The sequence below is a fragment of the Lacticaseibacillus sp. 866-1 genome (assembly GCF_016861825.1).
GTDB lineage: Bacteria > Bacillota > Bacilli > Lactobacillales > Lactobacillaceae > Lacticaseibacillus.
Window position 1 is genome coordinate 1 of record NZ_BOLU01000020.1, and the last position, 51750, is coordinate 51750.

Sequence of the window (51750 nt, forward strand, 5' to 3'; positions counted from 1 at the left end):
TACGGACACAAGGCACCAATAAAGCTACGATGAACAACAAGGCCGCCTTCACCGATATTATATCGGCGATGGCGGCTGTTTCATATCATGATTACGAGGGCAAAGCAGAGCGGCGCCCTCAGATAGTTTTCTGTGGGGGCTTCATCAATTTAGCGCCAGGTGATCAAGCGCCGATGCGACGACTGGATCGCGCTGGGTGCCGGCCGCCACGATGCGGCCGCCTTGCATGACGAAGATCCGGTCCGCCTTCTCAAACGTGGCTGCATTGTACTGGTGGGTGATCATGACAAAGCCTTGCTTCATGGCGAAAATGTCCGCCTGGAGTTGATCGGCAATCTTCGGGTCGAGGCCCGTGGTCATTTCGTCCAGCACCATGAACTGGTAGTGCCGAAGCAGCAGACGAGCCAAGGCGACGCGCTGTTTTTCCCCGCCTGAGAGCAGGGGGCTGGTCCGGTCGACCACGGTGTCCAAATCGTGTGCCGCAAGCCAGTCGCTCATTCCGGCCTGCCGCAGGGCGGCCTCAACCTGGTCATCCGCGTAATCTGTGCTGAACAGCGTGACATTATCACGCACGGTGCCGGCAAAAATATCGGCCTGCTGCTCGAGCTCGCCAATCAGGCCAAAGACGGCCGCCGGCGCTAACTGCGCGGCGGGCTGATTGCTCAGGGTGACCTGGCCGGCGGTCGGGTTCAGCTCCCCAAGCAGTAGCCGCATCAGGGTGGTTTTGCCGCTGCCACTGGCCCCGACCAGCAGGTACTTGCGGCTTGGCTCAAGCGTCAGATCGATGTTGTGCAGCACGTCTTGATAGCCGGCCTGCTGAGCCGAGATCAGCGGGCTGGTTAAAGCCAGCGCCGCGGGCGCGGTCTGAGCGGCAACCGGTCCGGCGTCTTGGGCCAAGTCGGCCAGGTGACTTGCAACCTTGCGAGCCCCGTAGAACTCCGCTAGCATCTCGGTCAGCAGTGCCATTGGCCAGTTGAAGAAGCTGGCCAGCTGGGAAAAGGCAACCAGTTGACCCAGCGTGATCTGACCCTGGCGCACAAAGTAGGCACCAACCAGCCAGGTGCCCAGATACATGACGTCACCCAGGAAATCGGACATACCGCTGGTGATTTTTTGAACTTGCTGCTCGCGTGTGGAAGTGTGCCGCACGTCCGCGCTAACCGTTTGGTGCAGGCGGCGAAACGGCGGCTGTGCGAGTGCGTGGGCGATGGTCGTAAAGCCGCTAAGCGCATCCGTGACGCGGCTGGTGTAGCGCTCAATTGCGGCAACCACATCGTCTTTGGCATGTTCAAGCGGCTTTTTGACCAAAAACGGAAAGACTAGCGCCGGCACGCTTAGCAGCACGACAGCCAAAGTGATCACCGGGTCGATCAGCAGGGTGCCAGCCGCGGCAAAGACCAACAGCATCAGCAGGTAGAAGGCACGCAGAATCACGTGAAAGTAACTGCTGGTGACAATGTCGACCTGTTTGGTGAGCTGGGTGACATAATTGCCGACCGGCTGTTGGCCAAACATATTCGGCCGCAGTGCCAGGTCATGGCGGAATAAGTCTCGCCGCAGCTCATCGCCCATGCGCAGCGGAAGCGCCTCGTTGACATACTCGCTGGCCGAATCCGTGACAGCCTGGATCACTAGGTACCCCAAAATCAGGGGGACGGCGATAGTAAAGGCGAGATTGACGCGCCCGGTGGCGATGTCGGTGATCAACTGAAGCACGTATGAGTAGGCGACCAGCACAGCTGCTGCGGCGACGCTGAGCCCGATGGATAGGACCACACGCCACGGGTGACGGGCAAAGTAATGAAACATTTTTCTCCTCCAATTCTAATCTTTCAAATCGTAGCACTTCACCAGGGGTGGGACAATGCGAAATACAGCTCAACGGCAAAGCTGTCACCTAGGCTAGCCATCCCGCTAAAATCGCCCCGCTTCGCAGCCTTCATATGTTAAACTAGAACAGTTAGAAAGGATGAGGACGCGTGGCTTATCAAGCGCTATACCGGGTCTTTCGGCCCCAGCAATTCAAAGATGTGATCGGCCAAGACGCGATCACCACAACGCTAAAAAATGCGCTGATCGAGCAGCAAACCAGCCACGCCTACCTTTTCTGTGGACCGCGCGGGACTGGGAAAACCAGCGTCGCCAAGATTTTGGCCAAGGCACTGAACTGTCGCAACCTTAAAGATGGCGAGCCGGACAACACGTGCGACCTCTGTGTCGCGATCAACAATGGCAGTCTGACGGATGTGATCGAGATCGATGCTGCTTCGAACAATGGGGTCGACGAGATCCGCGACATTCGCGACAAGGCCAAGTACGCGCCAACCGAGGGCAAGGTCAAGGTCTACATCATCGATGAAGTCCACATGCTGTCGACTGGGGCGTTCAACGCCTTGCTCAAGACGCTGGAGGAGCCACCGGCTCATGTGGTGTTCATTCTCGCCACCACTGAGCCGCAAAAAATTCCGGCCACAATTATCAGTCGGACCCAGCGTTTTGACTTTCGCCGGATTACCGCCGATGACATCGTCAAGCGGATGCAGTTCATCTTAGATGACAAGCAGATCACCTACGATGATCAGGCACTGATGGTGATTGCCAAGGCAGCGGAGGGTGGCATGCGCGATGCGCTGTCCATCCTCGACCAGGTGCTGGCGTTCGGCCAGGACCACGTCACGGTGGAAAATGCGCTGGATGTCACCGGCGGGGCGGCTGCTGTCCAGCTTGGTGAATATCTGCAGCACGTGGCGGAAAACGACACCGCAGCGGCGCTGACCACCATCGAGCAGCTGCTGGCATCCGGTAAAGATGCCGGTCGCCTGATCGACGACCTCATTGGCTACCTGCGTGACCTGCTGGTATTCCAGCAGGCGCCGGCACTGGTCAACGACACAGCCAGCGCGCTTCAGGATAGTCACTTCAAGGCTCTGGCCGAGAAGCTTCAGCCTGATCAGCTGTACCACATGATTGCGGTGCTGAACACCACGCAAGGCCAGTTGCGGCTGACGAACAGTCCCACGCTATACCTGGAAGTGGCAACGGTCCAACTTGGCCAGCCTGTACCCCAGCCCGCTGCAGTTGAATCGGCCCCGCCGGTGGCTAGCGCGGAAGTCAAGCAGCTTGAGCAGACGGTGGCTAAGCTTTCCAAGCAGCTGCAGACGCTGCAACAAGGTGCACCAGCTGCAGCGGCAGTCCCGGCTAAACCGGCCGTGCGCGTCAGCGTGAAGGTGGCCAAAGAAAAAATTTATCCGATTCTCGGTGCCGCAACGAAGAAAGATCTTGAGGCGGTCAAGGAGATTTGGCCAGACCTCCTGTCGATGCTCTCGGTTCCGGATCAGGCGATGATGAAAATTTCAAAGCCAGTCGCGGCTAGCCCGACCGGTGTGATCGTCAGTTTTGCCTACGACATTCTGATCGAACGGGCCAACAGCGATACCGCGTTGATGACCGCGCTTGCGGATGACCTCGGCAAGCTGATGGGCGGCCCGCGCCAGGTCGTGCTGGTGCAGGAGAAGCAGTGGCCTGCGGTGCGCAAACAGTACTTGGACGAGCACGGCGCGCCGAAGGCTAAGTCAGCGCCGCAGGAAGAGTCTCCGGTGGTCAAGCCGATCACCGACTTATTCGGTAAAGAACCCAATATTACAGTCAAAAATGACTAGAAAGCGTGATTGATATGATGCGTGGCGGCAATATGGCAGGCATGATGAAACAGATGCAAAAGCTGCAAAAGGAAATGACTCAGGCCCAAGAAGAGCTGAACAACAGCGAATTCACGGCGACTTCGGCCTCAGACATGGTCACCGTGACCCTTGCCGGGGATAAGACCCTTAAGGACATTCAAATCAAGCCCGAGGCCATCGACCCTGACGACCCTGACATGCTTCAGGATTTGATCATTGAAGCGATGAATGCAGGCCTGAAACAAGTCGATGACGCAACCAAGCAGAAGATGGGTAAGTACACCCAGGGTCTGCCGCGCTAGGAGGCACCATGCAATATCCACAACCGATTGAAAAGCTGATCGACAGCTACATGAAATTACCCGGCATTGGTAGTAAAACCGCGACCAGGCTAGCGTTTTACACCATCGACATGAATAAGGACGACGTGACCAGTTTTGCCTCCGCGCTGACGGCGGCCAAGACGCAGCTGCACTACTGCAGCATCTGCGGCAATATCACCGACGACGACCCTTGCGAGATCTGCCAAGATAAAAGTCGCGACCAAAGTACGATCTTGGTTGTGGAGCAGCCCAAGGACGTGATGAGCATTGACCGCACCAACGATTACCATGGGCTCTACCACGTGCTGCATGGCGTCTTGAGCCCGATCGAAGGCAAGGGGCCGGAAGACTTGAACATCGAAAGTCTGATCAAGCGTCTTCAGGACCACCCCGAGGTCAAAGAAGTCATTGTGGCCACCAACGCGACCCCTGAAGGCGAATCGACTGCCCAGTACCTGGCCCGGCTGATCAAGCCGGCCAAAATCAAGGTCACCCGGCTGGCCCATGGCCTGGCGGTGGGCTCAGACATTGAGTACGCCGACCAGATGACCCTGCTGAAGGCGGTTGAGGGTCGGACAGAACTATAAGGAGGCGGCGCCATGTTTTTTGGCAAAAAAAAGCCCAGCATTAAGGACGCGGCAGACATGCAGCTGATGGATGAAATCTATCGGGTGCGCGACCGCATGGCCAGTCAGCGCAAACTTGTCGGGTCGTTTCGCGAAGTCGACGAGGTGACCAAGGCGCAGCTGGATCTGCAGGCGGCACTGTTTGACTTTTTGCATCGCGAGGCCCGGGAGCGGCAGGTCCCCGGCCGCTTGGTCGAGCAAATGGCTGCACGCTATCTTGAAGAAAATCAGTAAGGCCTTCGCTGCGGCGAGGTCTTTTTATTTGGAAGCAACCGGTGATGGTTTAATTCGCTCGACTTTTCAAGTAAACTAGAACCATTAACAGATGAAAGAGTTGAAGGCAGTGGCAGGCAGATTCATTACGTTCGAAGGCCCGGATGGGGCAGGCAAGACCAGTGTGCTGAACGCGCTGATCCCAATTATTGAAAAGCACGTGGCCATGCCCGTGCGACTGACCCGCGAGCCCGGCGGGGCCGAGATCTCGGAGAAAATTCGCAGCCTGATCCTCGATCCGGCGAACACCGCGATGGACGCGCGGACCGAAGCGCTGCTGTATGCGGCCTCACGCAGGCAGCACTTGGTCGAAGTCATTGACCCCGCGCTGGCCGCTGGGGACATGGTGATCTGCGACCGCTTTGTCGATTCCTCAGTGGCCTATCAAGGCGGGGGGCGCCAAATTGGTGAGGCGGCCGTGCTGGCGATGAACCAGTTTGCCACCGATGGGCAGGCGCCGGAGCTGACGCTTTATCTCGACATCGAAAGCGCGGCCGGCTTGGCCCGCATTCAGGCGCATCGCCAGTCGCGGCAGTATGACCGGTTGGACCAGGAAAGCCTGACCTTCCATCAGCGAGTGCGCGCGGCATACCTGCGCTTGGCACAAGCGGAGCCAACGCGGATCAAAACCATCGACGCCAGCCAAGCGTTGCCGCAGGTCGTGGCCGATTGCACCCAAGTGTTAGCTGCTCACTTAGGGCCCGCTTGGCAGTAAACTAGTCATAAAGCAGGATTTGACAGCCGAAAACAGGGGGAAAAGCATATGAAGTTGATTATGGCCATCGTTCAAGATAAGGATTCGAACCTGTTGTCCAGCGAGTTCATCGACGCGAACGTGCGGGCAACTAAGCTGAGCTCCACTGGCGGCTTCTTGAAGTCCGGGAACACCACCTTCATCATCGGGGTGGAAGACGAGCGAGTGGATGAGGTGCTGCAGATCATCAAAGAATCTGCGCAGACCCGCCGTCAGTTCATGACCCCGCCGGTCAACCTGGATGCCACCTCCGATTCCTCAATGGCGTACCCCGTTGAGGTTCAAGTCGGCGGCGCCACCGTGTTCGTGCTGCCAGTTGACGCGTTCCACCAGTTCTGATGAACACGATTGAACAACTGCAGCCGACGCTGGTGCGCCAGTTCAGCCAGATCATCGGCGCCGGTAACCTGAGTGCCGCCTATATTTTTGCCGGGGCGGCTGGGACCGGTAAGGCGGCGCTCGCGCAGTGGCTTGCGATGCGCCTCTTTTGTCAAAACGTCCAAGCTGGCCGGCCCTGCGGAGAGTGCGCCGAGTGCCAGCGGGTCTTGTCTGGCAACCATCCGGATGTGGTTTGGCTGAACCCTGAGGCTAAAAGCATCAAGGTCGACGACGTGCGCGCAATGCGGCAGGAAATGAGCAAAACCGGGGTCGAAGGCAACCGCCGCGTCTTTGTAATCGAAGGGGCAGAGCGGCTGACAGCCGGCGCCGAAAATAGTTTGTTGAAGTATTATGAGGAGCCAGTGCCGGGGATGACCATTATCCTGACAACCACGGCCAAAAATCAGCTGCTGCCGACGATCCGCTCGCGGGCGCAGGTGATCAATTTTCCCAAGCCGCCGGCCGCAAGCGTTCAAGAAGCGCTCACCGGCAAGGGCGCAGATGCGCGGCTGGCGGCAGTGGCGTCGAACCTGACCGCCGATGTCGCGGCCGCCTCGGCGCTGATTAACGATGAATCGTTTGATAAACGCGTGACGGCAGTGCTGCAGCTGGTTTCACAGCTGGGTAAAAATGACGCCACGGCGTTTGTCGCTGTGCAAACGACACTGGTGCCACTGGCGAAGACGCTCCCGGAGCAAACCCAGACGCTGGCCCTGCTGGGGCTGGCCTACGCCGATGCGCTGAATCAGCACTACCACGTGCAGGCGCCGCGCACCTACGGCAATGACCTGGCGATCCTTGCGCTGGCCGAACAGCCGGGGTCGCGGCTGAGCACTGGCCTGGCGGCGGTTTTGACTGCGGAGATCCGCCTGGGCCAAAACGTGTCGTTCCAATCGGCAGTCGAGGCCTTGGTGCTGCAACTTTTAGAAGGGTGATTTTGTGGAGAAAAAAGATCTGTACGACAACTTCATTCAACTGGAGCATGATGCTCAGGCGCTGCTCACGCGCGTGACCGGGCTTAAAGCCGATATGGCCAAGGCCTTAGAGCGCAATGCGGAGCTGGAAATGGAAAACAAGCATCTGCGCGAGCACCTCGAAGCACTTGACGACGCCCATGCGGAGTCGACCGGTGCCACTGAGCTGACCAAGTCCAAGGCCAACCTGGAAAGCTTGTACAACGAAGGGTTTCACGTTTGTCCTTACATGTATGGGCAGCGCCGCGTGGACGATGAGCCGTGCGCCTTTTGTCTCGACGTCATTTATGGTGAGCGCTAATGACGGCCCGGCAGATGTCCAGTTTTGCCAGCCACGACACCGGCACCTTGTACCTGGTGCCGACGCCCATCGGCAATCTCGATGATATGACGTTTCGGGCGGTCAAAACCCTCAAGGCTGTGGACTTGATTGCGGCCGAAGACACGCGCAACACGCAGAAGCTGCTCAATCATTTTGAGATCGAAACCAAGCAGATCAGCTTTCACGAGCACAACACCCAGGCGCGGATTCCCGAGCTGCTCGCGCGCCTTGAACAGGGCGAGTCGATCGCTCAGGTGTCGGATGCGGGGATGCCATCGATTTCCGATCCCGGCAAGGAGCTCGTCAAAGCGGCCATTGAGGCGGGTATTCCGGTGGTGCCGCTTCCTGGGGCCAACGCCGCCCTGACGGCGCTGATCGCCAGCGGCATCGAACCACAACCATTCATGTTTTACGGGTTCTTGCCACGCAAGGCCAGCGAGCAGAAGGCGGCGCTGACCGCCCTTGCCGAGGAGCCTCAGGCAGTCATTTTCTACGAGTCGCCGTATCGGGTGGCTAAAACGCTGACGACCATTCGCGACATTTTTGGCGAGCGCCAAGCGGTCTTGGCCCGGGAGCTGACCAAAAAGTTTGAGGAATTCATCCGCGGCAGCTTGTCTGAGCTTATTGACTACGCCAGTGGCAGCGCGCGCGGCGAGTTCGTTATTCTTGTTGCGCCGGGAGAGAAAAAGGCCAAGGTGCCAAGTGATGTGCCGGTCGCCACGCAGGTGCAGACACGCATTGACGCTGGCGCGCGGCCCAATGACGCGATCAAGGCGGTCGCCAAGGAAAACGGGCTGAAGCGGCAACAGGTCTACAATGCGTTTCACGGTATTCAGGAGGAATCATGATATACAAAGAGGAACTGACGGTGCCTTTTTTCTTGGGCACGCAAACTGGCACGTTGAGCTTGGCCAACATGGCCAACATCATGCTGCTGGTGTCTGAGAATCAGCTGGATCAAGTCGATGCCGGCATTGCTGGGCTGGCCAAGCACGGCGCCGGCTGGGTGATCACCCAGTACCACATCGACGTGACGCGCATGCCGAAAATCGACGAGCACCTGGTTGCCGGCACCGAGGCCACCTCTTACAATAAGCTGATGACCTATCGTGAGTACTGGCTCGAAGATGATGCGGGCCAGCGCCTGGTGACGATGCGCGGCGCATGGGTGATGATGGATCTGGAAAAACGCAAGATCATTCCCATCATTCCGGAATTTGCGGAAAAAGTCGGCGCGCAGTTCAACAGCAAGGTCGAGCGCTTCCCGCGGCTGGCTAAGCAAGGCGAGTTTGACACCACCGTGCCTTACCGGGTGCGGTACTTCGATATCGACGGCAACGGCCACGTCAACAATGCGCACTACATGGAGTGGATGGAAGACGTCTTAGGCGAAGACTTTCTTCTCACGCACCGGCTCGTCGAAGCCGACATCAAGTACGCGCGGGAAGTTGCCTATGGTACCACCGTTGACTCAGCGGTTCGCATTGAAGGCGACACCTCGTATCATCTGATTTCAACCGCCGGCGTAGCCAACGCTGAGGCAAAGCTGCGCTGGGCGAAAAAGTAGGCCAGTCGCGACTTGATGGCAAAAAAATTAGCAGTCGGGTGCACAACCTTGTGCACCCGACTGCTATTTTATTGGACCAGCACCAGTTTCATGCCGGCCAGCGGGCTGTCATCAAAATTTTCTTTCTGCTTAACGGTTTTGCCAAAATTGTCGATCAGGCCGTGGAACTCCTGGGCATCTTTCAGCGTCCAATCCGCGACTTCAGGTAGCCGACGGTAAAGCTGCTGGTACGTGTTGGCCGGGGCACCGAGCCAGCCGAACAGGCGCCTTGAGTAGTTGTCAGCGATGAAGGTAGGCTGGTCAAACACATACAGGCGCAGCGCGTCAGCCGTTTCCTGACCGATGCCGGGAAGGGCGAGCAGGTGCTGGCGCAAGTCTGCCGCCGGCGTCTTGCCAATGGCGTCCAGATCAAAGCGACGGGCTTGCAGCCAGGCCATGAGCGCCACCAGCGCACGGCTTTTGTTTTGATAGAACCCGCTGGGTCGAATCAACGGGATCAGGTCCGCCTGCGAAAGTGCGGCGAGGCTTGCCGGCGCAAAGTGAGTGGCCGCATGCAGGTTGGCCAGACTGCGATCGACGTTGCGCCAATTAGTGTTTTGTACCAAAATGGCGCCAACTGCGATCTCCAGTTTAGAATCCGCTGGCCACCAGCCTGATGGCCCCAGCAATGCGGCTAAACGCTGATACAGCGTCCAAGGGGTGAGCTCAGCTGACGGCATTGTTCACGTACTCAGCCAGAGCCTGGCCATTCAGCCCTGAAGACAAACCGACAATCAGCTTGATGCGCGCCTTTTGCCCGTTCAGCCCTTGGCAGAAGGTGACGCCCATCTGTTTGAGGCCCACGCCGCCGCCTTCGTAATCGTAAATGTCCTCAGCCATGCCGTTGAAGCACCGCGACACCAGCACGACGGGCACACCGCGAGCCAGCAGGCGCTGCAAGGCCGGCAAGGTCGCAGGCGGCAGGTTGCCGGCCCCAAGCGCTTCGATTACCAGGCCGGAGGTTGCTTTTGGCAAGGCGTCAAATAAGGTGCCATCCATGCCGGCGTAAGCCTTGATCAGATAGACGTTGGGCACCACGTGATCGATTGGCGCCATGCCTTTTTGCAGGAGCTTTTCAAAAAAGCGGGGCCCGTTTTTGGTGACTAGGCCGATGGGGCCAAACGACGGCGTGCGAAACGTCGAGACGTTGGTCGTGTGGGTCTTGGTGACAAACCGCGCCGTGTGGATCTCGTCGTTCATGACCACCAGGCAGCCCATCCCGCGCGCCTGGTCGCTGGCGGCTACGCGCACCGCACTGAGAAAGTTGTAATTACCATCGGCGCCGATTTCATTGCTGGAGCGCATGGCACCGGTCACCACCACGGGGATGGTGGAAGGGGTCGTGAGGTCCAGGAAAAAGGCGGTTTCCTCTAGGGTGTCCGTGCCATGGGTGACCACGACGCCGTCAATGCCGTCGACTTCCGCCTGCCGAATGCGCTGGCTGAGGGCCAGCATTTTCTCCGGCGTGACGTGCGGGGAAGGCAGGTTGAAAATCTCCTCGGATGAGACGGTGATGTCTTTGAGCTGAGCAGGGACGGCCATCATCGGGTTGTTAGTGCTAGGCACCACATCACCGGCGTCATTTTCGGTCATCGAGATCGTGCCGCCGGTGTGTAAAGCAAGAATATGTTTCATGAGCTGCCTCCTAGAATGATTAGTTTTAGCTTAGTGGGCGGGCCGCGGGAATGCAAGCCACGACCCAGACAAAAAAACACCGCCAGGGCAGGCGGTGTTCTTGCCTCTGGGCGGAGGCTGTAACGCTAGGTTACAAGAAACAATGATACGACCAGCCGGTTAAAAGTGCTTTGGTGGCGGAGAGGAAAGTGTGAAGAGTTCGCTGTGAGTCTTCTCATCTCGAGCGCCAAGTGAAGCTTCGAACGTTGTTGCAATTTTCTGCAAACGGTCTAGACTTATGCTCGTACCACTAATCTAGGAGTAGGCATCAACGCGTTAAGTGCCACCGGAACGGAATGTGAACGGTGGACGAAGGCCATGTGGGCCGCGGTGTTGACGCCGCATTCGCCTGATCGTTAGGCGTCTCCAACAAAGGAGATTGTCACTATGGAAGTATTATCTTTTTCTGGCCCCAAGATGAAAACGACGCGCACCGTCGTTTTGATGGGTCTTTTTTTGGCGATGGATATCGTCTTGCAGCGGTTCTCGTTTGGGCCGGCGTTTCTGAAGTTTGGGGTCGGCTTTTTCGCCACCGCGCTGATGGGCTATTACTTGGGCCCGTGGGTAGCGGCGGTCGATGCCGCCATGGCTGACCAAGTCGGCGTGCTGCTGGCTGGGGGACCCAACATCCCGCTGTACACGATTAGCGCAGCGGTTGCGGCGTTCATCTACGGGGCATTTTTCCACAATCACAAGGTCACGCTCTGGCGTGTGCTCGCACCGGTGGCCATCGTGCTGATTTTTGTCAATATTGGCCTGGGCACCTGGTGGCTGGCACTGACGGGGTTCAAGTGGCAGGTGATTCTGCCAACCCGTGCCGTCAAGAATCTGATCATGATCCCGATCCAGACGGCGCTGACCTACGCGGCGTTACGCGCGGTGGAGCGGATCCGACCGCGCCTATAACTGTCAATTGGCAAAGCGCTCATGGTGAGCGCTTTTTTGTGCCAAGATAAGGATTGTCCTGAGGCGCAAAACAGGTTACCATAAGGCTGTATATACGAGTAAGGTTTTTTAAAAAGTGATTGGCCAATCCACTTGATGAGTTTCACGGGGCACGACTTGCACATTAGTAACATGGCAAGGCGGCAATGATTCTTATTCAACGAATGGCCATTTTTTGTCCCTCGATTAGTGCCGCAGGACTCGGGGAGGGGTGCTGCAGAACTTGTCGTTAAGGCGTGAACTGACTCTGAGCAGAGCCGGTTTGCGCCTTTTGTGATGGCTCTAAAAAGGCCAGAAACCCCGGGAAACCGCATCCTGGACTAGCCCTTGGCGAAGTTGAAAATATTTTGCCAAAAATCATTGACAGCGGTTGCATTGCGTGCTACCTTTATATCGGATGATGGGAGGGCGAGGCAGGTACCGTCTCGTCAGATTCACCCGGAAACTCCCTGGCGATCCGACCTGAACCTTGGGGTTGCCAGGCACGTTGAGCCTTCCGATCGGTTTGGCGATGAAGACCATGTGAAGAGCATGGGGTCCTTACAGGACGCGTGAGGGATGCTGCTATCACTTTCCTAACTTAATAAAGCGACTGGCCCTGGTGACAGTGGTTGGGATAGCAGGCAGGGGCAACTCTGCAATAAAAAGCCACCGGGGCAACCACGGTGGCAAGGGACACCATTTCGCAAGAGGTGGTGCCCTTTGCGTGCTTCAGGGATGAGCACACACGCCCTTGGGTTGGCAAATGGCCATTCAATGGTAGAATAAAGACCGACTAGAAACGGGGGCACGGCAATGAAGATCCTAGCGATGGACACGTCCAATCAGGCGATGAGTGTCGCGGTGATGGCGGACGGCCAACTGCTGGCGACATCGACAATCAATCACAAGAAGACCCACAGTGAGCAACTCCTGCCAACAATCGACCGTTTGGTGACAGTCAGCGGCCTGACCCCTGCTGAATTGGATCGGGTGGTCGTGGCAGACGGTCCCGGTTCTTACACCGGGGTGCGCATCGCGGTCACGACGGCCAAAACGCTGGCAGATACGCTCAGCCTTGAACTGGTTGGGGTCTCGAGCCTGGCGGCGCTGGCAGCTGGGGCGGTCGGCACCACCAACTTAATTGTGCCGATCATGGACGCCCGGCGGCAAAACGTGTTTGCTGGGGTCTACCAGTGGCTTGATGGTGAGCTGATCAACGTGGTTGAGGACCGGCACTTGGCGCTGACACAGCTGCTCGAAGAGCTTAAGCTGCTGCGGCAGCCGAGCACGTTCGTTGGCAGTGATGTGGCTAAGTTTACTGAGCCAATCAAGGCCACACTTGGGGCCTCGGCGCATTTTGTCGATGCACTGGCCAACTTGCCGCAAGCGGGACGCTTGGCACTGCTTGGCGCGCGGCGCACGCCGGTTGACGTGACCACTTTTGTGCCGCGCTACCTGCGGCTCACTGAGGCGGAGACGAATTGGCTCAAGACGCATGACGATAAGGGGCACGCACCTTATGTTCAGAAAGTTTAAGCAGTGGTTTGACCGTGAACCGCCCGTTGAGCTGGCTTTTCCCGCGCAGTCCTTGCGGGTCGGTGAAAGCACGTATCAGCTGCGCCGGATGACCAATGATGACATCGATGCGGCCCTGGTCATGGAAAAGGCAATCTACCATGACACACCTTGGGACCGGATCGCGTTTATCTCTGAGCTGCGCAAGACACAACGCTCACTTTATTTAGTGTTGTTTGATGAAGACGTGTTGGCCGCGTTCATTGGTTGCTGGTTCGGCAAAGACGAGGCACACATCACTAACATCGCGGTGGCTCCCTTGTATCAAGGACAGGGCATCGGTGAGGCGCTGATGCGGCTCATGATCGATAAGGCGTATGACCTTGGCACCAGTGAAATCACGCTGGAGGTACGGACGGACAACGCGGTGGCGCAACACCTGTATCACAAGTTAGGGTTTCAGGATGGCGAGATTCGTCGTGGCTATTACGTCAGCACGCATGCCGACGCAATGGACATGCGCAAACCGTTGGAATAGAAAGGATAAGTCATGACAAAGCGCGAATTGATCTTAGCATTTGAAAGCAGCTGCGATGAAACCTCCGTGGCCGTGATCGAAGACGGCACCAAGATCCTCAGCAACATTATTGCCACGCAGATCAACTCGCACAAGCGCTTCGGCGGGGTCGTACCGGAAGTGGCCAGCCGCCATCACGTGGAGCAGATTACCGATTGCATTGATTTGGCGCTGAATGAAGCCAATGTCGATTATTCAGACCTGACCGCCGTGGCTGTGACTTACGGTCCGGGCCTGGTCGGGTCGCTGCTGATCGGCGTGACCGCTGCCAAAACGGTGGCGTACGCCCACCAGCTGCCGCTGATTCCGGTCAATCACATGGCGGGGCACATCTACGCTGCACGGTTCGTTAAGCCTCTGCAGTACCCGCTGCTGGCATTGATGGTGTCCGGCGGGCACACGGAGCTGGTCACGCTGACTGCCCCTGGCGAGTTTCACATCATCGGGGAGACGCGCGACGATGCGGCCGGTGAAGCTTACGACAAAATCGGCCGGGTGCTTGGCATCACCTATCCGGCTGGTAAGGAAGTCGATCGCCTGGCACACTTGGGTCATGACACTTTCCATTTTCCCCGCGCCATGGACGGTGAGGACAACCTCGACTTTTCTTTCAGTGGGCTGAAGTCTGCGTTCATCAACACGGTGCACCACGCCGACCAGATTGGCGAGCAGTTGAGCCGTGAAGATCTGGCTGCGAGTTTTCAGGCGGCGGTCGTTGACGTGCTGGTGGATAAAACCGTGCAGGCGCTACACCAGCACCCAGTTGATCAACTGGTGGTCGCCGGCGGAGTCGCCGCGAATCAGGGCCTGCGCGAGGCGATGACCGCGCGGCTGGCCAAAGAGTTTCCCAACATCGACGTGATTATCCCGCCGGTGCGCTTGACGGGCGACAACGCGGCGATGATCGGCGCGGCGGCGCACATTGAGCTCGCCAAGCACCACTTTGCCGACGAGACGCTAAACGCAGTACCAAACTTGAACTTTCAGCACGCTTAAGCATGACAAATCATCAACAAGACCACGTTGCAACCGGACGAGTGTCCCAGGCTGCAATGTGGTTTTATTTGTCTCACCGCCACAGATCGATCGCCGAAAAAATCAGTAAAGCACCGACAATCAGGTTAATGCCGTGAAAGTGGCGGTGGTAGAAGCGGTTGATCAGCTGGCCGCCCAGCGTCCAGGTCAGCGTGCCCAAAGCCCCCAGCGCGACCATCAAGGTCCAGCGCAGGGTGATCGCCGATAGAGCTCCGGTCAGGCTGAAGGCTCCTAGCCCGGTGATAAAGTACAAGTAGCATTTAATGTTGGTGAATTGAAGCAACAGTCCAGTGGTAAAACTGGCCGTGCTGGCGCTGTTGTCGTCGGGGCGACTGATCATGACATGGTAGGCCAAGTAGACGAGATAGGCCGAGCCAATTACTTTCATTACGGTGATAAAGGTCGGTGCACGCTGAAGCCAGTCAGCAAACAGCCCGGCGGCGATGCCAATCACGCCCATACCGACCGCCATGCCGAGGTTCAAGCGCAGGCTGCGCGCGAAGCCGCGCGTTTGCCCCGAGACCATCGCCATGATGGTGTTGGGTCCTGGTGTGAAGGACATAATTAAGAGAAACGAGAGAAAAGCGAGCATAGGCGCCTCCAAATATAATTGCAAATGCAATGGGATAATGATGCTAAGCTTACTCGTTTCTAATTGCAAATACAATCAGTTATCAGTTTCATTTGGCGAGTAAGGCCGGTATACTTAAGCGGGAGGCGAGCTGATGTTTGATGTGATTCGAGAAATTGGGGCCATCACGCGCCTGATTCAAACCAAAAGCAACGCTGAGTTTCGGGGGTTGGGCCTAGGCAACAACGCGTTTATTTACGTCATTCGCGCCTGTGAGCAACCCGGTATGTTCATGGGTGAGCTGGCCGATTCGGTCCAAATCGACCGCACGACCGCCTTCCGCACGATCAAAAAAATGGTCGCGGGCGGATGGTTTGAGCTAAGAGCCGACGCGACTGATCAAAGACTGCGCCGGGTTTATCCAACCAAGAAAGCCAAGGCGGTTTATCCGCGCCTGCATGCCTTCGAACAGGCGCAGTCTGACTACCTGCTCAGCGGTTTGACGCCAAATGAGCGGACGCGGCTGACCGCGCTGGTCAAGAAGCTCAAGGTCAAAGAGCCTTAGCCAATAAAAAATCACCGATTACTCGGTGATCGAAGCCCGACGCAAAATGTCGGGCCTTTTTCTCGTTTTAGTCCTGCATGTCCTCCAGCTTGAGGCTGGCTTTCTCCCAGGCATCTTCCACCTGCTGGGAGGTTTTTTGGTTCTCGTCAAGCTGCGCCTGCAACTTTTGCATTTTGACGTAGTCGCTCAGGGCTTCTGGGGCGGCCATGGCGGTTTGAATCTGCTCGGCCTGCTTGGCGAGGTCATCAATTTGCTGTTCAAGCTTATCCACCTCGCGCTGGACCTTCCGGAGGTCGCGCTGGTTCTGCTTGCTTTGCTGGTAGTCGACCGCGGCCGCGTTGCCGGGCTTTTCTTCCGGCTGATCGCCCTTGGCCTCCGCTTTAGCGGCCTCGACTTCTTCCAGCTTTTGCTGGTAGTAGTCCCAGTTGCCCAGGTACAGGTCCGAGCTTTCCGGGCTGATGGCCACGATGCTGGTGGCCAGCTCGTTGATGAAGTACCGGTCATGTGACACGAACAGGACGGTGCCATCAAAATCGGCCAGCGCATCCTCCAAGACTTCCTTGGAGTTGATGTCCAAGTGGTTGGTCGGCTCGTCAAGGATCAGGAAGTTGTCGTGCCGCAGCGCGAGCTTAGTGAGCTCTAGCCGGGCCTTTTGGCCGCCGGATAAATCGCCGACCCGTTTTTCAATGTCTTCGGCGTCAAAGAGAAAGGCTGCCAGCGCGGAGCGGACACTTTGCTCGGTCATCGTTGGATGGTCATCCCAAATTTCGGCGATGACGGTTTTGTCCCAATGCAGCTGGTGTTGATCCTGATCGTAGTATCCAGTTTCAACGTTCGTGCCAAACCGGGCCTCGCCGGCCAGAAACGGCAGCTGGCCGAGAATGCTCTTGAGCAGGGTCGACTTGCCGACGCCGTTGGGGCCAATCACCGCGATGCGGTCGTGCTTGTTGACCTGAAAATCGATTGGGCCGGCCATCGGGGCCGCCTGGTCGTAGCCGATTGTGGCGTGCTGGACTTTCAGTACCTCGTTGCCGCTGGTTTTCTCCGCTGAAAAGTGAAAATGCACCTTCTTCTCAGTGCCGCTTGGGCGCGGCAGCCGCACCATTTTCTCCAGCTGCTTGCGGCGGGCCTGGGCCTGCTTGGTGGAGGATGCACGCACGATGTTCTTGTCGACGAACTCCTGCAGCTTAGCGATTTCTTCCTGCTGCTTGTTGTAGGCCTTCCATGCCAGCGCGTTGTTTTCCGCTTTGCGCTTCAGGTAGCCGGAATAGTTAGTGGTATAGTGCACGGCCATGGACGGGGTCAGCTCGTAAATTTCCGACACCACGTGGTCCAGAAAGTACTGGTCATGGCTGACGGTTAGGATGGCGCCGGCGTACCCCTTGAGGTAGCCTTCGAGCCAGCCGAGCGTGTCGATGTCCAAGTGGTTGGTCGGCTCATCGAGAATCAGCAGGTCGTGCTTTTCCAGTAACAGTTTGGCCAGGGCCAGGCGGGCGCGCTCGCCGCCGGACAAGGTGGCGACCTTCATGTCCCAGGTGTTCTCGGGGAAATTGAACCCGTGCAGGATCCCGCGAATTTCGGCACGATAGCCGTAGCCGTTTTGCTCCTGAAAGTCGTGCTGTAGCTGGTCGTACTGCTTCATGGTTTGGTCGAAAGCGTTCTGGTCCTTGGCCAGCCCCGGGTCGGCGATTTGCACCTCTAAGGCGTGCATGCGCGTTTCCATGGCGATCAGCGGCGCGAACACGGTCAACAGTTCATCGAAAATACCGCGCTCGGAGTCCAGTCCCGAATCCTGCGCTTGGTAGCCGATTGAGACATCGTGGGCCAGGGTGACCTGGCCGTAGTCGGGTGGGTTGAGGCCGGCGAGGATCTCCAGCAGCGTGGTTTTCCCGATGCCGTTGGGGCCGACCAGGCCGATGCGCGCACCGGTTTGCACTTCTAAGTTAATGCCCGTGAACAGGTCGAGGCCGTTGAACGTGCGGCCAACCCCTTGGGCTTGCATGATGATCATGGTGATATCTCCTTACTTTGCCCGCATGGGCGCGAATCGTCTGCAACCAGTTTACCATACCGAATCCAGCCACTCGTGAAAAAAGGTGAGCAAGCTGGAGCCGCAGGGCTTGCTTTCACAGCTTAAAGCGGTTACTATCGATTTATAAGTATGCCGGGCTTTTCACAAGTACGCCCGACTCGAACGGAGACGGAGGAGACTTATGGCTGAAACAATGATCCCTAAGGCAACCGCAAAACGGCTGCCGCTGTACTACCGCTACCTCAATTTCTTGGCGAACTCTGGGACGACCAAGATCAGCTCCACGGAGCTGAGTGAGGCGGTCAAGGTCGATTCGGCGACGATCCGCCGCGACTTTTCCTATTTTGGCGCCCTGGGCAAACGGGGCTACGGGTATGATGTGACGGACCTGCTTAAATTCTTCAAGAAGATCCTCAACCAGGACCGGCTGACCAATGTGGCGTTGGTCGGGGTGGGTAATTTAGGGCACGCGCTGCTCAATTACAACTTCCGCCAGGCCAATAACATCCGCATTTCCGCCGGGTTCGACGTGAATCCCGACCTGGCCGGCACCATTCAAAGCGGGGTGCCGATTTACCCGATGACCGACCTGATTGACCAACTGCGCCAGCAGCAGATCGAAATCGTGATCCTGACGGTGCCGACCGACGCGGCGCAGGGCATCACCGATGACCTTGTGAAGGCGGGCATCAAAGGCATCATGAACTTCACCCCGCTGCGTATTTCCGTGCCAGCTTATGTTCGCGTGCAAAACGTGGACTTGGCCACTGAGCTGCAGACCCTGATCTACTTCCTGGACCACTACGGCCCGACGCTGAAGGACACCGAAGAAGACGAAGACTAGTTGAATCAATAAACAGGAGCGCCACCTCTCATCGCGAGAAGTGGCGCTCCTGTTGTTTTTACAGGTCTGGATTATAAATCACGTAGTTTTGTGCCTCTGGATTATCCCAGTTGAACTCAGTATTCGCCTTGTTCTCGCGCACGTTCTGGTTGGCGATGGTTTCTTTTCCCAACCCCAAAGCGGTGCGCAGCGTGTCAGAAACGCGCTGGAGTTCTGTGGTGGAGGGAATCTGGTAAGACGATGGGCCGGGGTAAACCATGGCGTCGTGCCCCTGCAGGGTGGTCGATTTGATCGTCCCAGCGGCGGCGCGGTAGTTTTGCACCAAGGCCATCATGTCGGCAAACGAGAGGTTCGTCTGCATGTTGCCCGAAACGGTTTTCAGCAGCTGGTCGAAGTTCTTCAGCGTGTCGGTGGACAGGGCCTTTTTGACGATGGCCTTGATCACTTGCTGCTGCCGCTTCTGGCGGCCGTAGTCGCCTTCAGGATCAGCGTGGCGCATCCGGGCGTAGGCCAAGGCCTGGCCGCCATTGAGATGCATCTTGCCTTTGGTGAAGTGGTAGCTGCCAACGTGTGGGTCGCTCCAGGAAAAGGCGACGTCTACGTCGACGCCGCCGACTGCGTCCACCACTTTTTCCAGCGCGCCCATGTTGACGGTCACGTAGTACTTGATCGGCACATTGACCAGCGCTGAGGCGGTGTTGACCGCCATCTTCGAGCCGCCGATCTCATAAGCGGCATTGACCTTTTGCATGTTGAACGACTTGGTGCCGATCATTTTGGCGGCGGTGTCGCGGGGCAGGGAGACCATGTTGGTTGTTTTGGTTTTGGGGTTGACCACGACGACGATCATCGTGTCGGAGCGGCCGGTGTCGTTGCGCCCGAACGCCCCGGTGTCGGTACCGAGCAGCAGGACTGCGAAGGGCTTTTTCTGCTGAATCGTTTTGGCGACTGTCCCGGCGCTGCCGTCCTCAGTCCCGATGCCGCGGTAGGTCGAGTTCAAGGCGTACTTGGTTTGTGAATACAGTCGCAGGCCATATGCGCCAAGAGCCACCAGCGCGGTGGTGAGAATCAGGATCAATATTTTCAGGAGCGGCCGGTGCGGTCTCTGACTTTGCCGGCGATTGACACGACTGTCCATAGTAGTCCTCGTTTCGTCTATTTGCTTTAGTATACCGCGTTCGCCTTTTGCGGTCAGCGCGAGGTCAGACCTTAAACGAGGTTTAAACTCCTGTCAGTGCCATATTGCGTAGCCAAGCGTCAGCGCTAGCACCCCAATGTGCGCGATCAGGGGCGTTTGAACACTACCGGTTTGCTTGTACAAATAGGCGTAAACGATGCCGACTAGGGTCGCGGTCAGCCAGTGGGTGGGGTCCGTGGCCAAGGCGAATAGGAGCCCGGAGATTAGCGCGGCGCCGAACACGCCCGTGACGCTGGCCAAGTTGCCAAAAATGACCCGGCGAAACGCGTACTCTTCCAGCAGGGGCAGTGCCCAGACTAAAGTCAGCGCATACAGCGGCACGCTGTGCAGTGCCGAGGTGGCCTGGGTGAGCGTTGGCGCCGGCGCATAAAACAGCCAAGACTCCAGCCAGCTGCCCAGCAGTTGGACAATCAGCACGACGGCGACCCCGGACACGCCCCAAATCACTCGGGTCTCGGCTTTGGCCAAGCCCGCAGTTTCAATGGCGGTGGGCAGGCGCAGCTGGCGGTTGAACCGCCAGGCGAGCAGCGCGCCGCCGACCGAGAGAGCCGTGCTGCCCCACAGCCCCGCCTCCCCCGGCCAAAAGTGCAGGATCAGCAGGCTGCCCACCAGGACGGCCAGGTAGGTGCTCAGGATCTGCACCGCGTGTTTTTGCAATGACATGGGAGGACCTCCTTGAGAATATGGGCCTAGTATAACAGAATTAGCACTTAGGGGTTGCAATTGCTAAACTGATTCGGTATAGTATCTAGTGTAGTTAGCACTTAGGACGAATGAGTGCTAAGCGTTCAAATTTTATGCATATGGAGGGATCGTTTTGTTAAAACCATTAGGTGACCGCGTGGTCGTTTCAGTTGAGGAAGAGCAAGAGGAAACTGTTGGCGGCATCGTGCTGGCCAACAACGCCAAGCAGAAGCCGCAACAGGGCACCATCGTTGCAGTCGGTGAAGGGGCCTTGAGTCCTGAGGGCAAGCGCCTGCCGATGGCCGTCAAGAAGGGCGACAAGATCCTGTACGACAAGTACGCCGGCTCTGAAGTCAAAGTGAACGGCGAGGATTACCTGGTCCTGCACGAAAAGGACATCATGGCGATCGTCGACTAAGTTCGGCTCATGGCAATTCCTGCATTAACTATATAAATAATATGAGGTGAAATAAACACATGGCTAAAGAAATTAAGTTCGGTGAAGATGCACGTCGTTCCATGCTGAAAGGGGTCGACAAGCTGGCCGACACCGTTAAGACGACCCTTGGCCCGAAAGGCCGCAACGTTGTTTTGGATAAGTCATACGGCGCTCCTGAGATCACCAATGATGGTGTCACCATCGCTAAGAGCATTGACCTGGAAGATCACTACGAAAACATGGGGGCCAAGCTGGTCGCTGAAGTTGCGACTAAGACCAACGATATCGCTGGTGATGGGACCACCACTGCCACTGTGCTGGCGCAGAGCATTATTCGCGAAGGCATGAAGAACGTCACCGCTGGCGCTAACCCGGTCGGGATTCGCAAGGGGATCGAAGAAGCGACCAACGCGGCCGTTGACGAATTGAAGAAGATTTCTCACAAGGTTTCCGGCAAGAAGGAAATCGCGCAGGTTGCTTCGGTTTCTTCCTCGAGTACAGAAGTTGGCGATTTGATCGCCGATGCCATGGAGAAGGTTGGCCACGATGGTGTCATCACGCTTGAAGAGGGCAAAGGCATTCAGACCGAGCTCTCCGTGGTTGAAGGGATGCAGTTCGATCGTGGCTACCTGTCCCAGTACATGGTCACAGATAACGACAAGATGGAAGCCGACCTCGACAATCCGTACATCCTGATCACTGACAAGAAGATTTCCAACATCCAAGACATTCTGCCACTGCTTCAGGAAATTGTTCAGCAGGGTAAGGCGCTGCTCATCATCGCCGATGACGTTGATGGCGAAGCACTGCCAACGCTGGTTCTGAACAAGATCCGTGGGACCTTCAACGTGGTTGCTGTGAAAGCCCCTGGCTTCGGCGATCGCCGCAAGGCTCAGCTGGAAGACATCGCGGCTTTGACCGGCGCGACAGTCATCACCTCCGACCTTGGCCTGGATCTGAAGGACACCAAGATCGATCAGCTTGGCCAAGCCGGCAAAGTCACGGTCACCAAGGACAACACGACCATCGTTGAAGGCGCCGGCGATAAGGCAGCCATCGACGAGCGGGTGGCAACAATTCGCAAGCAGATTGAAGAGACCACTTCCGACTTCGACAAGGAGAAGCTGCAGGAGCGCCTGGCCAAGTTGGCCGGTGGCGTTGCCGTTATCCGCGTCGGGGCTGCCACCGAAACCGAACTCAAAGAGCGCAAGTACCGTATCGAAGACGCGTTGAACGCGACTCGTGCGGCCGTTGACGAAGGTTACGTCGCTGGCGGCGGTGTTGCGCTGGTCAATGCGGCCAAGGCCGTTGCTGCCCTTCAAGAAGACGGCGACGTTCAGACCGGGATCAACATTGTCCTGCGCGCACTTGAAGAGCCAGTTCGTCAGATCGCGGCTAACGCCGGTCTGGAAGGCTCCGTCATTGTTGAGCGCCTGAAGAAGGAAAAGACCGGCTTTGGCTTCAACGCTGCGACCGGCGAATGGGAAGACTTGGCCAAGGCCGGCATCATCGACCCAACTAAGGTCACCCGTTCCGCGCTTCAAAACGCGGCTTCCGTTGCTGCTTTGATGCTGACGACCGAAGCGGTGGTTGCTGACAAGCCGGAACCAAAGGATGCCGCAGCAGCTCAGCCAAACCCTGGCGCCGGCATGGGCGGCATGATGTAATTTAGCAGCCAACTAATTGGAAGACGGAGACTCGCAATGAGCGAGCGTCCGTCTTTTCTTTTATTCTTACTGGTCCGCCGCCGTGTTGCGTTGACCGGTATGCTATATTTAAGTTAGAAGAAAAGGAGCTGATGCGTTGTGAAACTGATCGAAAACCCGATCCGCCTGAACTTCAGCCTGCACAAGTCGTTGCCGTACACCATGCGCTACCTGTACGGGAAAAGTAACGTGAAGACCTTCCGGCTGTACACGCTGGGCTCAGTGCACGTGTACTCGATTGAAGGTTTTGACCGGCTGGACATCGTGATGACCCATGATCACCGCAACATCAAGCAGGACGAGATCGACTTCGTCCGCGAGGCACTGCTGCCAAGCGACGACCCATCAACATTGAAAATCTCGCATACCGCCAAGAATCAAATTGAGGGTGACGTGCATAAAAAGATCCGGGTCAAGGATCTGGTCATTATCGAAAAGCCGCTCAAATAATCTTTCCGCCCGCCGAGGCCCGCTCGGCGGGTTTTTTAGACAAGATGCTCGACCAGGCGAACTTAGGCTAATCACTCGCCTGCTGCCAGGTCGAGCCCAGTTAGACAAGGTGCGCAGGCTTGGCGGGTTGACCCCAGTAACGCAGGCAAGCGCCAATTATCACGGCGGCGGTACCGGTCAATAAATGTTAAAATATAAGTTAGTTTTCAACTAAAAGGAGTCCCGTCATGGCCAAAGCAGCAAGTGTCACCCCGATGATGCAGCAGTACCAAAAAATCAAAGATCAGTACCCAGATGCGTTCCTGTTTTACCGCATCGGGGACTTTTACGAGCTGTTCAACGATGACGCCATCAAGGGCTCGCAGCTGCTTGAGTTGACGCTGACCGCCCGCAGCAAGAACGCGGACCATCCGATACCGATGTGCGGCGTGCCGCACCATGCTGCCCAGTCTTACATCGATATTCTGGTTGACCATGGTTACAAGGTCGCCATTTGCGAGCAGATGGAGGACCCGAAGAAAGCGGTCGGCATGGTCAAACGTGCCGTGATCCAACTGGTGACGCCTGGCACCAAGATGGATGTCAAAATCGGCGAAGCCAAGTCGAATAACTACCTCGCTGCCGTCGTGCCGGCTGAGGGCAAGTACGGCCTGGCCTACGCGGACCTGTCGACTGGTGAGTTCAAAGTCACCACGCTGAGCAATCGCTTCACGCTCCAAAATGAGCTGGGGGCGCTCGGCAGTCGGGAAATCGTCGTGCCGGACGGACTGAGCGCGGATGATCAAAAATTGCTCGGCCAAGGCGACCGCCTGCTCAGCCGCGCCGATGCCGTGGTGTCAGCCGAGGCCAGTTACGTCAGTCAGGATCTCACTGATGCGCTGCAGGTGCAGGTCGTGTCGATGCTGATGCAGTACCTGCTGACCACCCAAAAGCGCAGCTTGGCGCACATTCAAAAGGCCGTGGCCTACGAGCCGGCCGAGTACCTGGAGATGGACCAGGATGCCCGGACCAACTTGGACATCATCAAAAACTCGCGCACTGGGCGCAAAGGCGACACCTTGCTGGCAGTGCTTGATCGCACCAAAACCGCGATGGGTGGGCGGCTGATGAAGCAGTGGTTGGATCGGCCGCTGCTTGACCTCGCCGCCATCGCAGATCGGCAAAACCAAGTGCAGACGCTGCTGGACCACTATTTTGAGCGCTCCGAGCTGCAAGACCGCCTGACTAAGGTGTACGACCTGGAGCGTCTCGCAGGCCGCGTCGCGTTTGGCACGGTCAATGGCCGCGACTTGATTCAGCTCCAGACCTCCCTGGATCAGGTGCCGGCGATTCAGGAGATTTTGGCCAAGCTGGACGATGGCAGCTTCACGCCGCTGCTCAAGGCGATGGATCCGGTTCAGGACGTTGCGGGCTTGATTCGCCGAGCCATCGAACCCGAACCGCCGATTTCGATCACTGACGGCGGGGTGATCATGCGCGGCTACGACAAGAAGCTGGATGAGTACCGCGACGCCCAGGCCAACTCGAAGCAGTGGATCGCCGATCTGGAAGCCTCAGAGCGCGAAAAAACTGGCATTCACAACTTGCGCATTCGCTACAACAAGGTTTTCGGCTACTACATCGAAGTCACTAACAGCAACCTCGATAAGGTGCCTGAGGACCGTTACGAGCGCAAGCAGACGCTGACTAACGCGGAACGCTTCACCACGCCTGAACTGAAGGCTAAAGAAAGCACGATTCTCGAAGCCGAGGAGCGCGCGACGGGCCTGGAATACGACCTGTTTCAGAAGATTCGCGACGAAGTGAAAAAAGAGATCGGGCGCCTGCAGAAGTTGGCGTCGCAAATTGCCGGCCTTGACGTGTTGCAAAGCTTCGCGGTGGTCGCCGAGGATAACCATTACGTGCGGCCAACGATGCACGCGGGCAGCCACGACCTGACGATCCACGGCGGGCGGCACCCGGTCGTTGAGCAGGTGCTCGGCGAGGCCAAGTACATCCCCAACGATGTGATTATGGACTCGAAAACCGACATCCTGCTGATTACCGGGCCCAACATGTCAGGGAAAAGTACTTACATGCGGCAACTGGCGCTGACCGTGATCATGGCTCAGGCCGGGTCTTTTGTGCCGGCCGATGACGCCTCGCTGCCGATTTTTGATCAGATTTTCACCCGCATCGGGGCCGCTGATGACCTGGCCAACGGGCAAAGTACGTTCATGGTCGAAATGCTCGAGGCCAACGCGGCACTGAGCCACGCCACGGCGTCCAGCCTGATTCTGTTTGACGAAATCGGCCGAGGGACCGCGACCTACGACGGCATGGCGCTGGCGCAGGCCATTATCGAGTACCTGCATGACCACGTGCACGCCAAGACGCTGTTTTCGACCCATTATCACGAGCTGACGGCACTGGCAGACAGCTTGGACAAACTGGAAAATGTCCATGTCGGGGCCGTTGAGGAAAACGGTACCCTGGTCTTCCTGCACAAAATGATGCCGGGCCCGGCAGACAAATCCTACGGGATCCATGTCGCCAAGCTGGCCGGCCTGCCGAGCTCGCTGCTCGACCGGGCGGACAAGATTTTGACCCACCTGGAAGACACCGCGCCGGATCACGCGGCCCAGCCGGATTCCAAGGCCGCGGCGCAAGACGCGCAGCTCAGCCTGTTTCCGACCGAGCCGGTGAAGCCTAAGACCAATCCGGTGATCAAAAAGCTCGAGAAGTTTGACCTGATGGCGGCCACGCCGATGGACGCCATGAACTTGTTGTACGACCTGCAAAAGCAATTAAAGAAGAAGTGAGCGTATGCCTAAAATTCATCAACTCTCAACGACGCTGAGTAATCAGATCTCCGCTGGGGAAGTGATCGAACGCCCGGCTTCCGTCGTCAAGGAGCTGGTCGAAAATTCAATCGACGCTGGGGCGACTCAGGTCGACGTCATCGTTGAAGAAGCCGGCCTGAAAACCATCAAGGTCGTTGATAACGGCAGCGGCATCGAGCCCGATGATGTGCCGACGGCTTTTTTGCGCCACGCAACGTCCAAAATAGCGACCACGCGTGATCTGTTTAACGTACACAGCCTAGGGTTTCGCGGTGAGGCCTTGGCTTCGATTGCGGCCGTCGCCGACGTGACCTTGGCGACCGCGACTGAACCGGGCCTGGGTACCATCGCGCACATCAAGGGCGGCAAGATGCTGGACCAGCACTCGGAGGGCCTGCGCAAAGGCACTCAAATCGCCGTTAACGACCTGTTTTACAATACGCCGGCACGGCTGAAGTACGTCCAGTCGCAAAACACCGAGCTCAACCACATTCTGGACATCATTGACCGGCTGGCGCTTGGCCACCCTGAGATTGCCTTCTCGCTGAAAAATAAGGACCGCGTCGTCATCAAAACGGCCGGCACCAATGACCTGCAGCAGACCATCGCGGGAATTTACTCCGTGGCGACGGCCAAAAGCATGCTGGATTTTCAGGGGGAAGATAACGATTTTCGCGTTCACGGCTACACCAGCTTGCCGGACACCACGCGCTCGTCGCGCAACTACATAAGTCTCATGATCAACGGGCGCTACATCAAAAATTATCAGCTGATGAAGGCCTTCATCGCCGGTTACGGCTCTAAGCTGATGGTTGGCCGCTATCCTTTGGCTGTGATTGCAGTGGAGATGGATCCGCTGCTGGTGGACGTGAACGTTCACCCGACCAAGCAGGAGGTCCGCCTGAGCAAGGAAGATCAGTTGGGGGCACTGCTGACGGCCACGATTCGCGAGCGGCTGGGCCGAGAAAACCTCATTCCAGACGCGCTGCACAACCTGCGCCAGCACAACCCGGTGGATATGGACCAGCTGACCATCGCGTTGAACCAGGCATCACGGACCATGCCGCCTTCGCCAAGCATGGTCGGAGAGCAGCAAGCGCCTGCCGTGCCGCTGCAGGCTGATGGCGGCGATGCCGCAGACGCTGCGCCTGCCGATACCGGACTGGCCATTTCCGATTTGGACGACCGACCGATTTTCGACGAGCCCGATCGTCTGGCGGCATGGGATAAAAAATACCAACGCCCGGTCAGGCCTGAAGCAACGGCGCGGTCGACCCTGGTCGCAGAGCCGCGGCCCAAGGAGCGCTTCCCCAGCGAACTGAGGTACCTGGCCCAAGTGCACGGCACATACTTGCTAGCCGAGGCACCGGACGGACTATACATGCTCGACCAGCACGCGGCGCAAGAACGCGTGAACTACGAGCGTCTGCGCCGAGAAATCGGCGAAGTCAGCACGGATGAGCAGGCCCTGCTGGTGCCGATCACGCTGGACTACCCGGCCAGCGACGCCGTGGCGATTCGCGAAAAGCGTGACGTGCTGGAAGGCGTTGGGATTTTTCTGGAGGATTTTGGCCAGAACACGTTTGTCGTGCACCAGCACCCGACCTGGTTCAAGAAGGGTGAGGAGGAGCAAACGATTCGCGCCATCATCGATTGGGTGCTGGATGAAGGACATGTGACGGTGGCTTCTTTCCGCGAGAAAACGGCGATTATGATGAGCTGCAAGCAGGCCATCAAGGCCAACCATCACATTGATCGGCCGCAAGCCGAGGCGCTGCTGAAAAATCTGGCGCAGTGCGAAAATCCCTTCAACTGCCCGCACGGTCGTCCGACCCTGGTTCATTTTTCCAACACGGATCTGGAGAAAATGTTCAAGCGCATTCAGGATAGCCACCAAAGCTTCGGCGGTGCAAAATGATTATCCTAGCAAGCGGTTCGCCGCGGCGGCAGGAACTGTTGAGGCGGGTGGTGCCTGAATTTTCGGTGGAACCAGCGCAAATTGATGAACGCGCCTTGCCCGTTCTGGCGCCGCGTGCCTACGTCCAGCGGCTGGCGATGACCAAGTGCGCCACGGTCGCGCAGCGTCACCCCGGGGCGACGGTGATTGCGGCCGACACCATGGTTGCGTTCAACGGCCAGCTGCTCGGCAAACCGCAGACGGCTGAGGCCGCGACGGCCATGCTCGAGCAGCTGTCGGGGCAGACCCACCAGGTGCACACGGGGATGTGCGTGGCTTGGCCGGACAAAACCGCCAGGCAGGTGGTGGTGACCACCGAGGTGACCTTCTGGCCGCTGACGTCTAATGAAATCGCTGATTATGTCGCGACTGGCGAGCCGCTGGACAAGGCGGGTGCATACGGGATCCAGGGCCAAGGGGCACTTCTGGTTAAGGCAATCAAAGGCGATTACTATAATGTGGTTGGCCTTCCCATCAGCACACTGGCCCGCCTGTTAAAAGCAAAGAAATGATGTAAGTCGACTGAGTGGTCGGCTTATTTTTTTGTCCATAGTGCTGAGACATCAGGGGACTCAGGGCAAAATCCCGCAACCGCGTATTTATTTATCGACAGGAGGTGAGCGCATGAAATCTTGGCGATGGTGCGGCGTGCTAGTGTGGGTTGCCCTGATGTGGCTGGTGATTTTGCCCCAGCCGGTGGCGGCCGCGGATGTGACTGTCCCAACCATTCTCCCCGAGGGCTTTGATATGCCGACTATTTCGGCATCAGGCTCGCAGTTTCGCACCCAGCCGAACTGGTACACGCATGGCTATATTGTGTCAGTAGCCAACACTGGCGTTCACGCGCTGGTGCCAGAGGACGCGTCGTTGACCTTAGAAAATGAACCGGCGATTGATGCCTATGGGGCGCCAGTGGGAGATCAATACTACTATGCGATTGTCCACAACGGCGGGGCGGTGCCGATGAAAGCCTCTTTTCACAAAGGACTCGATTATTTCGATGAGGGGGCTGAGATTCATACCAAAATGCAGGTGGGGGATGGGTCGGTCAAAGTCATAGGTGGCCAGCTTGGCGATGATCCTAGCATTGGGATTACTGGTAATTTTGGGGCGGTTTGGATTGGAGAAGAATATGACTATATTGACTATTTACTGACCTTCCAGACAGTGACGGTGCCGACCTGGTTTCGTTACCAAATCGACATCATCACAAGTGAGACTCATGCCACCTTTCATTCACAGTTGTTTCCAGTACTAGTCATTCCCGATGACTGGGCACCACCGCTTTCGACGCCAAGGCGAGTCTTATTCGGTGGGCAGTCGACCACTCTCGGCATCGCGAGATTGGATCAGACGCTTCAGCCTGAGTATGTTTGACAGGCCTCTCCACCCAGCGCCGCCCTTAGCGGTAATCGTCTAACGATAACTAATGCACCCGCGGTAGTGGGCGCTGTCCAAGTTTATGCGACCTTCACTGTTCCGGCACATCCAATGTGGGGAGCCAGCATGACATACATTGGGCCGCCGCTGGAACTTTACTTGGCCACGGTTAAAAATCTGGCTGTGAATTTTCGCCGCGATGCACATTTCAGCGTTGCGTTGCCGCCAGGGTTGATGGTGCAGGGGTTTGCCTGGCAGTTCAATGGTGCAGACCAGACAGGCGACGCGCAGGCACTGCGCCTCTCCGAAGTTACTGAAGGCGGTACAGTGCATTGGCAAGCGAGCTTGCGTAATCTTTCGGGTGAGGTGATTGAAGCTGCCGCGGATGCCAGTTTGCAGGTGCTTTACCCTGATGCGCTGATGCTGTTGAAAGTTCCTGATTTGATTTTTATGCACGAAGTTGGTGGGGCGTTTCAGTCACCGACAGTTCAGGAGTTGATCGCTGGCCAGTTTGCCGGCCGCGCGGCGCTGTCCCAGATACCAGGTGAAGGTTCCTCTTGGTTGACTGCCGCCGGCGGGGAGCTGGAGGTTGCTGACGGCCGGACGGACCCTGATTCGCCATGGCAGTTGAGGGTCATGGTTGGCCACTTTCAAAGTCTTAAAGCATCATTCACCTCACAAGCTGAAATAAGGGTGCTTTTGACAGACGATAAGGAGGTGGTGAATGTGTCTGCACCAATTGTTGCCGGGCAAGCCAGCTTTGTTAAGCTGGCCAGCCGGCCTGATGGTGCAAATAGAGAGTATGTGTACGATGTGCAAGCCGTATTGGCGCTGGGGGCAATTTCCAACCCGCTCGCCGGCGAATACAGCGCCACGGTGAATTGGGGGTTGGCAGCCGTGCCGACCCCACGTGTCTGATTGCAAATAGTTCAAGGGGGATTTCGAATGAAAAAAGCAACTTGGCTTATTAGCACCGTTGCTGCTGCATTATTGGCAAGCGGCGCGCCGCTGACGATCAAGGCTGCCGGGCCAGGGGAGGCAAAGGATAACCTCAACACCTCGACGAATGCAGCCTTTGTGCTGAAAGACGATACGGATACCGCTGAGGCAAATAGCGTCGCGCTGTTCAGTATTAAGGCGGGAAAACTTTCACTTAAATCGGTGCCAAACCTGAATTTTGGCCCAAAGGATGTTCAAGATTTGATTAAAGGAGATGCCACGCTAACCTTAGCAGATGGAAAAGTGGCTCCAGGAACTGATGGATATGATGGCAACGACGCTAAGACCATCCAAGTGGAGGACTTTCGCGGGAACAATGTCGGGTGGAAGTTGACGGCTAGTTTAGGCGAATTTATGCATGGTTCTGAGCCATTAACCGCGACAAGCTTAGTTTTTGACGGTTCCGCACAGGGCGACAACTATCTCGGCGTTCTTGGTACCGGCGATATTGCTAAAGGCGCTGTACCCATTATAAATGCCGGTCAAGGAGAGGGTAGTGGTGTGACGAATGGGATTGTCAGGGATGCGACACTGATTTTGCCGCAGACATATAACGCAAGTGCAGGCGAATACCGGGCAAAAATTACTTGGCTCCTGGCCACCACGCCACCAGAAGAAACACCGACCGATCTTAGTGGTAACAGTGGCGCTGATGACCCTGAGGGCGACTAATCGAAACCAGTTTTCTGGTTGATTCGGATGGGCAAGGAAGGCACGGCGAACTGGGACGGACTGCTAAGTTGGTCCCAGTTTTTCGGTAGGGAGGGATCGTGATGCGGCGATGGTGGTGGTTGCTACTTTTGGTTGGGCTACTCACGCCCGGTCATAGGGTATTGGCGGAAGGGGCCGGCTTCACGGTGACGCCCGAGCTGCCCGCCAATCAACTTGGCGGAGATACCGGCTGGTTTAACTTGCTAGTCACACCGGGACAAAAACAGGAGTTGACGGTGGAGGTCGACAATCAATCTGATCAAACCAAAAGACTAAGGCTTTCGCTCACCAATGCCTTCACTCAGGATAATGGCCAGGTGGGCTACGAACCGAACCAGCGCAAGGATGCTTCAGCTAAAGTTCAGCTGACCGCGATTGGCTCCAAGCCCATCACAATCGATCTGGCAGCGCATCAGGGACGGAAGGTGACATTTCAAATCACCCCGCCAGCTGGAGGCTTTGCCGGTCAGGTGCTCGGTGCGGTGTACGTGAAAGACTTGACCGAACCAGGTGAGACCTCTGGCAACGGCTTTGCAGTCACGAATCAGTTTGCAATGGTGGTCGCAGTTCAGCTGCAAACAAGTGAAACGTTGGTGCCACCAGTGTTGCACTTGCTGAGTGTGAAGGCGAAAGCCGATCGTGTGCAGGCCACCATCCAAAACGCGGCGCCTCGCCTGTTCGGTAAGCTCAGTCTGCGGGCACAGGTGCTTCCAACTGGCCAGACCAAGCCCGTGTACCAACAGAAAAATAACAATTACGCCATGGCGCCTAACTCCGCCTTCAATTATCAGCTGACCCCGCCAAAAGGGCTGGCGGCGGGCAAGTATCAGCTTGTGATTGACGCGGCGGCAGGAAGCTACAAGTGGCATTTCACAACACAATTTACCGTCAAAGCGCCAATCGCCGCAACAACGCCCGCAACACCGGCCATCCAGCAGGCTAGTAGAACATGGTGGCCCTGGGCCATCGCGCTGGTGGCGATGCTGCTGATCGGCATGGTAATTGGCTGGTGGCGCGGCCGGCGCCAATCAGCCGGGAGGTGAGAGAATGGCAAAGAGGTTGTGGATGGCGCTGCTTGCGATTGCCGTTTTTGGCTTAGGCGCCAACCTTCAAGCGGTTCAAGCGGCTGAAGGACGCCAGAGTGTGGCGTCCTTCACACTGATGGCTGACCAAGTCACGGAGCCGGTGCCACCAGAACCAACAGAAAGCCTGTCCCACCTCGAGTTCGTGCCAACCGGATCAAACGCGGCACTACCTGCGACCGGTAACTCAGCAAATGTCAGTGTGGCCATCCTGGGGCTGCTTGTATTGGTTGTTGTTGGGCGCGCCCGAAAAAGAGGCGGCAGTGAGGTTTAGCGATAGGGCGCTGCCTGCCAGAAGGCGCCTCATAAACGCAAAAACACGACTCACCAGGTTTGGTGGGTCGTGTTTTGTCATTAGCCGTGAAACAGGTGCAACAGCCAATGCGCCCCAAAGATCAGGCTCATGCTGTAAACGGCAATGGTAATGGGCTTGCCCAGGATGATGACCCAGGCGAAAAACTTGAACTTCATGTGGGTCAGGCCGGCGACTAGGCAAAGCACATCATCCGGAGCCACCGGCGCGACGATGGCGATGGCGAAAAACGCGTCGAACTTCTGTTGGTTTTTCGCGTAGGCCATGTACTTGTCAAAGACTTTTTCCGACACAATGTGCAAGATGAAGGGCTTCCCGTAGTTGCGCGCCAGGAAAAAGTTGATGAACGAGCCGATCACGATGCCGATGTAGTTGTAGGCAAAGCCTTGCCAAGGGCCGAAGAGAATCACGCCGGCTGCGGTGCTGACACCCCCTGGGATGATAGGGATGACCACTTGGACCACTTGAATCAGGATAAAAATCAGCGGCCCGACCCAGCCGGTAGAGTTGATGTAGGTGTGAAGGCTCGCGAGGTCGTGGAATACGCCGATGTGGTACCAGTAAACAGTGACCCAGATGATGCCCACCAGCGAGCACAGCGCCGTGAGGTTGATTAACCGTCTTGAGGTCGTCTCACTCGTCTTCCTCACCTCCCTTAAATTCTGTCACCGTTATTTTACCAGCCTGACTTGCAGTTGGGTACTAACGCTAGGCTGAGAAGCCCTCAGACCTGCGGCCGATGTTGCTGCACCGGGCTTTGCCGGCGGCGAACACTTTCGTCACCCTGGACAATCCAGGACTTGCGCAATATGGTAAACTAGAATGACATCTAAACGATCAAGTGAGGGCAATATGTACGAATACATGAACGGAATCATCGCCGCCACCGAGCCCGGCTATGTGGTGCTCGACGTGAACGGGATCGGCTACCGCTTGCTGATGGGCAATCCATACGCTTACGCGGCCGGTCAAAAGGCGAAGATCTGGGTGCAGCACATTATCCGGGACAACGATCAGGCGCTTTACGGGTTCGAAACTGAAGAGGCGAAGCGGACCTTCAATCAGCTTCTGACTGTGACGGGTATCGGCCCCAAATCGGCGCTGGCGATTTTGGCCAACACTGACAGCAATGGGCTCAGCCAGGCAGTGTCAGGCGGCGACGTCAATTACCTGACGAAGTTCCCTGGCATCGGCAAGAAAACCGCGCAGCAAATCATCCTGGATCTGAAGGGCAAACTGGCGCTCACCGCGCAGCCGGAACCGGCCGCTGCGCCTGACGTGGCACCGGAACTTGCCGATGCCTTGGCAGCACTGGTGGCGCTGGGCTATCAAGAAAAAGCCGTGAACAAACTGAGCGACAAGCTGGCTGAAAGCGGTGAAACCACAACCGACGGGTATTTGCGCCGCGGTTTACAACTGTTGAGTTAATTTTGAGTGAGGAGGGACAACGTGGCTGACGATAGAATCGTGTCAAAGGACGCAGATAGCCAAGACGATGCGGTCGAGCGCAGCCTGCGTCCGCACAAGCTGAGCGACTACATTGGCCAAACGGCGGTGAAGTCGCAGCTTGAGGTGTACATCAAGGCGGCGCTCAAGCGCGAAGAGGCCATGGACCATGTCCTGCTGTACGGCCCGCCAGGTTTAGGGAAAACCACGCTGGCGCTGGTGATTGCCAACGAGTTGGGTGTGCACATTCGCACGACTTCAGGACCAGCGATTGAAAAGCCCGGCGATTTGGTCGCGCTGCTCAACGAGCTGCAGCCCGGCGACGTGCTGTTCATTGATGAAGTTCACCGCCTGCCGAAAATTGTCGAGGAAATGCTCTATTCGGCGATGGAAGACTTTTACATCGACATTGTGGTCGGTGAAGGGCCAACGGCTCATCCGGTTCATTTTCCGCTGCCGCCGTTCACGCTGATTGGCGCGACGACACGGGCGGGGATGCTGTCGGCACCACTGCGCGACCGCTTCGGGATCACCGAGCACATGGCCTACTACAACGAAGACGAGTTGAAGCAAATCGTGTTGCGCTCGGCCGGCATTTTCAACATGGCGGTGCCGGAAAGTGCCGCGCTTGAAGTGGCCAGGCGCTCGCGCGGGACGCCGCGGATCGCCAACCGGCTGCTGCGGCGGATCCGTGACTTCGCTGACGTGGCTGATACCACACTGTCCGTCCGGCTGGTCGACCACGCGCTGGATCAGCTGCAGGTCGACGACCGCGGGCTCGATGCCATTGACCGTAAGCTCCTCATGATGATGATCCGCGACTACGATGGCGGTCCGGTTGGGCTGAACACCATCGCGGCCAATATCGGCGAGGAGACTGCGACCATCGAAGAAATGTACGAACCGTACCTGCTTCAGATCGGGTACCTCAAGCGCACGCCGCGCGGCCGGATGGTCACGCGCGCCGGGTACCAGCACCTGAACATTCCGTTCACAGAACACTAAGGAGAAAACATGCTCACCACTGAAGATTTTGACTACGACCTGCCTCATGAACTGATCGCGCAGACGCCACTGAAAAAGCGTGACGCCAGCCGCCTGCTGGTGTTGAATGCCGAAACCGGCGCGTATGAGGATAAGCATTTTTACGATATTCTGGACTACCTGAACCCTGGCGACGCGGTCGTGATGAACGACACGAAGGTGATGCCGGCCCGGCTTTACGGCGTCAAAAAAGAAACCGGCGCGCACATGGAAGTGTTGCTTTTGCACAACACGGAAGGCGACCAGTGGGAAACGCTGATGAAGCCCGCTAAAAAGGCGCCAGTCGGGACCGTGATCGATTTTGGCGACGGGCTGCTTCAGGCCACGGTCAAGGAAGAGCTCGATCACGGCGGCCGCATCATCGAATTCCATTACGACGGGATCTTCATGGAAATCCTGGATCAACTTGGCGAAACGCCGCTGCCGCCTTACATCAAGGCCAAGCTTGACGACCCGGATATGTACCAAACGGTTTACGCCAAGGAAATGGGTTCCGCGGCGGCCCCGACGGCCGGGCTGCACTGGACGCCAGAACTGTTGCAGAAGGTGAAAGACAAGGGCGTCAAGCTCGTCTATCTGACGCTGCACGTGGGCCTCGGCACGTTCCGTCCCGTTTCTGAGGACAACATCGAGGACCACAAGATGCACAGCGAGTTCTACCGCTTTTCCCAGGAAGCCGCGGACACATTGAACGAGGTCAAGCAAAACGGTGGCCGCATCATCGCGACCGGGACGACCTCGATTCGCACGCTGGAAACCATCGGCACCAAGTTCCACGGGGAGATCAAGCCGAGTTCCGGTTGGACAGACATCTTCATCAAGCCCGGGTACCACTGGACGCTGGTGGATGCCTTTATCACCAATTTCCATTTGCCAAAATCTACGCTGGTGATGCTGGTGGCCGCTTTCACGGGCCGGGAAAACATCCTGAACGCCTATCAGCACGCCATTCAGGAGAAGTACCGCTTCTTCAGCTTCGGGGACGCAATGTATATTCATAAGTAAAGGCTGCGCGCAGTCGCGCTCGGCAGAGCAACGGCCGAATGGATAGCTACGCCTCGCGCACTGGCCGCTTGCGGCCAGCACGCAAAGCTAGGCTATCCATCGGCCTAAGTACGCTCTGCCTCGCAGCCTAAAAAAGCCGCCGCAGATCACTCTGCAGCGGCACCACGTGGTTTAGCGAAGGGCCCAGATAAATTCTCAATATCGAAAACGACAACCAACCAGATTTTCTTTTAACGCATCGCTGCGCGGAACTCTTAATCGAATTAATCGATCACGTATGACACTCTAGCTGAGCCCTTCTTAGTGACTATAACACCGTGTCATGTCTGACTGCAATCAAAGTCTACCAGGAGGTTTTATGCCCGCACTCGAATATCATCTTAAACACATTGATAAGCACTCCGGCGCCCGGCTCGGCGAGATCGTGACGCCGCACGGCACGTTTCCGACCCCGATGTTCATGCCGGTCGGGACCCAAGCGACGGTGAAGACGCTGGCGCCTGAAGAACTCAAGGAGATGGGGGCTGGGGTGATTCTGGCCAACACCTATCACTTGTGGCTGCGGCCCGGCGAGGACATCGTCGAGGAAGCTGGTGGGTTGCATCAGTTCATGAACTGGGACCGCGGCCTGCTCACCGATTCCGGTGGCTTTCAGGTGTTCTCGCTGGCGAAGAACCGCGACATCACGGAAGCCGGGGTGAACTTTCGCAACCACCTCAACGGTGCCAAAATGTTCCTGTCACCGGAAAAGGCGATTGGAATCGAAAACGCGCTGGGACCAGATATTATGATGAGTCTGGACGAATGCCCGCCGTTTTTTGAAAGCTACGATTACGTCAAGGCCAGCGTGGCGCGCACGAGCCGCTGGGCCGAGCGCGGCTTAAAGGCGCACCAGCACCCGGACCGCCAGGCCTTGTTCGGCATTGTTCAAGGTGCCGGCTTCCGCGATTTGCGGGCGCAAAGTGCGAAAGATCTGGTCAGTCTTGATTTCCCGGGGTATTCGATTGGCGGGTTATCCGTTGGCGAATCCAAGGAAGAAATGAACCACGTGCTGGACTTCACTGTGCCGATGCTGCCGGATACCAAGCCGCGGTATCTGATGGGCGTCGGCTCGCCTGATGCGTTGATCGACGGCGTGCTCCGCGGCATCGATATGTTTGACTGCGTTTTGCCGACGCGAATCGCACGCAAGGGGACGGTCATGACGTCGCACGGTCGGGTCGTGGTCAAAAATGCTCAGTACGCGCGGGACTTCACGCCGCTGGATGACAACTGCGACTGCTACACCTGCCGCAATTACACACGTGCCTACATTCGCCACCTGCTGAAGGCCAATGAAAGTTTTGGTGAACGGCTGACGTCTTACCACAATGTGTACTTCCTGCTTCACCTGATGAAGCAGGTCCGCGAGGCCATCGCGGAAGACGCTTTGAACGATTTTCGGCAGGACTTTTTCGAGCGGTACGGCTACTTCAAGCCGGATGCGAAGAACTTCTAAGCTAGCTATCAGGCTTTAACTTTGGTACAGTGTTCCATGAACAATAAGAAAACGAGGTGCGTAATTTGGCAGGAAGTATATCTACGATTCTGATGATTGTCGTCATGTTTGCCTTTTTCTACTTCTTCATGATGCGGCCACAGAAGAAACAGCAGCAACAGCGTCAAGAAATGCTCAGCGGTCTGAAAAAAGGTGACAAGATTATCACGATTGGTGGGTTGCACGGGGTGATCGACAAGATTGACCGCAGCAACAACACGGTTGATTTGGATCTTGACGGTGTTTATTTGACCTTTAACCTTTCGGCGATCCGTACGGTGACACCGCAGGGTGAGAAGACTCCGGCGCCGGTTGCAACCGAAACGGCCGCTAAGGATGCCACCGATGAGGACAAGCCATACTCCGAAGGGGATGGCGATTCATCGGCTGACGACCAGGAAGACACGAACAAGTAAAGCCAATTTTAGATTGACGCCTCGCAGCTGCGGGGCCTTTTTTTACGCCAAATCCAGTCGAATGAATTCGGTTACGCTCAGTCTGTCACGAAAGAAAATTTTGATGAAAAGGCTTATGCAACGGCATTATGCACCATTCAAAAACAATTCCGTGAAATTTTTCACTCAAATTTGTTTACAAATTCACATTGTTCCTGTATATTATTGTTTGTGAAATGGTTAACGAAAAATTTGACAGACTTGTGGAGGGATATCAATGCTCAAACAGAAGCCAGAAGCAACAACTGACATCGACGCGATGATCGACGACCTGGTCAAAAAAGGCCAGGAAGCGCTCAAAGTGCTGAAGACCTACGACCAAGCCAAGATTGACCACATCGTTCACCGCATGGCGATCGCCGGGTTGGATCACCATATGGAGTTGGCCAAGATGGCAGTCGAGGAAACCGGCCGTGGGGTTTATGAAGACAAGGCCATCAAGAACATGTTCGCCACCGAAGAAATTTGGCACTCGATCAAAAACGACAAAACCGTTGGCGTGATCGAAGAAGACAAGCAGCGGGGGCTGACCAAGATTGCTGAACCAATCGGGGTCATCGCCGGTGTCACACCGGTCACCAACCCGACTTCGACTGTCATGTTCAAATCCGAAATCGCGATCAAGACGCGGAACCCAATCATCTTCTCGTTTCACCCAGGGGCCCAGAAGTCTTCAGCGCGAGCCCTGGAAGTGATCCGCGACGAGGCGATGAAGGTCGGCCTGCCGGAAGGGGCCCTTCAGTTCATTGCCGAGCCAAGTATTGAGGCCTGCCAAGCGCTGATGCATCACCCAGGCATCGCCACCATTTTGGCCACTGGCGGTCCTGGTATGGTCAAGTCCGCGTACTCCAGCGGCAAGCCGGCCTTGGGCGTTGGCGCCGGGAACGCGCCAGCCTACATTGAGCAAACGGCCAACATCAAGCAGGCGGTCAACGACATCGTGCTGAGTAAGAGCTTCGACAACGGCATGGTCTGCGCCTCCGAACAAGGCGTGATCGTCGACGAGCCGATCTACAGCCAGGTCAAAAATGAGTTCCAGGCGCAGGGCGCTTACTTCATCAAGCAGAAGGACCTCAAGAAGTTCACTGAAACAGTGATCAATACCGACAAGATGGCAGTCAACCCGCGGATTGTCGGCCAAAGTGTTCAGCAGATCGCGGAATGGGCAGGTATCGAGATCCCGCAAGACACCACGATTTTGATTGCCGAACTCAAGGGCGTCGGCGATGCTTACCCACTGTCTCACGAAAAGCTGAGCCCCGTGTTGGCCATGATGAAGGCCAAGGACCACGAGGACGCCTTCAAGCTGGCCGAAACCATGCTCGACATTGGGGGTCTGGGCCACACCGCGATCATCCACACCGCCGATCAGGATCTGGCGCTGGAATACGCCGATAAGATGCAGGCTTGCCGGGTGCTGGTCAACAGCCCGTCGACCTTTGGCGGCATCGGGGATCTGTACAACGAAATGATCCCGAGCCTGACGCTTGGCTGCGGTTCGTACGGTGGCAACTCAATTTCACACAACGTGGGGACGATCGACTTGCTTAACATCAAAACTCTGGCAAAGCGCCGCAACAACATGCAATGGGTCAAGCTGCCGCCGAAGATTTACTTCGAACGTAACTCGGTCCGCTACCTCGAAAAGATGGACGGCCTCGACCGCGTCCTGATTGTTGGGGACCGGGGGATGGAAAAGCTCGGGTACGTCCGCATCGTTGAAGACGTGCTGAAGAATCGGACTAACAAAGTGGACATCCAGACGTTCCTAGATGTCGAACCGGATCCTTCGACCAACACGGTTTACAAGGGCACAGCCATTGCGAAGGACTTCAAGCCTGACGCAATCGTCGCAGTCGGCGGCGGCTCCGTCATGGATGCGGCCAAGGGCATCTGGCTGTTCTACGATGGCGACGGTGATTTCTTCGGCGCTAAGCAGAAGTTCCTGGATATCCGCAAGCGCACTTACAAGTTCCCGAAGCCAACCAAGTCCAAGCTGGTCTGCATCCCGACGACTTCCGGGACCGGTTCCGAAGTGACCCCGTTTGCGGTCATCACCGATTCTGATACTGGGATCAAGTACCCGCTGGCTGACTACGCCTTGACGCCAGACGTTGCGCTGGTTGATTCGCAGTTTATTGAAACCGTGCCGCCGAAGGTTGTGGCCGACACTGGCCTGGATGTCATCTGCCACGCGACCGAAAGCTATGTGTCGACCATGGCGAGTGACTACACCCGCGGCCTGTCCCTGCAAGCACTGAAGCTTGCCTTCGACAACTTGGAGGCGTCCTACAACGGCGATCTTGAAGCCAAGGCGAAGATGCACGATGCTTCAACCATTGCCGGGATGGCCTTTGCCAACGCCTTGCTGGGGATCAACCACAGTATCGCGCACAAGCTGGGCCAGACCTTCCACTTGCCTCACGGACGTTGCATCGCAATCACCTTCCCGCACATCGTTCGCTACAATGCCGCTCGGCCAAAGAAGCGCGCCGTATGGGCGAAGTACAACTACTTCCGCGCTGACGAAGATTACGCCCAAATCGCCCGGTTCCTGGGCCTGAAGGGCAACACGACCGAGGAGCTCGTCGAAGCGTTTGCCCAAGCTTATATTGACCTGGCCCACCGGGTCGGGGTCAAGATGAGCCTGAAGGAGCAAGGCATCGAGAAGCAGGATGTGCTGGACAATGTTGATCGCATTGCCGAGCTGGCCTACGAAGACAACTGCACGGTCACCAATCCGATCGAGCCGCTGATTGCAGACATGAAGCAAATCGTGCTCGATGAGTACGAAGGCACCGCCTCAAGCGTTGGCACCAAGTAACCATTTCAAGCCCTCACACAAGTCTCAAGGAACCGGAAGAACACGTCGAAAGGCGTGTTTTTTTTGCGTAAGTCATGCATAATAGGTAATGTGTATAAACTGAAAGTAAGGATGACTATGACACCAAATAAAGAAGACTACCTCAAAATGATTTTCGAACTGGGTGGGGACACAGCCTTGATCTCCAACAAGCAGATCGTAGTTGGGCTGAACGTTTCGGCTGCCTCAGTCAGTGAGATGGTCACTAAACTGGTCGAACAGCATTACGTTACGCACACGCCGTATCAGGGCATCAAGCTGACCGCCAGTGGCCAGAGCCGGGCGGCCGCCTTAGTGCGCAATCACCGGCTGTGGGAAGTCTTTTTGACCGAAGACCTGGGCTATCCGGTGGACAATGTGCATTCAGAAGCCGAGATGCTGGAACACGCGATGACGCCGGAAATGGCGGACCGTATGGCCAAGTTTCTGGGCAACCCGAAGTACTGCCCACACGGCGGAGTCATTCCCGATGCGGACGGCCATTACCTAGATCAAAGCCGCGTCACGCTGAGCCAAGTCGACGTCGGCGTCCAGGGCCACATCGAGCGGATTGTCGACGAGCCGGGGCTGATCGATTACGTCTTTGGCCTGGGGCTTTCGATTGAGGACCACTTTGAAGTGATCGCCAAAAGTGAACAGGCGATCAGGATCCGCCAGCGGGAAACGGGCAAGGAACTCGACATTGATCCGATCCGGGCGGCGCACATTTTTGTTGAATTGTAGTTATCTTTTGAAAGCGGTGGCAGTATCACTATGAGTAACGAAGTCAATGCAGTCATTATTATGTTTGGCGGATCGGGAGACCTCGCGCATCGTAAGCTGTACCCGGCGCTGTTCGGGCTGTTTCAGCACGGCATCTTGAAGGAACATTTTGCGGTGATCGGCACCGCCCGGCGGCCGTGGAGCGACGACCATTACCAAGGCGTCGTCCGCGACTCGGTCAAGGAAGCCGGCGGCACCGATGACGAGGCCATTGCCGCGTTTGCCCAGCATTTTTACTACCAGTCCCATGATGTGACCGACGCGGATCATTACGTCACACTGAAAAAGCTGGCGGCCAAGCTGGACGACCAGTACCACGTTGGCGGCAACCGGCTGTACTACATGGCCATGGCACCGACATTCTTCAGCACGATTGCCACGCACCTTAAGTCAGAGGCGCTGCTGACCGACACTGGCTTCAACCGGCTGATCATTGAAAAACCATTCGGGCACGACTACGATAGTGCCAAGGCGTTAAACGACGCGATCACCGGCACCTTCAAGGAAGAGCAAATCTATCGCATCGACCATTACCTGGGCAAAGACATGGCGCAGGCCATCTTGGCGCTGCGGTTTGCCAACCCGTGGCTGAAGGCGGTGTGGAACAAAGATCACATCAAGGACGTTCAGATCACGCTGGCCGAGGCGGTCGGTGTCGAGGAGCGGGCCGGCTACTACGAAACCGCCGGGGCCTTGCGCGACATGGTGCAAAACCACGTGATGCAGCTTTTGGCCTACCTGACCATGGATGAACCTAAGGCCTTGACCTCCGAGGCGATTCACGAAGTTAAGGCCAAGGCCTTTGACGACCTGCACCGCTACACCGAAGAAGAAGCGCGGCAGAACTTTGTGCGCGCCCAGTACGCTGCCGCGACCGTCGATGGCAAGCAGGTGCCAGGATACCGCGAAGAAGACGGGGTGGCCGCCGATTCGATGACGGACACCTTCGTTGCCGGGAAAATGCTGACGGATAATCCGAAGCTGGCCGGCGTGCCGATTTTCATTCGCACCGGCAAGCGGCTGACGCGCAAGTCGACGCAGGTCACCGTCACGTTCAAGGGCGGCGACGGGCTCTTCGGCACCACCCCAGGCGATCAGCTCACGGTGTACATCGAGCCAAACGAAGGCTATACGCTGGAGCTGAACGCGAAGAAGCTGGGAGAGGCCTCAACGCTTGAGCGGGAGTGGCTGAACATGCGGCACACCGAACAGGCAATCGCCGATGCCCCGGAGGCTTACGAGCGGTTAATTGGGGACGTGCTGGCCGGCGATCAGACGAACTTCAACCACTGGACTGAGCTGGCGCAGACCTGGCGCTATGTCGACGTGATTTCCAGAGCCTGGGCGAAGGACCAGACGATGCCGACTTACCCGGCGGGCTCGATGGGTCCAAAGGCGGCGTTTGACCTGCTCAAAGATGGTGATCATCACTGGTACTGGCAGCCGCGGCACACGCAGCTGGCGGATTAAAACAAGTGCAAAGGTCGGCCGCGGGCCGGCCTTTTTGCCCGGAAAGGAGGGCCGTCATGCTGGAGATCCCACTGCAAAACGACACGTCACGCAAAATTGTGCATGTGGACATGGACGCGTTTTATGCGTCCATCGAAGAGCGCGACGACCCCAGCTTAAAGGCCCGGGCACTGGTGATGGCGCACGACCCGCGGCAAACCGGTGGCAAGGGCGTGGTGACGACGGCCAATTACGTGGCGCGCCAGTACGGCGTGCACTCGGCGATGCCGGCCAACGAGGCGTTGAAGCTGGTACCGGCCAAGCTGCTGACGTTTAAGACGCCGGACTTTGAAAAATACCGCGCGGTGTCCCACCAGATCCACCAGCTGTTTCATCAGGTGACGGACTTGATCGAGCCGGTAGCGCTGGACGAGGCGTACCTGGATGTCACGGCTAATCACGATTTTCACACCACCATTGAGCTGGCGCTGTGGCTGCAGGACCAGATCCGCCAGCAAACCGCGCTGAGCAGCTCGATTGGCTTGTCGTACAACAAGTTTTTGGCCAAGGAAGCCTCCGAGTACAACAAGCCGCGTGGGCGCACCGTGATCCTGCCGGAGCAGGCGCAGTTGTTTTTGGACCGACTGCCGATTGAGGAATTTCGCGGCGTCGGGAAAAAAACGGCCCCACTGTTGCAGAATCTGGGAATCACCGACGGGGCGAGCTTGCGAGCCTTCGGGCAGGACCGCCTGATTGCGAAGCTGGGCAAGATGGGCTATGAGCTGTACCGCCACGCCCTGGGCATCGACAACCGGCCAGTGTTGGTGCGCACGGCCAAGTCAATTGGCAAGGAGCGGACTTACCGCGCCTTTTTGACCAGCGAAGCCGCGGTGCGCACGCAGCTGGAAAAACTGGCGGCCATGGTCGCTGAGGCCTTGGCCAAGAAGCAGATGCACGGCAAAACCGTGGTGCTGAAAGTGCGTGATGGGGACTTCAACACGCAAACCCGGCGGCAGACCTCCGATCACTACTACCGCTCCGCCAAGTCCATCCTGGACGCGGCCTGGCAGCTGTGGCGCGAAGGCACCGAGCAGCCTGCCCAGATCCGCCTGCTGGGAATCACGGTGACCGGTCTGGACCCGCAGCAATACGAGAATATTGACCTGCCTATATAACAGCTTGACATGTGTTATACTACAGAAAAAGCGGGAAGTGAGGCTTCGTCTATGGCCACCAAACATGAACAGATCCTAGCGTACATCGGCAGTTTGCCGGTGGGTACCAAAATTTCCGTCAGGGCGGTTGCCCGGGAGCAGCACGTCTCAGAAGGAACAGCTTACCGGGCAATCAAAGAGGCGGAAACCACTGGTTTGGTGTCGACCATCGAACGGGTCGGCACGATCCGCATCGAGCAAAAACCGCTCAACAATATCGATTCGCTGACATTTCGCGGCCTGCTTTCGCTGACGGACGCCAAGGTCTTGGGCGGTTCAGCCGGTTTGCCGAAGCATTTGGACAAGTTCGTGATCGGGGCGATGACGCCGGATGAAATGCTGCGTTATATCACCAAAAATTCGGTGGTGATCGTCGGCAACCGCGAGGACGCGCAGATGCTCGCCCTGCAAAACGGGGCGGCGGTCCTGATCACTGGCGGCTTTGCGACGACCGACCGGGTGATCCGACTGGGCAATGAGATGGAACTGCCAGTCATGCAAACCGCTCACGACACCTTTACTGTGGCGACCATGATCAACCGAGCATTATCCGATCAGGCCATCAAGCAGGACATTCTGACGATTGCGGCCATCTACACGCCGCTTGCCGATGACGTGCAAACCGGCGCCCCTGATCAAACCGTGGCTGATTTCACGAAGCTGCGCGCCGGGCGCAACGATTTTGCCTTGCCAATTATCACGCCGGCCGGCCGGCTGGTGGGGATGGTCGGTAAAAAACAAGTCGCAGGCAAAAAGCCCAGCACCCTTTTGGAACGTGTCATGAGCAAGGATGCGATCACTGTGCGGCCATACCTGGGGGTCACTGCGGTTGGTCATATGATGCAGGGCAACGGGCTCTCAGTGCTCCCCGTGGTCGATGATGACTGGCATCTTTTGGGCATTGTCACCCGCGGGGCGGTTTATTCGGCGCTGGCGGAGCTTGGCAGCAGCTCTCAGGGCACGACGATTGCCGATTCAGTGGCCGCAGCCGTCACGCCGGCGCCTTCGGAAACGCCGCAAAGTGCGGCTTACACCTTGGTGACCACGCCCATGATGATGAACAAGTTGGGGACTTTGAGCTTTGGGGTGACCAACGAAATCGTCAACTACGCGGTGACCCATTTTCTCAATGCCGAGGGGCGGCGCAACGTGCTGATCGAACAGCTGTCACTGCACGCGTTTCGCCCGATTCAGCTGGAGGCGACCATTCATGTGACGGTCAAAACGCTGGAGCTGAACTCGCACACTGCCGTGTTTGAAGTGGCACTTTCGGCGGACGGCATGCTAGCGGCACTGGCTTTAACCACCTGTCAGTTATTAGAAAGGACAACACGATGATTCAAGCAAAGATTCTTCAAGCCATTCAAAGTTACGACACCATTCTCATTCACCGCCACGTCAAGCCGGACCCCGACGCGCTGGGCTCGCAGGGCGGGTTGGCGGCCGCAATTCGCGCGGCCTATCCCAGCAAGCACGTGTACCAGGTAGGCGGTTCGGTCGGCGATTTGGACTGGCTGAGCACGATGCAGGATGTCCCGGATGAGACTTACCAAGGGGCGCTGGTGATCGTGTGCGACACAGCGGACCGGCCACGGGTGTCCGATGACCGCTTTGACCGCGGGGCGATGCTGATCAAAATTGATCATCACCCGAACGATGACGCATACGGCGACCTGCAGTGGGTCGACGAGGACGCCAGCTCAGTGTCGGAGATGATTTTCGACCTGATTCAAGGCTCCGACCGCAAGCTGTTTCTGACGGCGGCAAGTGCCCGCCTGCTGTACGCCGGCATTGTCGGCGACACGGGCCGGTTCCGCTTTAATAACACGATGCCACACACACTGGCCGCGGCTGCGCGACTGATCCAAGAAGACTTTGATCCGGCTGGGTTGAACAACCGAATGAACGCGATGACCTTCGCCCAGGCTAAGCTGCAAAGCTACATTTTCGATCACATGACGATCACTGACAGTGGCGCGGCGACGGTGACGATTCCGCTTGCTGAAACCGAAAAGCTGGGTCTTCAGCCGGACGAGGTGCACGCTGCTGTGGGCACCCCAGGCCGGCTTGGCGAGGTTCAGGCCTGGGCACTGTTTGTGGAGCAAGCCGGCGATGAACCGTACCGCGTCAACCTGCGTTCCAAAGGCCCGGTCATTAATGGCTTGGCCAAGGCGCACCGCGGCGGCGGTCACCCCTTGGCCAGTGGCGCCAAGGCGGAAGATGCAGTGGAAATTGCGCAGATCACACACGAGCTTGACGAACTGACCGCAGATTTTAGAAAGTAGGACAACATGACCAATCAATTTAAGCAATACCAACTGGCGCCATTTTTGCTCAAGGCGCTGGACGCTGAGCACATCAACGCCCCGACCCCGATTCAAGAAAAAGTGATTCCGGCCCTGCTGCGCGGCGAAAGCGTGGTTGGTCAAAGCCAAACCGGCTCCGGCAAAACGCACGCCTTTTTACTGCCGCTGCTGACCCGCATCGACTTGACCCAAGATGAGGTCCAGCTCGTGATCACTGCGCCATCGCGCGAACTGGCCGACCAGCTTTACGAAGTGGCCACTGACCTGGCTCAGTTTGAGCCGCAACTCCGCATTCAGCGCTACGTTGGCGGCACTGACAAGAGCCGGCAGGAAGACAAGCTTGAAAGCAAGCAGCCCCATGTTGCCATCGGCACCCCGGGCCGCCTGCTGGATCTGATCTCTGACCACGCACTGACCGCCTACACGGCCAAGATGTTTGTCGTCGACGAGGCGGACATGACGCTGGACATGGGCTTTTTGACCACCGTCGACCAGATTGCCGGCCAGTTCGGTGAAGACCTGCAAATGGCCGTCTTTTCCGCCACGATCCCGCAAAAGCTCCAGCCGTTTTTGAAGAAGTACATGGCTAATCCCACGGTGATCGAACTCAAGCCCAAAACCGTCATTGCCGACACGGTGCAAAACGACCTGATCCAGGTCCCGGCCCGAGACCGCAACGCCTTGATCTACAAGCTGGCGACCATGGGTGAACCATTTTTGGTGCTGATTTTTGCCAACACCAAGACGCATGTCGATGCGCTGCACCAGTACCTGACCGATCAGGGCCTGAAAGTGGCCAAGATTCATGGCGACGTCGAACCGCGGCGCCGGCGGCAGGTGATGAAGCAGATTGGCGAGCTCAAGTACCAGTACGTGGTGGCCACGGATCTGGCCTCGCGCGGTATCGACATTGATGGCGTCTCGCTGGTGATCAACGCCGAGCTGCCCAAGGACAACGAGTTCTTCATCCATCGCGTCGGGCGCACCGGCCGCAATGGGCAACCCGGCACGGCGGTCACGCTGTACGAGCCCGGGCAGGAGGCGCAAATTGCCGAGCTTGAGCACATGGGTGTGCACTTCACCCCCAAGGCGCTGAAGAACGGGGAACTGGTCGATACCTATGACCGCAATCGCCGGATTCGCCGGCAGAAGAAGGCCGCGCCGGTGTCCGGTAAGATCGCCGGCATGGCCGCCAAGGAAGCCAAGAAGAAGATGCCCGGCTACAAGAAGAAGATTCGAAAGGCCGCGGAAAAAGAAGCCTGGTTCAATAACCGCGTCGAAAAGCGCAATTCTGCGCGGTCCGCGCGGAAGGCCAAAAAAGAGCGAAACTAAGCCAGTGCCGTGCAGTCAAAGGAGGGCACCATGCCAAAAGTCGAACTGATGCTTGCAGAATGGAACGCGCTGCCGCCTGAGCGCCAGCGCTTCATCGCCACTCAGCTGAGCCGCTATTTTCTTAGTCCGCTGCTTTCGGTCGATGCCATCGTGCCGGTCGCCGTGGATTACTTCGGCAATCACCTGAGCACCTTTGATATTCTGATTGGCGGGGAATGGATGCGATTTGTGCCAGGGATGCGCCAGGTCGCACTCGGCGTCAAGCAACCGGTGCCAGCCGAGATGCAAGGCGTTTTGACAGCGCTCGGCGTGAGTGAAGAAGCCGGCCAGCGGCATCTCAGCCCGGCGGCGGTGCGCGACATGCCGCCGATGCTGGTGGCGCGCGCCAGTGTGCCTACTGGCGAGGCTGTCATCGGCACGATCGACTTGACCACCCAGGTTTTTTCCGGGGATCACTTCGCTTACGTGGCGGTGAAAAACCAGGTGCTGGCGCTGCTGCGACCGAAGACTGTTGGTCTGGCGCCGGCCGCGACCGGCAATTTTCCGCCGCGCCTGGAAAACGAGACAGTGGTGCTGCGCCTGGCCGGCGAACACGCCTATCAGGTCGCGGTCAAACAAAACTGGGATCAGGTGGCGCTGGTCAAGCGCCTGTCCGGGTTCGGCTTTGCGCTGCCGGACGAGCGCGAGTACGAGTATCTGATGGGCGGCGGGCTGGATTCGCTGTTTGGCTGGGGCAACCGGCTGCCGGATCCGGGGATGCGGTACGTTCCGAACCGATTCGGCCTGACCGTACCGGCCGAGCGTGAAGGCGCCGAGCTGGTGCGCAGCGCCTTTGCCAAAAGCGCGCCTGTCGCGGCTGGAGCTGAAGGGCCGGACTTGCTGCCGCTGTCGCCGTTTTACCGCTCGCGGCTGGGTGAGTTCAAAACCATGCGGTACCGTAAAATCGCCAAGGTCGAGTTGAAGTAGGCCTGGCGGCACCCGGACTGTTGACACCGCCTGACCCGGTTCGTATAATGAATCTTTGTTAGGATATGCAAGCGTGTTGCCCACTTTCAGAAAGTCGCCGGGTGCTGTGAGGCGATAGGGACGGGCGTTTGTGCTCCCTGATCTGAAGAAGATAATCAAATTAATGAAGTGGTAAACGACCAACATCGTTGCAACCAAGGTGGTACCGCGCGCAAGCGTCCTTGGAAAGCAACGGTGTTTTTTCTTTTGCCAAGGAGGACAGCATGAAAAAACTTTCAAGCGGCGAAATTCGCCAGATGTTTCTCGACTTTTTCAAATCCAAAGGACACTCGGTTGAGCCCAGTGCCAGTCTGATCCCAGTGGACGACCCAACCTTGCTTTGGATCAACTCCGGGGTCGCGACCCTGAAGAAGTACTTCGACGGCACGGTGACCCCGAAGAACCCGCGGATCACGAATGCGCAGAAGTCGATTCGCACCAACGATATTGAGAATGTCGGCAAAACGGCGCGGCATCTGACCTTCTTTGAAATGCTCGGCAACTTCAGTGTTGGCGACTACTTCAAAAAAGAGGTCATTCCGTGGGCCTGGGAATTTCTGACATCGGACAAGTGGCTGGGGCTCGACAAAGATAAGCTGTACGTCACCGTTTACCCGAAGGACAAGGACGCGAAGGCCTTGTGGGAGCAAACCGGCGTGCCGGCTTCGCACATTTACGAAGTCGAGGACAACTTCTGGGATATCGGCGAGGGCCCATCCGGCCCGGATACCGAAATCTTCTACGACCGCGGCCAGAGCTTCAACAACCTGCCGGAAGACGATCCGGAAAGCTATCCGGGCGGCGAAAACGAGCGTTACGAAGAGATCTGGAACATCGTGTTCTCCCAGTACAACCACCTGCCGGATGGCCGCTACGTCGACCAGCCGCACAAAAATATTGATACCGGGATGGGCCTGGAGCGCCTGGTTTCAGTCATTCAAGGCACCAAGACCAACTTCGAAACCGACTTGTTCCTGCCGATCATCAAGGCAACTGAAAAGCTTTCGGCCGGTAAGACCTATGGCAAGGGCGGCCGCGATGATGTGGCCTTTAAGATCATTGCCGATCACGCCCGGACGGTGACCTTTGCCATCGGCGACGGCGCCCTGCCGAGCAATGAGGGCCGTGGCTATGTGCTGCGCCGCCTGATTCGCCGCGCAGCCGTCAACGGCCGCCGGCTCGGCATCAAGGACGCATTCCTGTACAAGCTGGTGCCAGTCGTTGGTGACATCATGGAAAGCTACTACCCGGAGATCAACCGCAACAAGGCGTTCATCCAAAAGGTCATCCGGTCGGAAGAGGACCGCTTTGCTGAGACCTTGGACGCCGGGCTGAACCTGCTGAACCAAACCATTGCCGATCTCAAGGCTAAAGGCGAAACAGTGGTGCCAGGGGCGACGGCCTTCAATTTGTTTGACACGTTCGGGTTCCCGGTTGAGTTGACCAAGGAAATCGCGTCCGATCAGGGCATCGACGTCGACATGACCGGCTACGAAGCAAACATGGAAGCCCAGCGGACCCGGGCGCGCGCCGCGCGCGGCGATGCTCAGTCAATGGGCAGTCAGGACAAAACATTGATGGCCATTAAGACCGCCAGCAAGTTTACCGGCTGGACAGATCTGCAGGATGATGCCAAGTTGACCGACCTGATTCAGGATGATCAGGAACAGGACCGGGTCACCAGCGGCGTGGCGCAGCTGATTTTTGACCAGACGCCGTTTTACGCCGAAATGGGTGGTCAAGTCGCCGACCACGGCGAAATTGTTGACGCGACTGGCGCGGTGGTGGCCAAGGTCACCGACGTCCAGCACGCCCCGAATGGTCAGAACCTGCACACGGTCGAGGTCGAGAACACCTTGAAAAAGGGTGAGACCTACACACTGAAAGTTGACGTTGAGCGTCGCAAGAAGGTCTCGATGAACCACACCGCAACTCACCTGCTGGATCAGGCCCTACGGCAGGTTCTGGGGGAGCACACGCACCAGGCGGGCTCGCTGGTTGAGCCGACCTATCTGCGGTTTGACTTCACCAACTTCGGCCAGGTGACAGACGCACAGCTGCGGGAGGTCGAAACGGTCGTCAACCAGCAGATCTGGCGGCAGCTGCCGATCACCTGGAAGGAAATGCCGATTGAAGAGGCCAAAAAGCAAGGTGCCATCGCGATGTTCGGCGACAAGTACGGCGACACAGTGCGCGTCGTGACAATCGGCGACTTTAACCGTGAGTTCGATGGCGGCACGCATCCGACCAACACCGCCGCGCTTGGACTGTTCAAGATCACCGGCGAGTCCGGGATCGGGGCCGGCATTCGGCGCATTGAGGCCGTGACGTCCAAAGAGGCGTACGATTATCTGACCAAGCAGCAAGATGAGCTGGCGCAAACGGCGCGGACGTTGAAGATCGATCACGTGGACGGCGTGCCGGCCAAGGTGGAAAGCCTGCAGCAGGAGCTCAAGGCTAGCCAGAAAACGGTTGAGGGCCTGCAGGCGAAGCTGGCAAACGAAGCGGCAGCCGGCATCTTCGACGATGCAGAAAAGGCCGGTCAGTTTACCCTGATCGCCAAGCAGCTGAAGGTGGCTGGCATGAAGGAGCTGCGCGACCTGGCCGACCAGTGGCGCGATAAGAATGCATCCGATGTGCTGGTTTTGGCCACGGCCAACGGCGGCAAGGTCAGTTTACTGGTTGCCGCGTCCAAGGCGGCCATTGCTAAGGGCGTGAAGGCCGGCGACCTGATCAAGGCCATCGCCCCGGCCATCGGCGGCGGTGGCGGCGGTCGGCCGGACATGGCGCAGGCCGGCGGCAAGCAGGCCGATGGCATTCCTGCGGCCTTGAAGCAGGCCCAGGAAACCCTCGCTAATCTTTAAAGCTAAATTGCAAGGGCGCTACGATATTTGGAGTTGAAAGGCATCTTGCCT

The 51750-nt window shown here is 57.3% G+C and carries 49 protein-coding genes and 1 riboswitch; of the genes, 41 read left to right on the forward strand and 8 right to left on the reverse strand.

The features are described 5' to 3' along the window. Positions 1 to 144 precede the first annotated feature (144 nt). Positions 145 to 1809, reverse strand: a complete 1665-nt coding sequence (locus JUE30_RS07345) for an ABC transporter ATP-binding protein (RefSeq protein ID WP_203624289.1) — start codon at positions 1807 to 1809, stop codon at positions 145 to 147. A gap of 170 nt (positions 1810 to 1979) precedes the next feature. Here JUE30_RS07345 and dnaX point away from each other — a divergent pair, with 170 nt between their 5' ends. The 10 genes from dnaX (at position 1980) to JUE30_RS07395 (ending at position 8897) form a co-directional block, all read left to right on the forward strand. Continuing rightward, positions 1980 to 3659 carry a DNA polymerase III subunit gamma/tau gene (gene dnaX / locus JUE30_RS07350; RefSeq protein WP_203624290.1) on the forward strand — a complete coding sequence of 560 codons (1680 nt, stop codon included), beginning with the start codon at positions 1980 to 1982 and terminating at the stop codon, positions 3657 to 3659. A gap of 17 nt (positions 3660 to 3676) precedes the next feature. Continuing rightward, positions 3677 to 3982 carry a YbaB/EbfC family nucleoid-associated protein gene (locus JUE30_RS07355; protein WP_125755896.1) on the forward strand — a complete coding sequence of 102 codons (306 nt, stop codon included), beginning with the start codon at positions 3677 to 3679 and terminating at the stop codon, positions 3980 to 3982. 8 nt (positions 3983 to 3990) lie between these two features. Beyond that, positions 3991 to 4590 carry a recombination mediator RecR gene (recR, locus tag JUE30_RS07360; protein WP_203624291.1) on the forward strand — a complete coding sequence of 200 codons (600 nt, stop codon included), beginning with the start codon at positions 3991 to 3993 and terminating at the stop codon, positions 4588 to 4590. A gap of 12 nt (positions 4591 to 4602) precedes the next feature. After that, positions 4603 to 4863: a YaaL family protein gene (locus tag JUE30_RS07365; protein WP_203624292.1), complete on the forward strand. Its 261-nt coding sequence runs from the start codon at positions 4603 to 4605 to the stop codon at positions 4861 to 4863. Between the two features lie 109 nt (positions 4864 to 4972). Continuing rightward, a complete protein-coding gene (tmk, locus tag JUE30_RS07370) occupies positions 4973 to 5617 on the forward strand; it encodes a dTMP kinase (protein WP_203624293.1) in 645 nt (214 codons plus the stop codon). Between the two features lie 48 nt (positions 5618 to 5665). Beyond that, positions 5666 to 5995, forward strand: a complete 330-nt coding sequence (locus JUE30_RS07375) for a cyclic-di-AMP receptor (RefSeq protein WP_125755775.1) — start codon at positions 5666 to 5668, stop codon at positions 5993 to 5995. Continuing rightward, positions 5995 to 6969 (forward strand): DNA polymerase III subunit delta', encoded by a 975-nt coding sequence (gene holB / locus JUE30_RS07380; protein WP_203624294.1) that lies wholly within the window; start codon positions 5995 to 5997, stop codon positions 6967 to 6969. The genes JUE30_RS07375 and holB overlap by 1 nt, the downstream gene beginning before the upstream one ends. 4 nt (positions 6970 to 6973) lie before the next feature. Continuing rightward, positions 6974 to 7309 (forward strand): DNA replication initiation control protein YabA, encoded by a 336-nt coding sequence (locus JUE30_RS07385; RefSeq protein WP_203624295.1) that lies wholly within the window; start codon positions 6974 to 6976, stop codon positions 7307 to 7309. Continuing rightward, on the forward strand, positions 7309 to 8178 hold the full coding sequence (gene rsmI, locus JUE30_RS07390) for a 16S rRNA (cytidine(1402)-2'-O)-methyltransferase (protein WP_239061379.1): 870 nt from the start codon (positions 7309 to 7311) through the stop codon (positions 8176 to 8178). Before JUE30_RS07385 ends, rsmI begins: the two co-directional genes overlap by 1 nt. Continuing rightward, positions 8175 to 8897 carry an acyl-[acyl-carrier-protein] thioesterase gene (locus JUE30_RS07395; RefSeq protein WP_203624296.1) on the forward strand — a complete coding sequence of 241 codons (723 nt, stop codon included), beginning with the start codon at positions 8175 to 8177 and terminating at the stop codon, positions 8895 to 8897. Before rsmI ends, JUE30_RS07395 begins: the two co-directional genes overlap by 4 nt. A gap of 68 nt (positions 8898 to 8965) precedes the next feature. On the opposite strand, the gene JUE30_RS07400 is transcribed toward JUE30_RS07395, so the two are convergent. Both JUE30_RS07400 and JUE30_RS07405 read right to left on the reverse strand, forming a co-directional pair. Then, entirely contained in the window at positions 8966 to 9616 is a 651-nt protein-coding gene (locus tag JUE30_RS07400; RefSeq protein ID WP_203624297.1) for an endonuclease III domain-containing protein, read from the reverse strand. Beyond that, positions 9603 to 10571, reverse strand: a complete 969-nt coding sequence (locus JUE30_RS07405; RefSeq protein ID WP_203624298.1) for an asparaginase — start codon at positions 10569 to 10571, stop codon at positions 9603 to 9605. The genes JUE30_RS07400 and JUE30_RS07405 overlap by 14 nt, the downstream gene beginning before the upstream one ends. 294 nt (positions 10572 to 10865) lie before the next feature. After that, a riboswitch (THF riboswitch) is annotated at positions 10866 to 10963 on the forward strand. A gap of 34 nt (positions 10964 to 10997) precedes the next feature. On the opposite strand from JUE30_RS07405, the gene JUE30_RS07410 reads away from it, so the two are divergent. The 4 genes from JUE30_RS07410 to tsaD all read left to right on the forward strand — a co-directional run bounded on the left by JUE30_RS07410 (position 10998) and on the right by tsaD (position 14625). After that, positions 10998 to 11516 (forward strand): folate family ECF transporter S component, encoded by a 519-nt coding sequence (locus tag JUE30_RS07410; RefSeq protein WP_203624299.1) that lies wholly within the window; start codon positions 10998 to 11000, stop codon positions 11514 to 11516. An 834-nt stretch (positions 11517 to 12350) separates the two neighbouring features. Next, the gene (gene tsaB / locus JUE30_RS07415) at positions 12351 to 13073 is read left to right on the forward strand and encodes a tRNA (adenosine(37)-N6)-threonylcarbamoyltransferase complex dimerization subunit type 1 TsaB (protein ID WP_203624300.1); all 723 of its coding nucleotides are present in this window, start codon (positions 12351 to 12353) and stop codon (positions 13071 to 13073) included. Further along, positions 13057 to 13590 (forward strand): ribosomal protein S18-alanine N-acetyltransferase, encoded by a 534-nt coding sequence (gene rimI / locus JUE30_RS07420; RefSeq protein ID WP_203624301.1) that lies wholly within the window; start codon positions 13057 to 13059, stop codon positions 13588 to 13590. Before tsaB ends, rimI begins: the two co-directional genes overlap by 17 nt. Positions 13591 to 13602: 12 nt before the next feature. Continuing rightward, the gene (tsaD, locus tag JUE30_RS07425; protein WP_203624302.1) at positions 13603 to 14625 is read left to right on the forward strand and encodes a tRNA (adenosine(37)-N6)-threonylcarbamoyltransferase complex transferase subunit TsaD; all 1023 of its coding nucleotides are present in this window, start codon (positions 13603 to 13605) and stop codon (positions 14623 to 14625) included. A 73-nt stretch (positions 14626 to 14698) separates the two neighbouring features. Here the strand turns inward: tsaD and JUE30_RS07430 are convergent, their stop codons facing one another. Continuing rightward, a complete protein-coding gene (locus JUE30_RS07430) occupies positions 14699 to 15256 on the reverse strand; it encodes a LysE family transporter (RefSeq protein ID WP_203624303.1) in 558 nt (185 codons plus the stop codon). A 133-nt stretch (positions 15257 to 15389) separates the two neighbouring features. Between JUE30_RS07430 and JUE30_RS07435 the strand changes: the two genes are divergently transcribed. After that, positions 15390 to 15800, forward strand: a complete 411-nt coding sequence (locus tag JUE30_RS07435) for a MarR family winged helix-turn-helix transcriptional regulator (RefSeq protein WP_203624304.1) — start codon at positions 15390 to 15392, stop codon at positions 15798 to 15800. 67 nt (positions 15801 to 15867) lie between these two features. Here JUE30_RS07435 and JUE30_RS07440 read toward each other — a convergent pair whose 3' ends face one another. Continuing rightward, positions 15868 to 17811 (reverse strand): ABC-F family ATP-binding cassette domain-containing protein, encoded by a 1944-nt coding sequence (locus JUE30_RS07440; RefSeq protein WP_203624305.1) that lies wholly within the window; start codon positions 17809 to 17811, stop codon positions 15868 to 15870. Positions 17812 to 18013: 202 nt separating this feature from the next. Here JUE30_RS07440 and JUE30_RS07445 point away from each other — a divergent pair, with 202 nt between their 5' ends. Continuing rightward, entirely contained in the window at positions 18014 to 18676 is a 663-nt protein-coding gene (locus JUE30_RS07445; RefSeq protein ID WP_203624306.1) for a redox-sensing transcriptional repressor Rex, read from the forward strand. Between the two features lie 58 nt (positions 18677 to 18734). Here the strand turns inward: JUE30_RS07445 and JUE30_RS07450 are convergent, their stop codons facing one another. Next, the gene (locus JUE30_RS07450) at positions 18735 to 19814 is read right to left on the reverse strand and encodes an LCP family protein (protein WP_203624307.1); all 1080 of its coding nucleotides are present in this window, start codon (positions 19812 to 19814) and stop codon (positions 18735 to 18737) included. A 93-nt stretch (positions 19815 to 19907) separates the two neighbouring features. Then, positions 19908 to 20537, reverse strand: coding sequence for a CPBP family intramembrane glutamic endopeptidase (locus JUE30_RS07455; RefSeq protein WP_203624308.1), 630 nt, complete (start codon positions 20535 to 20537; stop codon positions 19908 to 19910). 154 nt (positions 20538 to 20691) lie between these two features. On the opposite strand from JUE30_RS07455, the gene groES reads away from it, so the two are divergent. The 11 genes from groES to JUE30_RS07510 all read left to right on the forward strand — a co-directional run bounded on the left by groES (position 20692) and on the right by JUE30_RS07510 (position 32378). Then, positions 20692 to 20976 (forward strand): co-chaperone GroES, encoded by a 285-nt coding sequence (gene groES, locus JUE30_RS07460; RefSeq protein ID WP_054663026.1) that lies wholly within the window; start codon positions 20692 to 20694, stop codon positions 20974 to 20976. A 59-nt stretch (positions 20977 to 21035) separates the two neighbouring features. Then, positions 21036 to 22664, forward strand: a complete 1629-nt coding sequence (gene groL / locus JUE30_RS07465) for a chaperonin GroEL (protein WP_203624309.1) — start codon at positions 21036 to 21038, stop codon at positions 22662 to 22664. Between the two features lie 138 nt (positions 22665 to 22802). Then, complete coding sequence (locus JUE30_RS07470) at positions 22803 to 23153, forward strand: DUF1827 family protein (RefSeq protein ID WP_125757122.1); 351 nt, start codon at positions 22803 to 22805, stop codon at positions 23151 to 23153. Positions 23154 to 23380: 227 nt separating this feature from the next. Further along, entirely contained in the window at positions 23381 to 25954 is a 2574-nt protein-coding gene (gene mutS / locus JUE30_RS07475) for a DNA mismatch repair protein MutS (RefSeq protein WP_239061380.1), read from the forward strand. A gap of 4 nt (positions 25955 to 25958) precedes the next feature. After that, on the forward strand, positions 25959 to 27893 hold the full coding sequence (mutL, locus tag JUE30_RS07480; RefSeq protein ID WP_203624310.1) for a DNA mismatch repair endonuclease MutL: 1935 nt from the start codon (positions 25959 to 25961) through the stop codon (positions 27891 to 27893). After that, entirely contained in the window at positions 27890 to 28444 is a 555-nt protein-coding gene (locus JUE30_RS07485) for a nucleoside triphosphate pyrophosphatase (protein WP_203624311.1), read from the forward strand. Before mutL ends, JUE30_RS07485 begins: the two co-directional genes overlap by 4 nt. 112 nt (positions 28445 to 28556) lie before the next feature. After that, positions 28557 to 29309 (forward strand): hypothetical protein, encoded by a 753-nt coding sequence (locus tag JUE30_RS07490; protein WP_203624312.1) that lies wholly within the window; start codon positions 28557 to 28559, stop codon positions 29307 to 29309. A gap of 162 nt (positions 29310 to 29471) precedes the next feature. Further along, positions 29472 to 30230 carry a hypothetical protein gene (locus JUE30_RS07495; protein WP_203624313.1) on the forward strand — a complete coding sequence of 253 codons (759 nt, stop codon included), beginning with the start codon at positions 29472 to 29474 and terminating at the stop codon, positions 30228 to 30230. A gap of 27 nt (positions 30231 to 30257) precedes the next feature. Beyond that, complete coding sequence (locus tag JUE30_RS07500) at positions 30258 to 30983, forward strand: WxL domain-containing protein (RefSeq protein ID WP_203624314.1); 726 nt, start codon at positions 30258 to 30260, stop codon at positions 30981 to 30983. Positions 30984 to 31084: 101 nt separating this feature from the next. Next, a complete protein-coding gene (locus JUE30_RS07505; protein WP_203624315.1) occupies positions 31085 to 32065 on the forward strand; it encodes a DUF916 and DUF3324 domain-containing protein in 981 nt (326 codons plus the stop codon). A 4-nt stretch (positions 32066 to 32069) separates the two neighbouring features. Further along, positions 32070 to 32378: an LPXTG cell wall anchor domain-containing protein gene (locus JUE30_RS07510; protein ID WP_203624316.1), complete on the forward strand. Its 309-nt coding sequence runs from the start codon at positions 32070 to 32072 to the stop codon at positions 32376 to 32378. A gap of 80 nt (positions 32379 to 32458) precedes the next feature. Here the strand turns inward: JUE30_RS07510 and JUE30_RS07515 are convergent, their stop codons facing one another. Beyond that, a complete protein-coding gene (locus tag JUE30_RS07515) occupies positions 32459 to 33067 on the reverse strand; it encodes a TVP38/TMEM64 family protein (RefSeq protein ID WP_203624317.1) in 609 nt (202 codons plus the stop codon). A 202-nt stretch (positions 33068 to 33269) separates the two neighbouring features. Between JUE30_RS07515 and ruvA the strand changes: the two genes are divergently transcribed. The 14 genes from ruvA to alaS all read left to right on the forward strand — a co-directional run bounded on the left by ruvA (position 33270) and on the right by alaS (position 51699). Then, positions 33270 to 33845, forward strand: coding sequence for a Holliday junction branch migration protein RuvA (gene ruvA, locus JUE30_RS07520; protein WP_203624318.1), 576 nt, complete (start codon positions 33270 to 33272; stop codon positions 33843 to 33845). Between the two features lie 21 nt (positions 33846 to 33866). Beyond that, complete coding sequence (ruvB, locus tag JUE30_RS07525; protein ID WP_203624319.1) at positions 33867 to 34868, forward strand: Holliday junction branch migration DNA helicase RuvB; 1002 nt, start codon at positions 33867 to 33869, stop codon at positions 34866 to 34868. 9 nt (positions 34869 to 34877) lie between these two features. Then, positions 34878 to 35912 (forward strand): tRNA preQ1(34) S-adenosylmethionine ribosyltransferase-isomerase QueA, encoded by a 1035-nt coding sequence (gene queA / locus JUE30_RS07530; RefSeq protein WP_203624320.1) that lies wholly within the window; start codon positions 34878 to 34880, stop codon positions 35910 to 35912. A gap of 358 nt (positions 35913 to 36270) precedes the next feature. After that, the gene (gene tgt / locus JUE30_RS07535) at positions 36271 to 37410 is read left to right on the forward strand and encodes a tRNA guanosine(34) transglycosylase Tgt (protein ID WP_203624321.1); all 1140 of its coding nucleotides are present in this window, start codon (positions 36271 to 36273) and stop codon (positions 37408 to 37410) included. A 65-nt stretch (positions 37411 to 37475) separates the two neighbouring features. Further along, the gene (yajC, locus tag JUE30_RS07540) at positions 37476 to 37865 is read left to right on the forward strand and encodes a preprotein translocase subunit YajC (protein WP_203624322.1); all 390 of its coding nucleotides are present in this window, start codon (positions 37476 to 37478) and stop codon (positions 37863 to 37865) included. A 256-nt stretch (positions 37866 to 38121) separates the two neighbouring features. After that, the gene (gene adhE / locus JUE30_RS07545; protein ID WP_125757100.1) at positions 38122 to 40728 is read left to right on the forward strand and encodes a bifunctional acetaldehyde-CoA/alcohol dehydrogenase; all 2607 of its coding nucleotides are present in this window, start codon (positions 38122 to 38124) and stop codon (positions 40726 to 40728) included. 117 nt (positions 40729 to 40845) lie between these two features. Then, the gene (locus tag JUE30_RS07550; protein ID WP_203624323.1) at positions 40846 to 41490 is read left to right on the forward strand and encodes a metal-dependent transcriptional regulator; all 645 of its coding nucleotides are present in this window, start codon (positions 40846 to 40848) and stop codon (positions 41488 to 41490) included. A 30-nt stretch (positions 41491 to 41520) separates the two neighbouring features. After that, the gene (zwf, locus tag JUE30_RS07555; RefSeq protein WP_203624324.1) at positions 41521 to 42999 is read left to right on the forward strand and encodes a glucose-6-phosphate dehydrogenase; all 1479 of its coding nucleotides are present in this window, start codon (positions 41521 to 41523) and stop codon (positions 42997 to 42999) included. Between the two features lie 56 nt (positions 43000 to 43055). Then, positions 43056 to 44153, forward strand: a complete 1098-nt coding sequence (dinB, locus tag JUE30_RS07560) for a DNA polymerase IV (protein WP_203624325.1) — start codon at positions 43056 to 43058, stop codon at positions 44151 to 44153. Between the two features lie 51 nt (positions 44154 to 44204). Beyond that, positions 44205 to 45530, forward strand: coding sequence for a DRTGG domain-containing protein (locus JUE30_RS07565; RefSeq protein ID WP_203624326.1), 1326 nt, complete (start codon positions 44205 to 44207; stop codon positions 45528 to 45530). Next, the gene (locus tag JUE30_RS07570; RefSeq protein ID WP_203624327.1) at positions 45527 to 46477 is read left to right on the forward strand and encodes a bifunctional oligoribonuclease/PAP phosphatase NrnA; all 951 of its coding nucleotides are present in this window, start codon (positions 45527 to 45529) and stop codon (positions 46475 to 46477) included. The genes JUE30_RS07565 and JUE30_RS07570 overlap by 4 nt, the downstream gene beginning before the upstream one ends. 6 nt (positions 46478 to 46483) lie before the next feature. Further along, positions 46484 to 47830 carry a DEAD/DEAH box helicase gene (locus JUE30_RS07575; protein WP_203624328.1) on the forward strand — a complete coding sequence of 449 codons (1347 nt, stop codon included), beginning with the start codon at positions 46484 to 46486 and terminating at the stop codon, positions 47828 to 47830. A gap of 30 nt (positions 47831 to 47860) precedes the next feature. Beyond that, positions 47861 to 48796: a hypothetical protein gene (locus JUE30_RS07580; RefSeq protein WP_203624329.1), complete on the forward strand. Its 936-nt coding sequence runs from the start codon at positions 47861 to 47863 to the stop codon at positions 48794 to 48796. A 263-nt stretch (positions 48797 to 49059) separates the two neighbouring features. Beyond that, on the forward strand, positions 49060 to 51699 hold the full coding sequence (gene alaS / locus JUE30_RS07585) for an alanine--tRNA ligase (RefSeq protein ID WP_203624330.1): 2640 nt from the start codon (positions 49060 to 49062) through the stop codon (positions 51697 to 51699). The last annotated feature ends 51 nt before the right edge of the window (positions 51700 to 51750 follow it).

Excerpts from the sequence above, each read along its gene's own strand:
- JUE30_RS07345 (WP_203624289.1), bottom strand. The coding sequence starts at position 1,809 with ATGTTTCATTACTTTGCCCGTCACCCGTGGCGTGTGGTCCTATCCATC.
- JUE30_RS07355 (WP_125755896.1), top strand. The coding sequence starts at position 3,677 with ATGCGTGGCGGCAATATGGCAGGCATGATGAAACAGATGCAAAAGCTG.
- recR (WP_203624291.1), top strand. The coding sequence starts at position 3,991 with ATGCAATATCCACAACCGATTGAAAAGCTGATCGACAGCTACATGAAA.
- JUE30_RS07365 (WP_203624292.1), top strand. The coding sequence starts at position 4,603 with ATGTTTTTTGGCAAAAAAAAGCCCAGCATTAAGGACGCGGCAGACATG.
- JUE30_RS07375 (WP_125755775.1), top strand. The coding sequence starts at position 5,666 with ATGAAGTTGATTATGGCCATCGTTCAAGATAAGGATTCGAACCTGTTG.
- holB (WP_203624294.1), top strand. The coding sequence starts at position 5,995 with ATGAACACGATTGAACAACTGCAGCCGACGCTGGTGCGCCAGTTCAGC.
- rsmI (WP_239061379.1), top strand. The coding sequence starts at position 7,309 with ATGACGGCCCGGCAGATGTCCAGTTTTGCCAGCCACGACACCGGCACC.
- JUE30_RS07395 (WP_203624296.1), top strand. The coding sequence starts at position 8,175 with ATGATATACAAAGAGGAACTGACGGTGCCTTTTTTCTTGGGCACGCAA.
- JUE30_RS07400 (WP_203624297.1), bottom strand. The coding sequence starts at position 9,616 with ATGCCGTCAGCTGAGCTCACCCCTTGGACGCTGTATCAGCGTTTAGCC.
- JUE30_RS07405 (WP_203624298.1), bottom strand. The coding sequence starts at position 10,571 with ATGAAACATATTCTTGCTTTACACACCGGCGGCACGATCTCGATGACC.
- JUE30_RS07410 (WP_203624299.1), top strand. The coding sequence starts at position 10,998 with ATGGAAGTATTATCTTTTTCTGGCCCCAAGATGAAAACGACGCGCACC.
- tsaB (WP_203624300.1), top strand. The coding sequence starts at position 12,351 with ATGAAGATCCTAGCGATGGACACGTCCAATCAGGCGATGAGTGTCGCG.
- rimI (WP_203624301.1), top strand. The coding sequence starts at position 13,057 with ATGTTCAGAAAGTTTAAGCAGTGGTTTGACCGTGAACCGCCCGTTGAG.
- tsaD (WP_203624302.1), top strand. The coding sequence starts at position 13,603 with ATGACAAAGCGCGAATTGATCTTAGCATTTGAAAGCAGCTGCGATGAA.
- JUE30_RS07430 (WP_203624303.1), bottom strand. The coding sequence starts at position 15,256 with ATGCTCGCTTTTCTCTCGTTTCTCTTAATTATGTCCTTCACACCAGGA.
- JUE30_RS07435 (WP_203624304.1), top strand. The coding sequence starts at position 15,390 with ATGTTTGATGTGATTCGAGAAATTGGGGCCATCACGCGCCTGATTCAA.
- JUE30_RS07440 (WP_203624305.1), bottom strand. The coding sequence starts at position 17,811 with ATGATCATCATGCAAGCCCAAGGGGTTGGCCGCACGTTCAACGGCCTC.
- JUE30_RS07445 (WP_203624306.1), top strand. The coding sequence starts at position 18,014 with ATGGCTGAAACAATGATCCCTAAGGCAACCGCAAAACGGCTGCCGCTG.
- JUE30_RS07450 (WP_203624307.1), bottom strand. The coding sequence starts at position 19,814 with ATGGACAGTCGTGTCAATCGCCGGCAAAGTCAGAGACCGCACCGGCCG.
- JUE30_RS07455 (WP_203624308.1), bottom strand. The coding sequence starts at position 20,537 with ATGTCATTGCAAAAACACGCGGTGCAGATCCTGAGCACCTACCTGGCC.
- groL (WP_203624309.1), top strand. The coding sequence starts at position 21,036 with ATGGCTAAAGAAATTAAGTTCGGTGAAGATGCACGTCGTTCCATGCTG.
- mutS (WP_239061380.1), top strand. The coding sequence starts at position 23,381 with ATGGCCAAAGCAGCAAGTGTCACCCCGATGATGCAGCAGTACCAAAAA.
- mutL (WP_203624310.1), top strand. The coding sequence starts at position 25,959 with ATGCCTAAAATTCATCAACTCTCAACGACGCTGAGTAATCAGATCTCC.
- JUE30_RS07485 (WP_203624311.1), top strand. The coding sequence starts at position 27,890 with ATGATTATCCTAGCAAGCGGTTCGCCGCGGCGGCAGGAACTGTTGAGG.
- JUE30_RS07490 (WP_203624312.1), top strand. The coding sequence starts at position 28,557 with ATGAAATCTTGGCGATGGTGCGGCGTGCTAGTGTGGGTTGCCCTGATG.
- JUE30_RS07500 (WP_203624314.1), top strand. The coding sequence starts at position 30,258 with ATGAAAAAAGCAACTTGGCTTATTAGCACCGTTGCTGCTGCATTATTG.
- JUE30_RS07505 (WP_203624315.1), top strand. The coding sequence starts at position 31,085 with ATGCGGCGATGGTGGTGGTTGCTACTTTTGGTTGGGCTACTCACGCCC.
- JUE30_RS07510 (WP_203624316.1), top strand. The coding sequence starts at position 32,070 with ATGGCAAAGAGGTTGTGGATGGCGCTGCTTGCGATTGCCGTTTTTGGC.
- ruvA (WP_203624318.1), top strand. The coding sequence starts at position 33,270 with ATGTACGAATACATGAACGGAATCATCGCCGCCACCGAGCCCGGCTAT.
- queA (WP_203624320.1), top strand. The coding sequence starts at position 34,878 with ATGCTCACCACTGAAGATTTTGACTACGACCTGCCTCATGAACTGATC.
- tgt (WP_203624321.1), top strand. The coding sequence starts at position 36,271 with ATGCCCGCACTCGAATATCATCTTAAACACATTGATAAGCACTCCGGC.
- adhE (WP_125757100.1), top strand. The coding sequence starts at position 38,122 with ATGCTCAAACAGAAGCCAGAAGCAACAACTGACATCGACGCGATGATC.
- JUE30_RS07550 (WP_203624323.1), top strand. The coding sequence starts at position 40,846 with ATGACACCAAATAAAGAAGACTACCTCAAAATGATTTTCGAACTGGGT.
- zwf (WP_203624324.1), top strand. The coding sequence starts at position 41,521 with ATGAGTAACGAAGTCAATGCAGTCATTATTATGTTTGGCGGATCGGGA.
- dinB (WP_203624325.1), top strand. The coding sequence starts at position 43,056 with ATGCTGGAGATCCCACTGCAAAACGACACGTCACGCAAAATTGTGCAT.
- JUE30_RS07565 (WP_203624326.1), top strand. The coding sequence starts at position 44,205 with ATGGCCACCAAACATGAACAGATCCTAGCGTACATCGGCAGTTTGCCG.
- JUE30_RS07570 (WP_203624327.1), top strand. The coding sequence starts at position 45,527 with ATGATTCAAGCAAAGATTCTTCAAGCCATTCAAAGTTACGACACCATT.
- JUE30_RS07575 (WP_203624328.1), top strand. The coding sequence starts at position 46,484 with ATGACCAATCAATTTAAGCAATACCAACTGGCGCCATTTTTGCTCAAG.
- JUE30_RS07580 (WP_203624329.1), top strand. The coding sequence starts at position 47,861 with ATGCCAAAAGTCGAACTGATGCTTGCAGAATGGAACGCGCTGCCGCCT.
- alaS (WP_203624330.1), top strand. The coding sequence starts at position 49,060 with ATGAAAAAACTTTCAAGCGGCGAAATTCGCCAGATGTTTCTCGACTTT.